The 57,671-nt window shown below is 67.5% G+C and carries 53 protein-coding genes (2 of these 53 running past the window's edge); 21 read left to right on the forward strand and 32 right to left on the reverse strand.

What is annotated here, in order from left to right; all coding sequences use genetic code 11:
• Nucleotides 1-785: the 5' portion of a carboxylic acid reductase gene (car, locus tag TY25_RS19835; protein WP_042258268.1), read on the reverse strand. Its footprint begins 2,713 nt before the window's first position; 785 of the gene's 3,498 nt are visible here — the first part of the coding sequence; it begins with the start codon at nt 783-785; its stop codon lies beyond the left edge, outside the window.
• A gap of 151 nt (nt 786-936) precedes the next feature.
• Between car and TY25_RS19840 the strand changes: the two genes are divergently transcribed.
• Nucleotides 937-1,758, forward strand: a complete 822-nt coding sequence (locus tag TY25_RS19840) for an LLM class F420-dependent oxidoreductase (protein ID WP_042258269.1) — start codon at nt 937-939, stop codon at nt 1,756-1,758.
• A gap of 8 nt (nt 1,759-1,766) precedes the next feature.
• Here the strand turns inward: TY25_RS19840 and TY25_RS19845 are convergent, their stop codons facing one another.
• A complete protein-coding gene (locus TY25_RS19845; RefSeq protein ID WP_042258270.1) occupies nt 1,767-2,564 on the reverse strand; it encodes an SAM-dependent methyltransferase in 798 nt (265 codons plus the stop codon).
• Between the two features lie 414 nt (nt 2,565-2,978).
• Between TY25_RS19845 and TY25_RS19850 the strand changes: the two genes are divergently transcribed.
• Nucleotides 2,979-3,983, forward strand: a complete 1,005-nt coding sequence (locus TY25_RS19850) for a hypothetical protein (protein ID WP_146153983.1) — start codon at nt 2,979-2,981, stop codon at nt 3,981-3,983.
• Between the two features lie 4 nt (nt 3,984-3,987).
• Here TY25_RS19850 and TY25_RS19855 read toward each other — a convergent pair whose 3' ends face one another.
• Nucleotides 3,988-4,776 (reverse strand): IclR family transcriptional regulator, encoded by a 789-nt coding sequence (locus TY25_RS19855; RefSeq protein WP_081868986.1) that lies wholly within the window; start codon nt 4,774-4,776, stop codon nt 3,988-3,990.
• Nucleotides 4,777-4,903: 127 nt separating this feature from the next.
• Here TY25_RS19855 and TY25_RS19860 point away from each other — a divergent pair, with 127 nt between their 5' ends.
• The 3 genes from TY25_RS19860 to TY25_RS19870 are packed head-to-tail and all read left to right on the forward strand — an operon-like array spanning nt 4,904 to nt 8,666.
• On the forward strand, nt 4,904-6,466 hold the full coding sequence (locus TY25_RS19860) for a bifunctional 3-(3-hydroxy-phenyl)propionate/3-hydroxycinnamic acid hydroxylase (RefSeq protein WP_042258272.1): 1,563 nt from the start codon (nt 4,904-4,906) through the stop codon (nt 6,464-6,466).
• Entirely contained in the window at nt 6,463-7,431 is a 969-nt protein-coding gene (locus TY25_RS19865) for a VOC family protein (RefSeq protein ID WP_226887364.1), read from the forward strand. Before TY25_RS19860 ends, TY25_RS19865 begins: the two co-directional genes overlap by 4 nt.
• Nucleotides 7,428-8,666, forward strand: a complete 1,239-nt coding sequence (locus TY25_RS19870) for an MFS transporter (protein WP_042258273.1) — start codon at nt 7,428-7,430, stop codon at nt 8,664-8,666. The genes TY25_RS19865 and TY25_RS19870 overlap by 4 nt, the downstream gene beginning before the upstream one ends.
• A gap of 263 nt (nt 8,667-8,929) precedes the next feature.
• Here the strand turns inward: TY25_RS19870 and TY25_RS19875 are convergent, their stop codons facing one another.
• The 8 genes from TY25_RS19875 to TY25_RS19910 are packed head-to-tail and all read right to left on the reverse strand — an operon-like array spanning nt 8,930 to nt 20,363.
• Nucleotides 8,930-10,645 (reverse strand): fatty acyl-AMP ligase, encoded by a 1,716-nt coding sequence (locus TY25_RS19875; RefSeq protein ID WP_042258275.1) that lies wholly within the window; start codon nt 10,643-10,645, stop codon nt 8,930-8,932.
• Nucleotides 10,642-11,400 (reverse strand): 4'-phosphopantetheinyl transferase family protein, encoded by a 759-nt coding sequence (locus tag TY25_RS40650; RefSeq protein ID WP_162184213.1) that lies wholly within the window; start codon nt 11,398-11,400, stop codon nt 10,642-10,644. The genes TY25_RS19875 and TY25_RS40650 overlap by 4 nt, the downstream gene beginning before the upstream one ends.
• A complete protein-coding gene (locus TY25_RS19885) occupies nt 11,379-12,137 on the reverse strand; it encodes a thioesterase II family protein (protein WP_081868975.1) in 759 nt (252 codons plus the stop codon). Before TY25_RS19885 ends, TY25_RS40650 begins: the two co-directional genes overlap by 22 nt.
• Nucleotides 12,134-13,201, reverse strand: a complete 1,068-nt coding sequence (locus TY25_RS19890; RefSeq protein ID WP_042258276.1) for an HAD-IIIC family phosphatase — start codon at nt 13,199-13,201, stop codon at nt 12,134-12,136. Before TY25_RS19890 ends, TY25_RS19885 begins: the two co-directional genes overlap by 4 nt.
• Nucleotides 13,202-13,237: 36 nt before the next feature.
• Nucleotides 13,238-14,362, reverse strand: a complete 1,125-nt coding sequence (locus TY25_RS19895; RefSeq protein WP_042258277.1) for an acyl-CoA dehydrogenase family protein — start codon at nt 14,360-14,362, stop codon at nt 13,238-13,240.
• Nucleotides 14,362-14,625 (reverse strand): acyl carrier protein, encoded by a 264-nt coding sequence (locus tag TY25_RS19900; protein ID WP_042258278.1) that lies wholly within the window; start codon nt 14,623-14,625, stop codon nt 14,362-14,364. The genes TY25_RS19895 and TY25_RS19900 overlap by 1 nt, the downstream gene beginning before the upstream one ends.
• Before the next feature lie 45 nt (nt 14,626-14,670).
• Nucleotides 14,671-15,513, reverse strand: a complete 843-nt coding sequence (locus TY25_RS19905) for a 3-hydroxyacyl-CoA dehydrogenase family protein (protein WP_042258280.1) — start codon at nt 15,511-15,513, stop codon at nt 14,671-14,673.
• Nucleotides 15,510-20,363 carry a type I polyketide synthase gene (locus TY25_RS19910; protein WP_042258281.1) on the reverse strand — a complete coding sequence of 1,618 codons (4,854 nt, stop codon included), beginning with the start codon at nt 20,361-20,363 and terminating at the stop codon, nt 15,510-15,512. Before TY25_RS19910 ends, TY25_RS19905 begins: the two co-directional genes overlap by 4 nt.
• Nucleotides 20,364-20,833: 470 nt before the next feature.
• Between TY25_RS19910 and TY25_RS19915 the strand changes: the two genes are divergently transcribed.
• Genes TY25_RS19915 through TY25_RS19960 form a run of 10 tightly spaced genes read left to right on the forward strand, consistent with a single transcriptional unit; the run spans nt 20,834 to nt 31,758 of the window.
• Entirely contained in the window at nt 20,834-22,060 is a 1,227-nt protein-coding gene (locus tag TY25_RS19915) for a 4-hydroxyphenylacetate 3-hydroxylase N-terminal domain-containing protein (protein WP_042258282.1), read from the forward strand.
• A 36-nt stretch (nt 22,061-22,096) separates the two neighbouring features.
• Nucleotides 22,097-23,110: a methyltransferase domain-containing protein gene (locus tag TY25_RS19920; RefSeq protein ID WP_162184214.1), complete on the forward strand. Its 1,014-nt coding sequence runs from the start codon at nt 22,097-22,099 to the stop codon at nt 23,108-23,110.
• On the forward strand, nt 23,103-24,083 hold the full coding sequence (locus TY25_RS19925) for an arginase family protein (protein WP_042258284.1): 981 nt from the start codon (nt 23,103-23,105) through the stop codon (nt 24,081-24,083). Before TY25_RS19920 ends, TY25_RS19925 begins: the two co-directional genes overlap by 8 nt.
• Nucleotides 24,076-25,194, forward strand: a complete 1,119-nt coding sequence (locus TY25_RS19930; RefSeq protein ID WP_042258285.1) for a pyridoxal phosphate-dependent aminotransferase — start codon at nt 24,076-24,078, stop codon at nt 25,192-25,194. Before TY25_RS19925 ends, TY25_RS19930 begins: the two co-directional genes overlap by 8 nt.
• On the forward strand, nt 25,181-26,317 hold the full coding sequence (locus TY25_RS19935) for an ATP-grasp domain-containing protein (RefSeq protein WP_146153985.1): 1,137 nt from the start codon (nt 25,181-25,183) through the stop codon (nt 26,315-26,317). The genes TY25_RS19930 and TY25_RS19935 overlap by 14 nt, the downstream gene beginning before the upstream one ends.
• A gap of 3 nt (nt 26,318-26,320) precedes the next feature.
• Entirely contained in the window at nt 26,321-26,998 is a 678-nt protein-coding gene (locus TY25_RS19940; RefSeq protein ID WP_146153986.1) for a GNAT family N-acetyltransferase, read from the forward strand.
• Nucleotides 26,979-28,271: a cytochrome P450 gene (locus TY25_RS19945; RefSeq protein ID WP_042258287.1), complete on the forward strand. Its 1,293-nt coding sequence runs from the start codon at nt 26,979-26,981 to the stop codon at nt 28,269-28,271. Before TY25_RS19940 ends, TY25_RS19945 begins: the two co-directional genes overlap by 20 nt.
• The gene (locus tag TY25_RS19950; RefSeq protein WP_042258288.1) at nt 28,271-29,224 is read left to right on the forward strand and encodes an NAD(P)-dependent oxidoreductase; all 954 of its coding nucleotides are present in this window, start codon (nt 28,271-28,273) and stop codon (nt 29,222-29,224) included. Before TY25_RS19945 ends, TY25_RS19950 begins: the two co-directional genes overlap by 1 nt.
• Before the next feature lie 21 nt (nt 29,225-29,245).
• The gene (locus tag TY25_RS19955) at nt 29,246-30,442 is read left to right on the forward strand and encodes an MFS transporter (RefSeq protein WP_042258290.1); all 1,197 of its coding nucleotides are present in this window, start codon (nt 29,246-29,248) and stop codon (nt 30,440-30,442) included.
• Nucleotides 30,442-31,758: a cytochrome P450 gene (locus TY25_RS19960; RefSeq protein WP_042258291.1), complete on the forward strand. Its 1,317-nt coding sequence runs from the start codon at nt 30,442-30,444 to the stop codon at nt 31,756-31,758. The genes TY25_RS19955 and TY25_RS19960 overlap by 1 nt, the downstream gene beginning before the upstream one ends.
• A 97-nt stretch (nt 31,759-31,855) precedes the next feature.
• Here TY25_RS19960 and TY25_RS19965 read toward each other — a convergent pair whose 3' ends face one another.
• On the reverse strand, nt 31,856-33,769 hold the full coding sequence (locus TY25_RS19965; RefSeq protein WP_052383080.1) for a M61 family metallopeptidase: 1,914 nt from the start codon (nt 33,767-33,769) through the stop codon (nt 31,856-31,858).
• A gap of 475 nt (nt 33,770-34,244) precedes the next feature.
• On the opposite strand from TY25_RS19965, the gene TY25_RS19970 reads away from it, so the two are divergent.
• Nucleotides 34,245-34,934, forward strand: a complete 690-nt coding sequence (locus tag TY25_RS19970; protein ID WP_146153987.1) for a hypothetical protein — start codon at nt 34,245-34,247, stop codon at nt 34,932-34,934.
• A gap of 98 nt (nt 34,935-35,032) precedes the next feature.
• Here TY25_RS19970 and TY25_RS19975 read toward each other — a convergent pair whose 3' ends face one another.
• The gene (locus tag TY25_RS19975; protein ID WP_042258293.1) at nt 35,033-35,221 is read right to left on the reverse strand and encodes an isochorismatase family protein; all 189 of its coding nucleotides are present in this window, start codon (nt 35,219-35,221) and stop codon (nt 35,033-35,035) included.
• Nucleotides 35,222-35,314: 93 nt separating this feature from the next.
• Between TY25_RS19975 and TY25_RS19980 the strand changes: the two genes are divergently transcribed.
• Complete coding sequence (locus TY25_RS19980) at nt 35,315-35,764, forward strand: TIGR03618 family F420-dependent PPOX class oxidoreductase (RefSeq protein ID WP_042258294.1); 450 nt, start codon at nt 35,315-35,317, stop codon at nt 35,762-35,764.
• 285 nt (nt 35,765-36,049) lie between these two features.
• Here the strand turns inward: TY25_RS19980 and TY25_RS44485 are convergent, their stop codons facing one another.
• The 3 genes from TY25_RS44485 to TY25_RS19995 form a co-directional block, all read right to left on the reverse strand.
• On the reverse strand, nt 36,050-36,388 hold the full coding sequence (locus TY25_RS44485) for a cold-shock protein (RefSeq protein ID WP_081868979.1): 339 nt from the start codon (nt 36,386-36,388) through the stop codon (nt 36,050-36,052).
• Nucleotides 36,363-36,584, reverse strand: a complete 222-nt coding sequence (locus tag TY25_RS19990; RefSeq protein ID WP_042258295.1) for a hypothetical protein — start codon at nt 36,582-36,584, stop codon at nt 36,363-36,365. Before TY25_RS19990 ends, TY25_RS44485 begins: the two co-directional genes overlap by 26 nt.
• Before the next feature lie 645 nt (nt 36,585-37,229).
• Nucleotides 37,230-37,655, reverse strand: a complete 426-nt coding sequence (locus TY25_RS19995) for an Hsp20/alpha crystallin family protein (RefSeq protein WP_042258415.1) — start codon at nt 37,653-37,655, stop codon at nt 37,230-37,232.
• 242 nt (nt 37,656-37,897) lie between these two features.
• On the opposite strand from TY25_RS19995, the gene TY25_RS20000 reads away from it, so the two are divergent.
• Nucleotides 37,898-38,263 (forward strand): MmcQ/YjbR family DNA-binding protein, encoded by a 366-nt coding sequence (locus TY25_RS20000; protein ID WP_042258296.1) that lies wholly within the window; start codon nt 37,898-37,900, stop codon nt 38,261-38,263.
• Nucleotides 38,264-38,267: 4 nt separating this feature from the next.
• Here the strand turns inward: TY25_RS20000 and TY25_RS20005 are convergent, their stop codons facing one another.
• From TY25_RS20005 to TY25_RS20045, 9 genes are all read right to left on the reverse strand, one after another.
• The gene (locus tag TY25_RS20005; protein WP_042258297.1) at nt 38,268-39,041 is read right to left on the reverse strand and encodes an ATP-binding cassette domain-containing protein; all 774 of its coding nucleotides are present in this window, start codon (nt 39,039-39,041) and stop codon (nt 38,268-38,270) included.
• Nucleotides 39,038-39,859: an ABC transporter ATP-binding protein gene (locus TY25_RS20010; RefSeq protein WP_042258298.1), complete on the reverse strand. Its 822-nt coding sequence runs from the start codon at nt 39,857-39,859 to the stop codon at nt 39,038-39,040. The genes TY25_RS20005 and TY25_RS20010 overlap by 4 nt, the downstream gene beginning before the upstream one ends.
• Nucleotides 39,856-40,752, reverse strand: coding sequence for an ABC transporter permease (locus tag TY25_RS20015; RefSeq protein ID WP_172595835.1), 897 nt, complete (start codon nt 40,750-40,752; stop codon nt 39,856-39,858). Before TY25_RS20015 ends, TY25_RS20010 begins: the two co-directional genes overlap by 4 nt.
• Nucleotides 40,749-41,687, reverse strand: coding sequence for an ABC transporter permease (locus TY25_RS20020; RefSeq protein WP_226887365.1), 939 nt, complete (start codon nt 41,685-41,687; stop codon nt 40,749-40,751). The genes TY25_RS20015 and TY25_RS20020 overlap by 4 nt, the downstream gene beginning before the upstream one ends.
• Nucleotides 41,688-41,709: 22 nt before the next feature.
• Complete coding sequence (locus tag TY25_RS20025; protein ID WP_052383081.1) at nt 41,710-43,269, reverse strand: ABC transporter substrate-binding protein; 1,560 nt, start codon at nt 43,267-43,269, stop codon at nt 41,710-41,712.
• A gap of 108 nt (nt 43,270-43,377) precedes the next feature.
• Nucleotides 43,378-44,394: a TauD/TfdA family dioxygenase gene (locus TY25_RS20030; RefSeq protein ID WP_042258300.1), complete on the reverse strand. Its 1,017-nt coding sequence runs from the start codon at nt 44,392-44,394 to the stop codon at nt 43,378-43,380.
• 18 nt (nt 44,395-44,412) lie between these two features.
• A complete protein-coding gene (locus TY25_RS20035; RefSeq protein WP_042258302.1) occupies nt 44,413-45,684 on the reverse strand; it encodes a tetratricopeptide repeat protein in 1,272 nt (423 codons plus the stop codon).
• On the reverse strand, nt 45,671-47,284 hold the full coding sequence (locus TY25_RS20040; protein ID WP_042258303.1) for an NAD(P)/FAD-dependent oxidoreductase: 1,614 nt from the start codon (nt 47,282-47,284) through the stop codon (nt 45,671-45,673). The genes TY25_RS20035 and TY25_RS20040 overlap by 14 nt, the downstream gene beginning before the upstream one ends.
• Entirely contained in the window at nt 47,281-47,712 is a 432-nt protein-coding gene (locus TY25_RS20045; RefSeq protein WP_146153988.1) for a hypothetical protein, read from the reverse strand. Before TY25_RS20045 ends, TY25_RS20040 begins: the two co-directional genes overlap by 4 nt.
• 326 nt (nt 47,713-48,038) lie before the next feature.
• Here TY25_RS20045 and panC point away from each other — a divergent pair, with 326 nt between their 5' ends.
• Genes panC through TY25_RS20060 form a run of 3 tightly spaced genes read left to right on the forward strand, consistent with a single transcriptional unit; the run spans nt 48,039 to nt 50,807 of the window.
• The gene (gene panC / locus TY25_RS20050) at nt 48,039-48,887 is read left to right on the forward strand and encodes a pantoate--beta-alanine ligase (protein WP_052383083.1); all 849 of its coding nucleotides are present in this window, start codon (nt 48,039-48,041) and stop codon (nt 48,885-48,887) included.
• 24 nt (nt 48,888-48,911) lie between these two features.
• Complete coding sequence (locus tag TY25_RS20055; protein ID WP_042258307.1) at nt 48,912-49,919, forward strand: NRDE family protein; 1,008 nt, start codon at nt 48,912-48,914, stop codon at nt 49,917-49,919.
• Nucleotides 49,920-49,931: 12 nt separating this feature from the next.
• Entirely contained in the window at nt 49,932-50,807 is an 876-nt protein-coding gene (locus tag TY25_RS20060) for a P1 family peptidase (RefSeq protein ID WP_042258308.1), read from the forward strand.
• A gap of 16 nt (nt 50,808-50,823) precedes the next feature.
• On the opposite strand, the gene TY25_RS20065 is transcribed toward TY25_RS20060, so the two are convergent.
• The 7 genes in view from TY25_RS20065 to TY25_RS20095 are tightly spaced (at most 56 nt apart) and all read right to left on the reverse strand, a layout consistent with a single transcriptional unit that may run on beyond the window.
• Nucleotides 50,824-51,546 carry a response regulator transcription factor gene (locus TY25_RS20065; RefSeq protein ID WP_042258310.1) on the reverse strand — a complete coding sequence of 241 codons (723 nt, stop codon included), beginning with the start codon at nt 51,544-51,546 and terminating at the stop codon, nt 50,824-50,826.
• Nucleotides 51,543-52,958, reverse strand: coding sequence for a cation:proton antiporter (locus tag TY25_RS20070; protein WP_042258311.1), 1,416 nt, complete (start codon nt 52,956-52,958; stop codon nt 51,543-51,545). The genes TY25_RS20065 and TY25_RS20070 overlap by 4 nt, the downstream gene beginning before the upstream one ends.
• A 56-nt stretch (nt 52,959-53,014) precedes the next feature.
• A complete protein-coding gene (locus TY25_RS20075) occupies nt 53,015-53,491 on the reverse strand; it encodes a PaaI family thioesterase (protein WP_014984581.1) in 477 nt (158 codons plus the stop codon).
• Complete coding sequence (locus TY25_RS20080; RefSeq protein ID WP_042258312.1) at nt 53,488-54,288, reverse strand: alpha/beta fold hydrolase; 801 nt, start codon at nt 54,286-54,288, stop codon at nt 53,488-53,490. Before TY25_RS20080 ends, TY25_RS20075 begins: the two co-directional genes overlap by 4 nt.
• Nucleotides 54,285-56,183: a long-chain-acyl-CoA synthetase gene (locus TY25_RS20085; RefSeq protein ID WP_369405387.1), complete on the reverse strand. Its 1,899-nt coding sequence runs from the start codon at nt 56,181-56,183 to the stop codon at nt 54,285-54,287. Before TY25_RS20085 ends, TY25_RS20080 begins: the two co-directional genes overlap by 4 nt.
• A complete protein-coding gene (locus TY25_RS20090; RefSeq protein WP_162184215.1) occupies nt 56,078-56,995 on the reverse strand; it encodes an SDR family oxidoreductase in 918 nt (305 codons plus the stop codon). The genes TY25_RS20085 and TY25_RS20090 overlap by 106 nt, the downstream gene beginning before the upstream one ends.
• Before the next feature lie 16 nt (nt 56,996-57,011).
• Nucleotides 57,012-57,671, reverse strand: the end of a protein-coding gene (locus TY25_RS20095) for an NAD(P)/FAD-dependent oxidoreductase (protein ID WP_051728449.1). Its footprint extends 918 nt past the window's final position; only the last 660 of its 1,578 coding nucleotides appear in the window; the start codon falls outside the window, past its right edge; the stop codon is at nt 57,012-57,014.

Raw genomic sequence — 57,671 nt, forward strand, 5'->3', positions numbered from 1 at the left:
TCCGAATACATTGCGCCCTTGGGCGTTCCGGTGCTGCCCGAGGTGTAGATCAGCAGCACGATTCGCTCGCTGTCCGCCGCTTCCGGCGCAACCTCGCCGGCTTTCCCGCTATCGGCAAGTTCCGCAAGCGTTTTCAGTGCCACACCGGTTCCGGCGAGACGCGCGGCGGCCGCCTCGTACGCTTCGCGATGGGCGTCCACCTCCGCCCGGTGGTCCAGCACCACGATCAGGCCCGGCCGGTGCTCGCCGTCGGCGAGGTCGAGCGCCTCCGCGAGCTGGTCGACACCCGCCGCGAGGACGCGCGGCTGCGTCTCGGCCAGGATCGGGCGCAGTTGCACCGCAGGCGCATTCGATTGCATCGGCACGGCGATCGCGCCCGCCAGCGTCGCCGCGAGGTCGAGCACGGTGTATTCGACGCTGGTGAAACCGAGCATCGCCACGTGCTCGCCGGGGCGCACCCAGCCGCCGTCCGCCGCCTCGCCGCGCAATCCGGCGGCCACGGCCGCCACCTGCCGCCCGAGTTCGGCGTAGGTCGTCGTTTCGTATTCCGGCAGCACATGCAGCGTCGTGCGGCCGGTCACCGGATCGGTGACCAATCGGGTGGCGCGGGCGCCGACGGCCGGGCGGCCACCGTAGGCATCGAACACGATGCGGATCAGTTCCGCGAGCCCTACCGCAGGATCTTGAATTCGAGCGTTGACTGCCGGATCGGGCAGTGCACCCGCGAGCACCTCGTCCGTGGCGGACAGGTCATCGATTCGTCGAGCTACCTCTACATCTGTCATCACATGTCTCCCTGACCAGCGGTTTGGCAAAGCAGCAATGTCTTTAGTTCTGGTAACTATCTACCTGGGACAGGCTACTCCCCCACTGCCCAACTGAGAAGACGCTCGTCGCGCCGGAATTTCTGCCGGAGCCCAGGAGTTGCATGCGGGCATGCAGATTGGGATCATCACTTTTCTCACCGACGAAGGCATCAGCGGTAAGGCACTAGGTCCCGCGCTGGAGGATCGCGGCTTCGAATCCCTGTTCCTGGCCGAGCATTCGCACATCCCGGCGAGCAGAAAGTCGCCGTATCCGATGGGCGGCGACCTGCCCCGCCGCTACTACCGCACGCTCGATCCGTTCGTCGCGCTCAGCGCCGTCGCCGCGGTGACCGAGCGATTGATCCTGGGCACCAGCGTCACCCTGCTGATCCAGCGCGACGTCATCCACACGGCCAAAGAGGTGGCGAGCCTGGACCTGATCTCCGGCGGGCGCGTCGTGTTCGGCGTCGGCGTCGGCTGGAATCGCGAGGAGATGGCCGACCACGGGACCGACCCGCGCACCCGCGGCGCATTGCTGGACGAGCAACTCGAGGCGATCCGCGTGATCTGGACCGAGGAACTCGCCGAATACCACGGCCGTTTCCTCGATTTCGACCCGATGTACTCGTGGCCCAAGCCCGTGCAGCAGCCGCACCCGCCGATCTTCGTCGGCGGCGAGACGGCCGCGATCAAACGCGCCATCCGGCACGGCGTGGGCTGGGTGCCCAATGGCGCGGCCACGGCGGCCGAGGTCCCGGCGCAGCTGGCGCCGTTCGCCGGCAACGACCTGCCCGTGATGGTCGCGCCGGTGCTCCCCGACCCGGCGATCCTCGACGCCTACGCCGAGGCCGGGGTGCAACGGGTGGCGCTGTCGCTGGCACCGCTGCCTGAAGCGGACGCGCTACGCAAACTGGACACCTTGGTCCCGCTGGTCGAGCGCTATCACGGCTGACCAGTCGTTCAGGGCTTGCGAGCCACCGCGCCGTACGCGGAGATGGGCCGGGTTTCGCCGACCTGCGTATCACCGGAACGCCACTCGGTGATCGAGACGAAACCCGGCTCGACCAGTTCCAAATCGTCGAAGGCCGCGCGGATCCGGGCCTGCGGCCGAGGCACGTACGGCACGCCGCCGCTGTTGGTGTAGTTCTCGCACAGCGTGACATAGGCCTTGCTGTCGTCGGTCCCGTCCCACAGGACCAGGTAGCTGCCCGACGGCACCGCGCCCACCACGGTGCGCACGATGCGCAACATGTCGTCGTAGGTCTTGGCATGGCCGAGCACACCCATGAACATGACGCCGATCGGCTTGTCGAAATTCAGCACGTTGCGGGCGTCGGCGATGATCTGCTCGGGGTCGTGGTAATCGCAGTCGACGTAGGTGGTGACACCTTCGTTGGTGGTGCTGTTGAGCAATGCCCTGGCATAGGTCAGCACCAGCGGATCGTTGTCCACGTACACGATTTTCGATTCGGGGGCGATCCCCTGCGCCACCTCGTGGGTGTTCTGCATCGTCGGCAGGCCGGTGCCGATATCGAGGAACTGACGCACCCCCGCTTCCTGCGCGAGATAGGTCACCGCGCGGATCAGGAACTGGCGCGACTGCACCGCCATGGTGCTGATGTCCGGATCGACCTGCAGGCTGGCTTCACCCACGACTCTGTCGACTTCGTAATTGTCCTTGCCGCCCATCCAGTAGTTCCAGATGCGCGCGGAATGCGGGATGTCGGTCCGGATCTGCGGGGTAAGGTTCTCGGACATGGTTTTTCGGCTCCTCAGCGAACGCGAACAGCGGGGCACCGCCGACCGGCGACGGTAGGGTATTGACAGGTTGCATCCGATCTGCCAGTGACAGTACAAGCTTCAACCTCGCCAAGGGTCAAGTTAGCGAAGAGCTGTCCGAGATCGTAACCGGCCGTCCATATACGGCGTACGGTCTCGCCGATCCCGCGCACCAGCCCGATTCACCCCGCCATCAGGTTTGTCCGGGATGTCGGGAAAGGAACTCTCCGACAAGGGTATTCACCGCATCGGGGACTTCGGCGGCGGCCAGGTGCGCGGCGTTGTCCGCCATTCGAAGGACACCGGCCGGAGTCGAACCTCGGTACGGTCGGGCAAAGCAGCGATGGTCCCGGCGGGGCCGCCTCGCCTGGGCCACTGCCGGAAGGCGCGTACATGGCAGATTCTGTCGAACATCAATTCCTTTCCCAGCGGGTGGTCGACGTGCTGAGCGACCTGGCGAGATCCCGCCTCTATTCCTACACCGAGGCCGAACGACGCAAGTTCGACTTCGCCTGCGAGCTCCAACGGGATTGGTCTCGCCCCCTCGTCGGTCAAACCCTCTGGAGTCATCACTCCGGAATAGACAAAGATCTGCGCACCATGCTGCTCGACACCGAAGCGGAGATCTGCGTATACGTGGCCAAAGATACCGTGCACCATCGCCGGTTGTTATCCGAGGCGATGCGCGACTTCCGGACGAGCGGCCTGCCTTTCGCGCCCCATCGGTTACGGGTGTTCTGGATACCGGCCGACTTCGATGCCGATGACGACGAGCAGCGCCGGATAGTCGGCGACGTGTTGACCGACAATGTCGTTCGCGACGTGCTCATGAATGTCGTCTTCGGCAATCTCACCGCCGAGGATGTGCGTTTCTTCGTCCGCACCGGCGGTCTGGCCGGGCTCCACGTCGCGGTGCTCGTCTCGATTTCGACCGCGCTCGAACCCTATCGACGTCCCGGCGATATCGGCGAACAACTAGGCGTCTCGCCCGGCGCGATCCGTGAACGCTTGCTGCGCTTACTGGGGTGCGGCTTTCTCACGCAATTCGGCGGTGGTGCGACACGCACTCAGGCGACGCTGAAAGGCCGGGTCTTTCTCGACCTGTGCGCCCAACTCTGGCGGCAGCATCAGACCGGCACCCTGGATGCTGAGATGACGCACATCCTCCGGCTGCTCGATCTGCGGTACGACCCTGCTGCGATCGAATACTCGGCCCGCGCACTGCATTTGGCCGGTCCGCTGCTCACCGAGGTCCCGGAGATGGCGACCGGCAGGCTGATCGCCACGATCGCGGCAGCCGTCGAGCGCTGGGGCATCGACTTCGAAACGATAGAACACGTGGTGCCGCAGCGCGGTGCGAAGTTGCCCGCATGGTGGCCGGACAACCCCGCCGAATAACCGGTCAGCCGTTGAGGTTTGCGGTGATTTCGGCTGCGGCGGCAAGGACGGCGACTGCCAGGTCCGGGACGCGGGCGTCGGGGACGCGGGTGGAGAGGGCGGCGATGCTCACTGCGGCGACGACGTCGCCGTCGGCGCCGTGGACGGGTGCGGCGATGCCGAGTACGTCGGGGTCCAGTTCGCCGCGGCTCACGGCGTAGCCCTGCTCGCGGGTCTGTTGCAGGCGGGCGAGCAGGGCGCGCTTGGTCACCGGCGTGCGTGCGGTGAAACCTTCCAGGTGGGTGGTGTCGAGGATGTCGTCGACCGCGGCGTCGGAAAGCCAGCTCAGCAGGCTGAACGCGGACGCTCCGGCATTGATGGGCAGGATCTCGCCGCGCTCGTAGGTGATCCGCACGGCCCGGCTACCACTGTCCTCGCGCTCCAGGCAGATGACGCGGTCGCCGGTGAGCCGGGTGAGCAGGACGGTTTCTCCCACGGTGGTCGCGAGGCGGCGCATGATCGGCCGGGCGATCTCGGAGAGGCCGAAACCGCGACGGGCCAGGCGCGCCAGCTCCATCACCCGGGATCCTAGGCGGTAACCGCTGCCGTCGGCGTCCTCCAGGAATCCGGTCTGGGTGAGGCTTTGCAGATACCGGTAGGCAGTGGAGCGACCCACCGCGAGATGGGCGGCCACCTCGGCCGCGGTCAACACCAGATGTCGCTCGTCGAACATCAGCAGGATGTCGAGCGCGCGGTCCGCGGTGGTGTTGCGTTCGCGGTACCCGCTGTTCGTTCCAGAAATATGTCCCGCCATGTAGGACATTCTAGGGTTCCAGTCTGGAACCTTGGCCGAATTTGTCCCGTTTCTCAGGACTTCAGTCCCTATATCCGGGACGCGCACTTAGAGTGGACTCGAGCAGTCTTCCGGAAGGAGCGTTCGAGTGCAGGGTGGGGTGATCGAAAGCGATGTCGTGATCGTCGGCGCGGGCCCGGTGGGCATGACCGCGGCGGCACTGCTCGCCGCCCGCGGCGTGCGGGTCCAGGTACTCGAGCGGAACACCGAGACCAGTGACGAGCCGAAGGCGATCAGCATCGACGACGAGGCGTTGCGCGCCTTCCAGTGGGCCGGCCTGGCCGAGCGGCTGCTGCGAATCATGGTGCCCGGCACCGGCACTCGCTATTACGACAGCCAGGGCAGCCCGCTGTTCCACGCGCGCGCCGAGCAACCCCGGCGCTTCGGCTATCCGTTCAAGAACCCGTTCGCCCAGCCCGACCTGGAACGCGAACTGGCACAGCATCTTCGACAGCAGCCGACCGTGCGACTGCGCATGGGCACGGAGCTGACCGACCTGATTCCGGACGACGACGGCGTCACCATCCGCTGCGGCACACAGCGACTGCGGGCTCGCTACGTCCTCGGCTGCGACGGCGGCCGCTCGACGGTGCGCGACCGGCTCGGCATCGGCATGCGCGGCCACAGCCATCCGGAGACCTGGCTGGTCGCCGACGTGCTCGGCGATCGGCACGATCAGCGGTACGGCATGCATCACGCCGATCCCGCGCGCCCGCACGTGATCATCCCCGGCAGCGGCGGGCGCTGCCGGTACGAATTCCTGCTGCACCCCGGCGAAGCCGAACTGCCGGAGCTGGAACTCGTGCGCCGCTTGCTCGCGCCGTACCGCGAGATCACCGACGACCAGGTGGAGCGCGTGGTGACCTACCGGTTCCACAGCCTGGTCGCGGATCGGTGGCGCGCCGGTCGGGTGTTCCTGCTCGGCGACGCCGCGCACATGATGCCGCCGTTCGCCGGCCAGGGCTTGAATTCGGGCATCCGGGACGCGGCGAATCTCACCTGGAAGATCGCCGATGTCCTGTCCGGCCGGCTGACCGCCGCCGCGCTGGATTCCTATGAGAGCGAACGGAAACCACACGCCCTCGCCACCGTAGCCCTCTCGGAGCGGATGCGGCGGGTGGTGATGACGACCGATGCCAGGCTGGCCCGCCGCCGCGACGACTACCTGCGCCGGGCGGTCTCGACACCGCATGGCAAAGCGTACTTCGAGGGGATGCGCTACCGGCCCGCCCAGGTCTATTCGACCGGTTTGATCGCGGCCGCGACCGCGCCCGTCGGCATCGCGATCGGGCAGCCGGTGGTGTTCGAGGCGGGCACCGGCCGGATGCGGCTGCTCGATGAAATCCTCGGTCTCGGTTGGGCGCTGCTCGGCGTCGGCGGCGACGCGGCGATCCTCGCGGATGAGGTGCGCCACGCACAGTCGTTCGCGCCGGTGGTGTTGCACGTTCCGATCGATGACCGGATGCCCTCGTGCGCACCGGGTATCGGCTCGATCGTCGATCTCGACGGCCGGCTCGCCGCCGACCTGGCCGCGTACCGCGGGCACAGTGTGCTGCTGCGCCCGGACCGGTTCGTCGCCGCCGCCTGGCAGCCCGGCCGCGCCCCCGCCCTCACCACGGCGCTGTGCGCCGCCGACCCCGTTCCCGCATGAGCACGGAGGTGAAGGACCTCATGACCGCCCCGACGCCGTTGTCGCACAACGAGTCTCGGCACAGCGGTGCGCTCCGCCGTACCGCGGCGTCACACCTCGGGCTGCGAGTTCCGGAGGTCGGCCCGGTGGCCGAGTTCTACGGGCGCGTCTTCGGTTTGGTGCCGCACAGTGAACTGTCCGGCGGCGGGATGCGGCTGGGCTGGGGCCGCGGGCATCACGTGCTGGATCTACTGCCGGGCACGCCCGCACTGGACCATCTGGGCTTCGAGGTGGCCGACCCCGGCGGACTCGACCTGCTGGACAAGCGACTGCGGGCGGCGGGCCACTCGGTCGACGCGCTGGACGAGCTGTTCCTGGACGAATCCGTCGGTACCGCAACCGGTCTGGGCACCACCGACCCCGAAGGAAATATCGTGCATTTCCACGCACCGGTGCACCGCACCGGCGAGCGCGGCGCCGATACCGGGCAGCGGCCGATCCGCTACCAGCATCTCGCCCTGGGCAGCACCGATGTCCCCAGGATGATCGAATTCTATTGCGATACAGTCGGTTTCCAGATCTCCGATCAGCTCTCCGACGGCAGCTTCGCCTGGTTGCGCAGCAACCGCGACCATCACACCCTCGCGATCGTCGCCGCCGAGCGGGCCTGCCTGGACCACTACTCGTTCGACCTCGCCGAATGGAACGACTTCAAGCGCTGGTGCGACCGCCTCACCGAGCAGGAGGTCGACGTCGCCTGGGGTCCGGGCCGGCACGGACCGGGCAACAACCTGTTCGTCTTCGCGGACGATCCCGCGGGCAACCATGTGGAACTGTCCGCGGAGATGGAGAAGTTCCACGACGACCGCGCCACCTACACCCCGCGGCACTGGGATCCGGTGCCCCGCAGCGTGAATCTGTGGGGCGGCCAGCTCGCGAGCTGGCGGCGCACCGGCGAGCGGCGACCGTGCGGAGAGAAACCGTGATCGCGGACAGCGGGGGCGCCCGCGACCGCCTACCCGCGACCGGCGTCATCGGCCTGTGTGCGCTGATCGTCGTCGCCGAGGGCTACGACCTCATCATGTACGGCGCGATGCTGCCCGCGCTGCTCGACGAAACCGGTTGGGGGATGACCAAATCCACCGCGGGCACGGTCGGCAGCATGGTCTACGTCGGGATGACCGCCGGGGCGCTCACCGGCGGCAGGCTGGCCGATCGTTTCGGGCGGCGGCGTCCCCTGCTGGTCGCCGTCGGCTGGTTCACCGGCTGGACCGCGGCCTGCGCGCTGGCCGGCTCCGCGGCGCAGCTGGGCGCGTTCCGCCTGCTCGCCGGGATCGGCATGGGCGCCGCGGCCGCGGTCGCGTTGGCGCTGGCCAAGGAGTACACCGCGCCCGGCCGCACCAGCCTGACCGTCACCGTGCTCATGGCCGGTATCCCGATCGGCGGCATCACCTCCGCGCTCGCCGGGCTGATCCTGCTGTCCGAGCACGGCTGGCGGCCGCTGTGCTGGATCGGCGCAGTCGGCTCCGCGCTGGTCCTGCTCATCGCGATCGTCTTGCTGCCCGAATCCAGGGAATTCGCGCGCACCCGCAGCCCGAGCCGGGTACGTGAGCTGTTCGCCGCGCCCCGCGGACCGATGACGATCCTGTTCGCGGTGGCGGCGTTCGCGGAATTGCTCACCTGGTACGGGCTGAACACCTGGATCACCACACTGATGCGGGAGCTGCGCTACCCGATGACCTCGGCTCTGCAGTTCTCGCTGACGCTCAACAGCGGCGCGGTCCTCGGATCGTTCGCGCTCGCCGCGGCGGCCGTGCGGTGGGGCGCGCGCCCCGTGGCGAGCGTGAGCGCGTGCGTCGCCGCGGCCATGATCGCGGCCTGCGCCACGGGGCTGTCGGACCGGCTGCTGTTACTCGCCGTCATCGCGGTGCTCGGCGCGGCCGCGCATTCGACCTTGAATCTCATCAATGCCGCTGTGGCGGACGCCTATCCGGCCGACCTGCGCGGCAGTGCGCTCGGCTGGTCCAACGGCGTCGGCAGGCTCGGCGCCGTGGCCGCACCCACCCTCGGTGGCTGGGTCCTGGCGGCGACCGGCCCGCTGCAGGTTTTCCAGACCTTCATCCTGACCTCGGTCTGCGCCGCCCTCGTGCTGGCGGCGCTGACCCGCACCGGCCGCGCGAGCCGACCGGCCCCGGTCGATCGAGCGCGGGTGGCCGGATGAACACGACACCGCATCCCGGGTGGGTCGGACCGCGGAGGGGGCGGCCCGACCCACACTCCCAGCGCGCCCCACCGCCCACGTGACACCGGCCGCCGTCGCCGCATCGAGGGGTTGCGGTGCGAGTGGCCGGCACCGAGACGGCGTCGGGCGACCGGCGGCGTGCGGACAGCGGAGGGAGGACCGCTGCCGCCCCGCCCGGCTCGACGTCCCAACCGGCCGACATCCCTTGCCCAGCAGGGGATGTCGGCGTGTAGTCGGGTGATTCAGGACAGCGGGGACAGCGCGTTGTCGCGGTATTGCGCGCGGACCGCGTAGCGGCGGACTTTGCCGCTCGAGGTGAGCGGGATGGAGCCGGGGGTGATCAGGACCACGTCGGTCAGGCGCAGGCCGTGGTGCTCGCCGATCGCGGTGCGCACGGCGGTGGCTATCTCGGCTCTGGTGGCGGCGTCGGCCGGGTGGTCGCGGTTCAGTTCGGCCACCAGCACCAGCTCGGGGTCGTCGTGATCGAGCACCTGGAAGGCGGCACAGCGGTCGGGCCGCAGGGCCGGGTGGCTGTCCATCGCGGTGGCTTCGAGGTCGGAGGGATAGTGGTTGTAGCCGTCGATGATGATGAGGTCCTTACGACGACCGGTGACATAGAGCTGTCCCTCGTGCACGAACCCGAGATCGCCGGTGCGCAGGAAGTTTCCGGCGTGGCCGGGGACGCTCGCGCCGAACGTCTCGGCCGAGGCTTGCGGCGCGTCCCAGTACCGGGCGCCGACACTGTCTCCGCGCAAACAGATTTCGCCGACCTGCCCGGCCGGTAGCGGGGTGAGCGTCTCGGGGTCGGCGAGCACGAACTCGTAGGCGTCGTTGAGTTCACCGCTGGCCACCAACCTGCGGCCACCGCTCGGCACCGGTTCCACCCGCCCCTTGGCCAGCGCGGTCGGGTCCACCTCGACGGTGGTGAGGCCGCTGCCGCGCGGGCCGCCGGTCACCAGCAGTGTCGCCTCGGCGAGGCCATAGCACGGGAACAGACTGGCGGCGTCGAAGCCCGCGTCGCCGAAATGCTCGGCGAAGGCGAGCATCGTGTCCACCCGGACGGGCTCCGCGCCGCAGAGCGCCACCCGCAGCGGCGACAGGTCGTACTTGCCGACCTGCGGGGCAGCCACCCGCCGCACCGCGAGCGCGAAAGAGAAGTTGGGGGCGACCGTATGGGTGGCGCCGAAGCGCGACATCGCCGCGATCCAGCGCGCCGGTCGTTGCACGAAAGCCAAGGGGGACATGCTGATCACGGAGGAATCGCTGTACACCGGGTAGGTCACCATGCTGAGCAGGCCCATGTCGTGGAAGGTCGGCAGCCACGCCACACCCACTCCGGCGCCGATCTTTCCGGTGACCAGCCGCAGATTGGCGAGCACGTTGCCGTGGGTGAGCACGACACCTTTGGGTTCACCGGTCGAACCGGACGAATACTGCAAGTGCGCAATGGTTTCGGCGGTGATGCCCGGATCGCGGTACCGGTCGGCCGTCGCGGGGTCGACCTGATCGGTGACCACGGTGCGCAGCTGGGTGAATCCCTTGTTGTGCGCCAGCACCGGTGTCAGCAGCGGTTCGATATCGACACTGGTGAGCACTAGCCGCGCCCCGGAGTTGGCGGTGATGGACGCCAGCCGCGCCAGCGAGTCGGCCAGCTTGTTCGGCTGCGGCGGCGCCACCGGCACCGCGACCACACCGGCGTACAGGCAGCCGTAGAAAGCCACGACGAATTCCAGCCCGGGCGCGTAGAGCAGCAGCGCCCGCTCCCCCGGCTCGGTGACCTCGGCCAGCCGCACGGCCACCGCGCGGGCCGCCCGGTCGAGGTCCGCGAAAGTCATTGCCGCACTGACCTCGTCACCGTCGCCGAGATGCCGGAACCGCACCTCGTCGGGTCTGGCGGCGGCCCGCATGGTCAGCATCTGCACGAGGGTGACCGGCTCTACCGGGAAGAAGGTTGTCATGCTTGCACTCCTGCGCTTCGACGACCGAAATATGCTCTGGCCCCGGCCGATTCGGTGGGGCGCAAGGGAAAGCGCCGGGCCGGCCGGTGACTGACGAAGGCGCCGACGTGGCGCGGGCTCAGACCGAAGCGATGGACGTATCCAACGGGCAGTGCCGCGCCGTCGACGCCCGTGACCACCGTGTGCCCGGACGCATCCGCCCCGAGTTCGAGGGTGTCGGGAGATATCGTCAACCCGCTGCCGAGCCATTTCAGGTAGCTTTCCTTGGCCACCCAGTGGTGCAGGAACCGGCGGCGGTCGGCCCGGACCAGGTCCGCCTCGCCCGGGGTGAGCACTCGAGTGGCGAGTGCCATCTGGTCGAAGTCGGTATCCAGCGATTCGATGTCGACGCCGACCGCGCCCGATCCGGCCACCGCGACGACCGCGCAGCCGGTCGTGTGCGTGAGATTGAATTGCAGTGCGTGGCCGAGTAATTCCGGCTTGCCGTGTACGCCTGTGGTGAATTCCAATGCTTCGGGGGCAATTCCGGTATACGCCCCGAGCACGCGACGCAGCGTGGCCCGGATCCGGATGAAGTCGTTCGCGAACGCTGCCGTGCCGAAGCGGGTGCTGCGGTCGAGTTCCGCGGCGGCCAGTACGCGACGATCGTCCGGCGCGCACTCCCCGGTCAGCGCCGTCCACCACAGTTCGACGTCGTCCGGCGCGATCGTCCGGCGCGGGGCCGTGCCGCCGCTCACGGCGAACCCGTCAGGCATCGGCGCACCCGCCGGAGCACGGCGTCGCGGTGGGTCACCGGGAAGAAATGCCCGCCGGGCACGAGCCGGATATCGACTCCGGCCGAGCCACATTCGGCCCACGGCTCGAGCTCGGCCATGGTGACGTGCGAATCGGCGCTCCCGCTCAGCACGGTGATCGGCAGGTCGAGGCGCGGGTGCGGCCGATAGTGGTAGGTCTGATCCACCCCCAGATCGGCGCGCATCAGCGCGAGCACCTGGGCGCGCATCTGCTCGTCCGCGAGCACCTCGTCAGGTGTGCCGCCGAGCCGGTAGACGATCTCCAGCAGCGTCGCGTCGGAGGCCATGCGGACCCACGGCAACCGCGAAGGATGGTGTGGCGCACGACGTCCGGACACGATCAGGTGCACCGGACGCGGCCCGGCCCCGGCGGCGAGCCGCCGAGCCAGCTCGTAGGCGACCAGCGCGCCCAAACTGTGCCCGAACAGCGCGAACGGCTCCTGCCACGCGCCGTCCATTACCGCGAGCAGATCGTCGAGCAGCGCCCCGAGGTCCTCGAACGGCTGGTCCCGCATCCGCAGTTCCCGCCCGGGCGGTTGCAACGGGACCACGTCGACCTCGGGGCGCAACTGCTTGCGCCACGGCAGGTAGGTCGAGGCGCCCGCGCCCGCGTGCGGCAGGCAGTACAGCGTGGCGGCCGCGCCACCGGCCCCGGGATACGGCATCCATTTGCCCGCGGCGATCGTCGGCGCACTCATCGACGGACCCCCACTTCGGGAGTCTCGACCGTGAGGTACGCCGGTGGCGGCGGGGGCGGCTCGGCCGGGGCGGCCAGCAGCGTGACACCGTCGCGTTCGCCCGCCTCGGTGAAACCGGCGAATCGATAGGTGATGTACATGATGCGATTCCGTTCCGTGGCAACGTATTCGGCGAGCAGTCGGGCACCGTGGCGCTGCGCGAGCCGGTGCACGTGGTGCAACAGCACCGTGCCGACGCCGCGGGAGATCACCCGGCACGACATCAGCAGCAGCTGCAACCGCCATTCGTGCGCGCCGCGCTGCACCAGCGCGAGACCGACCTGCCCATAGCTGCCGTAGCGGTCGTCCAGTTCCGCCATCAGCAGCAGATACTCGTCGGAGGCTGCACAGGCGGCGAGTTCCTCGGCGGAGTACATGATCCCGGTGGAGTTCAGTTGATTGGTCCGCACGACGAGTTCCTCGGCCCGGCCGAGATCCGCGGCGGCGGCCGGGCTGATCCGGAACCGCATGCCGAGGGTGGCGAGGAATTCCTCGTTGGTGCCCGGGAAGCGCTGCTCGGCCACGCTACGCTCGATGCTCGCCCGGTACATGTGCCGCCGATTACGCGCGTCCGCGCTCACGTGCCGCGGCCGGAATTCCGGCCGATCCGCCAGGGAGGCAATCTCTTCGGCGTCCAGGCACAGCACCTCGGGATGGGCGAACGCGACCTCGTCACGTTCCATCGCCTGGTCGTCGACGAAGGCGAGGGTATCGATCCCGATATCGAGCCGTTGCGCGATGGCGGCCACCGACGCCGACTTATCGGCCCAGCCGATCTGCGGATGCAAGAAGTAGTCGGCGATCCCGAGCTCGGTCAGTTTCGCGAGCGCGATTTCGGGATCGTTGCGACTGGCGATCGAATGCAGTATTCCGCGTTCGTCCAGCGTGGTGATGGTCTCCCGGATACCGGGTTTCAGGTCGGTGACGGTGGCCTGCTCGAGCAGCACGCCGTCCCAGAGCGTGTGGTCGAGATCCCAGACCACGCATTTGATCTGACGGGGGCGCTTGCGCACCTCGGCGTTCATCGAATTCCCCTTCCCGCTGCGCAGATCCGGCCGGCATCAATCAATGGCGACGACCCGCGCCCGATTCAGGCACGCGTCGGTGGCGATCAGGACGTGTTGCAGCTGGGTGCTGCCTTCGATGATCTCCATGACCTTGGCGTCGCGCAGATACCGCGCGACGGGGTACTCGTCGCTGCAGCCGCGCGCGCCGTGCAGCTGCACCGCGTCGTTGGCGGCCGCCACCGCCGCGGTCGCAGCGAACTGCTTGGCCATGCAGGTCGCCATGATGGTGTCGGGGCTGCCCGCGTCCTTCAGCCGTGCGGCCTGCCACACCAGCAACCGCGCCGCCCTGGTGTTGGTGGCGATGGTGGAGATCATCTGTTGCACCAGTTGGTGTTCGCGCAACAGCGCGCCGCCCTGACGCCGGGTGCTCGCGTAGCGCACGCAGGCCTCCAGGCAGGCCTGCAGGAGACCGACACAGCCGGCGGCCACACTGAACCGGCCGATATCGAGGACACCGGTGGCGATGGCGAGCCCCATCCCCTCGGGTCCGATCATCGCGTCCGGCCCCACCCGGCAATCCTCGAAGACGATCTCGGCGACCGCACTGCCGCGCGTCCCGGTGACGTGCTCGACCGGCCTGCGCCGCACGCCGGGCTCGGCGGCGTCCACCAGGAAGGCCGCCGGACCTTTCCCGGTGCGGGCGAAAACGAGCAGCACATCGGCGAGTCGGCCGCCGGTGACCCAGAGCTTGTGCCCGTTCAGCACCCACTCCTGGCCCTCGCGCACGGCCGTGGCTTGCAGCGCGGCGAAGTCGCTGCCCGCGTCCGGCTCGGTGAGACAGAACGCGCCGAGCGCCGCCCCCGCCACCAGATCGGCCCGCCACCGGCGCCGCATCGTCGCGCTGCCCCAGCGATCCAGTGCGTAGAGCACCATCGAGTGCACGGTCAGCAGGCTGCGCATGGCCGCGCAGCCGCGGCCGATCTCCTCGTGTAGCTCGGCCAGCGCCGTCATGCCCGCCCCGGTGCCGCCGTCGGCCTCCGGCAACACCGCGCCCCACAGACCGCGAGCGGCGAACTCCCCCACCATCTTCCCGTCGATGCGGCCCGCGCGATCGAACTCCGCGGCCCGGGGAGCCAGCACCTCGTCGACGAACGCGGTGATCTCCGCCCGCGGCCGCATCACGCCACCTCGGTCGCCGCATCCCGGCCGCCGAGCCGGCCGACCAGCGCCAGCATCCGGTCCACCGTGCGGAAATTGTCCAGCATCAGTTCGTCGTTCGGAATCCGTTCGCCCAGTCGCTGTTCGATGAACATGACCAGCTCCATCGCGAACAGCGAGTTGACGAAGCCGCTTTCGAAGATGTCGCGGTCGTCCTGGAGTTCACCGGCGGGAAAGCGCTTGGCGACGAATTCACGGAGTTCGGAACGGGCATCGGAGAACATGTCTGCGGTCCTGTCGGTTACGGGGCAAGGAGGCGGGTGCTGCGCTCAGGAGTACGAGAAGAAACCCTGACCGGATTTACGGCCGTGCAGTCCGGCATCGACCATCTTCTTCAGCAGCGGACAGGGCCGATACTTGCTGTCGCCGTAGAACTCCTGGAGCCCTTCGATGCTGTAGAGGATGGTGTCGAGCCCGATGAGATCCGCGGTCTCCAGCGGACCCGAGGCGTGCCCGAAGCAGGAGCGGAAGATCTCGTCGACCTCGGCCGCACCTGCCACGCCGTCCTGCAGCAGGAATATCGCCTCGTTGACCATCAGCATCAACACCCGATTGGATACGAAACCCGGCATGTCGTGCACGACGATGCCGCGCTTGCCGAGACCGTCGAGCAGGTCCTGCGCCGTGGCGATGGTGGACTCCGAGGTGTGCCAGCCGCGGATCACCTCCACCGTGGACTTCATCGGCACCGGATTCATGAAGTGCATGCCCAGCACCCGGTCGGGCCGGGTGGTCGCCCCGGCGATCTTGGTGATCGGAATGCACGACGTATTCGCCGCGAACACCGTTTCGGGCGGGCAGATTTGGTCCAGCCGCGGATAGATCTCGGACTTCAACGCCCAGTTCTCGGTGATGTTCTCGATCACGAACTCCGCGGCCCCGACATCGGCGAGATCGGTCGTGTAGGTCACCCGCTGGGTCAGGTCCCCGTATTTCTCGGTGTCGTGGCCGAACAGGCGACCGGTGCGGTAGTACCGCAGCACCTCGTCCGCCGCACGGTCCAGTTGTTCCTGCGAGCGATCCACGAGCACCACCGAAAAGCCGTGTGCCGCAAGATCTTGCGCGAGGCCACTGCCCATCACGCCCGCACCGATGACTCCGAGCGATTTCATGTCCGTGACTTCCTTTCCGGCGCGGTCGCGGTGAGCAGATAGTCGGCCATCTCGGCGACCGTGGGGGCCTCGAACAACGCGACAGTCGGGACGACGACGCGGAATTGCTTCTTGATCGCGTTGATCAGTTGCAAGCCGACCAGCGAATTGCCCCCGGATTCGAAGAAATTCTCGTGCAGGCCCACCTGGTCGACGCCGAGTGCCGTCTGCCACAACCGGGCGAGTTCGCGCCGATAGTCCTCGACCGTGCGGTCCGGTGCCGCAGCCGGTGCAACGCTGCTGTCGAGCGGATCGCCGGCGCGCACCCACGCCGCGAGGCGCTCGCGCAGCTGCCCCGCGGAGACGACCGCGCGCCGCGGTCCGCCCGCGATCAACCGGTCGAACACCGCGAGCGCGTCCGCGGGGGCGAACGAGTAAGTGTCCAATGATGCTGCGACGCACGGCCTTTCACCGTGCCGCACGGTCGCCTGCCAGGTGTCCCAGCACGCGGTGCGCCACGCGGACCCACCCGGCAGGCCACGCAGGGTGACGAACTGATCCTGGAAGGCGTTGGCCGCCGCGTAAGCGGTGAAACCGATGCCGCCGAGCACCGCCGACATCGAGGACAGCAGGACGACGAAGTCGGGCCGCTCGTCGCGCAGCGCATGGGCCAGCGCGAGCGTGCCGTCCACCTTGGCCCGGAAGTGCGCTGCGGTGAGTTCCGGGGTCGTCCCCTCGATGGTGGTGAAGGCGTCGGGCGTCAGCACGCCCGCGGCGTGGATCACGCCGTCGATCGGACCGAACCGCTTGCGGGCGAGCGCGATCGCGGCCGCCGCCGCCGCGCGGTCACCGATATCGCAGGGCTGCACCAGTACTTGTGCGCCCGCGCGGACCAGCTCGCGCACCGCGGCGGCGCGCTCGTGTGCCGTCGCACTCGCCTGCGCGAGCGAGGCCGGGTCGTCGAGATCCGGCAGCGGAGTCCGGGCGAGCAGCACGAATTTGAGCCCGGACCCCGCCGCCACCAGATGGGCGGCCATCTGGAGACCGATACTTCCTGTGCCACCCGTGATCACGTAGACGCCGCCGTCGCGCACATAGGCCTCGGCCTCGCCGAGCGTGCGCGGTTGGAAACGTTGAACGAATCTGCGCCGTCCACGCCGGGCCACCACCGCCGCCGAGCCGCGCCAATCCAGCTCGGCGACCACCGATTCCGCGAGTTCGCTCCACGAAGCGGACGCATCCTCGGCCGGGGTGACGACGTCGAACGTGCGCACCGCCAAGCCGGGATATTCCTGTCCCACGGTGCGTGCGGGCCCGACGAGGGTGGTTTTGCCCGGATACAGTTCGTCCTCGGGATCGCAGGTCTGCGCATGATCGGTGACGACCAGGATCCGGCAGCCGTCGGCACAGTGGCGGCTCAGGTCCCCGGCCAGCGCCAGCAGGCTGTCGAAGCCGAGCCGCCGATGCGCGCCGACACCGTCGACGGACACCGGATCTTCCTGCGGGCCCTGCACCGACCACAGGTGCACCACCGTGCGGGGTAACAGGTTCCGGTCGGCCAGTGCCGTCATCAACTGTGCGTAGTCGCCGGATGCACCGGGCCGGAGCTGATAGCCGCCCGCCGTGGTCGTCGCGAATTCCGTTCCGGGAGAAACGGTTACCACGTCGGCCCCGCCGAGGGCTTTGACGAGATGCCGGGCCAGCTCGGCGCTGCACGTCTCAGGATCGGTGAAGACCAGGTAGGGACCGCTGCGCTCGTTCGCACCGTCGGTGACGCGGGTACCGACCCACTGCGGTTCGAGCACCTCGATGGTCCCCGTGCGCGCCGGACCGGGTTCGCGCACCGGGCGGGCCGCGCACGCTTCCGGCCAGAACTGCTGATGCTGGAAGGAATACGTCGGCAACGAGACCGACGTCCCCGCCGATCCGACCTCGGACCAATCCACGTCCACTCCGGCCGCCCACAACCGGCCCAGGGTGCGGGCGACCACCTGGTCGTCCGGGTCGCGCAGCGATGCGGCGCGCAACGTCGGCAAGGTCAGCGCGCCATCCGAGTGCGCCAAGGTCTGCGCGGCCAAACTGGCGAGCTGGCCCGCCCCGAGATCCACCAGCACGCACGGATCCGAGCCTGTCAGTGTCTGCACGCCCTCGTCGAAAACCACGGTCGCGCAGAGATGCTCGGCCCAGTAGTGCGGGTCACGCGCCTGCTCGTCGCTGATCCACGTTCCGGTCACGTTGGACACGAACGGAATTCGCGGGGCGCGCAGCTCGACGCCGTCGAACAGCTCGATCAGTGCCGCGCGCAGCGGCTCCAGCAGGTGTGAATGCATGGCGCGGGTGGTCGGCACGCGCAGCGCCGCGATCTCGTCGGCCGCCAGGCGTTGCTCGAGCGCGGCGACGGCGGCCTCAGTTCCGGCGACGACGACCGTGCCCGGGCTGTTGACCGCGGCGCAGGACAGATCCGGCCCGAGGTAGTCCGCGAGCCGATGCACACCCATGGCCACGGTCAGCATGGCACCGGGCGCGGCGGCCGCGACGAGCTGAGCGCGCCGCACCACCAGCGGCAGCGCGACTTCGACGTCGAACACTCCGGCCAGGCAGGCGGCGGTGTACTCGCCCAGGCTGTAGCCGAGCAGACCGGTGGGCTCGATGCCGTGGTCGCGCCAGAGCTGCGCCGCGGCGTAACTCAACGCGAACACCGCAGCGTGCGCGAGATCGGTTCGGGACACCAACTCGTCGGCGGGGAGCGCGGTCGAGCCCCGGTTACGCAGGGCGGCAAAGGGATCCGACGGCGCGGGTGCCGAATCCGGGTACAGGACCGTCCGCAGGTCCATACCGAGAGGCGCGGCCGCGATCTCGGCGCAGTGGTCGAGTGCGGCGCGGAAGGCAGGTTCCGCACGGTAGAGGTCGCGGCCCATCCCGGCGAACTGATCGCCGGTACCGGGCAAGACGAAGCGCACGGTCGGCGCTCGCCCGTGCGGTACTGCCGTCACCGGCACCCGTCGTCCGACCTCGTCGAGCGCCTCGGCTGCCTCGAGCAGCGTTTCGAACGGGACGGCAGCCCGATACGGCATCGCCGATCGCCCCGTCTGGAAGGTGGCCGCCACGTCGGCCGGGTGCAGGCGCGGATGGCTGCGCAGGTGCTCGGCGAGCGCGTGCGCGGTTGCGGACACGGCCTGCGGCGAGCGCCCCGACAGCGCCAATATGTGCCTGCGCGCTGTGTCGTCCGCCCGTACGAGCGCGGGCGGTGCGGACACGACGACGTGGGCGTTGGTGCCCGACCATCCGAACGAGCTGACACCGGCGGTCGGGGTGCGCTCGTGCGCATCCGGCCACGGAATGTTCTCGTGCGGCAGGCGAGCCGGGCTCGCCGCCCAGTCGATTGCCGGATTCGGTTCGCGCAGATGCAGATTCCGCGGGATGGTCCGGCGGTGCAGCGCGAGCACGGTTTTGATCAGCCCCGCCATCCCGGCCGCGCCGGTCAGATGGCCGACGTTGGTCTTCACCGCCCCGACGTACAGCGGCCGTACGCCCACCCGCGCGGGACCGAAAACCTCGGTCAACGCGGCGATCTCGATCGCGTCGCCGAGCTGGGTGCCCGAGCCGTGCGCTTCGACGTAGTCCACGCTGCCGGCATCGATTCCGGCGTTGCGGTGCGCCGCCCGGATCACCGCGACCTGTGCCGCTCGGTTCGGCGCGGTCAATCCGTTACTGGTGCCGTCCTGATTCACGGCCGACCCGCGCACCACGGCGCGGGCCTGGTGCCGGCGTGCTCGGATGTCGGCCAGCCGCTCTACGACGACGGCCCCGCATCCCTCGCCGAGCAGGAAGCCGTCCGCTCGGGCGTCGAACGTCTTGCAGCGCCCGTCCGCAGCGAGCATCCGCATCTTGCACGCCTGCAGGTAGGTGTCGGGGTGCACGATCGCGCTGACCCCGGCGACCACGGCGCGATCGCATTCGCCGACGCGAATGCTGTTGATCGCCAAGTGCAATGCGACCAGCGAGGACGAGCAGGCGGTGTCGACCACCATGCTCGGGCCGCGCAGGTCGAGCAGATACGACAGCCGCCCCGCCACCACACTGGTCGCGCTGCCGAGCCCCACATACGGGTCGTCCAGCTCGCCGGGACCTCCGCGGTCTACCAGCAGGTGCGCGTAGCGACTGTCGGCCATCATGCCGACGAAGACACCGGTCCGGCTCTCCCGGAGCCGGTCCGCGGGGATCGCGGCGTCCTCGAGTGCCGCCCAGGCGGTTTCCAGCAGCATCCGCTGTTGCGGATCCATCCGCAAAGCCTCGCGCGGTGAGATGCCGAAGAACTGCGCGTCGAATCCCGCGAGGTCGTCGACGAACGCGCCGCGAGTGGTGTAGGCGGTTCCGGGCGCGTACGGGTCGGGATCGAAGTATCGCCGGGCGTCCCAGCGGGCGTGCGGCACGTCCGTCGCGGCGTCGACACCGTCGGCGAGATTGCGCCAGAACAACTGTGGCGTATTCGCTCCGGCGGGGAATCGGCAGGCCATCCCGGCGATGCAGATCGTGTCCTGCTCGCCGGACGGTCCACCGGTAGCGAAGGCGGCAGCCGGTTGTTCGGGTGTGGCCGCGGCAGCGGAACTCGTATCCGCAAGCGCCGCACCGAGTTGCGCCACCGTCGGATGCTCGTAGAGCAGGGTTTCCGGGAGCTTGCGGTCGAGCCACTCCTCCAATTCACCGGAGAGGCCCACCGCGTCCGAGGAGGTCAACCCGTATGCGGCGAAGGTGGTGGTCCGATCGATCGTCGCCGGATCCGCGCCGACGATCTCACCTATTCTTCCGGACAGCCATTCTTCGATCGCCGCTCGATCGATGGCGCCGGACCCCACCCGATTCGTCTCCACCAATACCGCCCTTCAACCATCGGGGTTCATGGTCCGGCCCGCGCGCGCCGGTTACCGGTCGAATTCGTCACAAGCTTTCGCCGGACACCCGAATCAGGGAAAGCTCAGCCCCCGTCGGCCCGAATCTAGCACCGACACACCCACCTCGCAACGCTGCCGGGGGCATACTCCTGACAAGCTGGTGTTGAATGAGAGGCATTGCGACAGAAGTTATTACACGCGCGGGTGGGCTGGCATTCTCGCCGTTTCGGCGATATCGGCAACCCCCCGATCAGGGGGTTTTCATGACTCTCGCGAGCGAGGCATGCTACAGGTTGTCCATCTCGAGAGCGGGGGGTTTCTATGCATTCGACCTGATTCATCGGGGTATACACACCGCTCGGGCCGCAGCACAGATAGCCGCAAGGTTACTCATCTGCCCGGACACCACGTCAACGGTAGTTATCCGGGTTGCAGGCTAAGGAAATCCATTGGAAACTCAGCAGATCACCTGCTCGACCGACAGCATTTCGACGGCGCGTGTGGCGACCGATCGCACGCCATTTGCAAAGACCCTGGACGGGCTGCGGACCAATCCGGAACTGAAATTGTTCTGGGACTGCATCTGGACGCCACCGGCGACCAGAGATCAGTTCTTCGAGTACGCCGGGCAACTGCGCCGATTCGCCACCTACAGCGGTGGACTGCTCGGGCGCAGCCCTGATTTCCTGGCCGGTATCGTCTCCGCGTGGGCCGCCAATGCCACCCATTTCGGGGAAAACGCCGAACGCGTACAGGAGTTCCATCGCGGCTGCCGCGCGGCCAATTCGATCCTCACCCATGCGATTTCCGATATCTCCGAACGCGGGCGCATTTCCGAGCACCATCTGCTGCGGGTCGTGGCACGAGATCCGGACGGCATCTATCTGAGCGGTTTCAAGCAGCTGGCCACCCTCGCGCCGTACGCCGACGTGCTGCTGATCTACCCCTACCGCATGCTGTCGCAGGCCGAGGCGTCCACCGCGCTGTGCGTCGCCATCGAGCCGGGCAGCGACGGCGTCAAGGTGCACGCACGGCCGGGTTTCCGTGGAGCACACGAGATTCCGGACGAATCGATCGATGTGCTCGACGAGCAGGACGCGATCATCGAGCTCGACCACGCCTTCGTGCCCAACGCCGACGTGTTCATCGACGGCTCGGTCGAGCAGTGCAATACGTTCCGGGCCCGCACCGGCATGACCCACCCCGCCTGGGTGCAGGCGCTGGCGCGGATGTCGGCGAAGGCGCAGCTGTATCACGAACTCGCACAGCGAGTCCTGGACGGCGGCCCGACCTCGGCCAAGGAGCCCGCGGTGCTGCTGGCGAAGCTGCGCCGGTTCGCCACGAGCACCGAACGAGATTTCGCCGCTGCCCTGGAATCCGCGACTTTCGATGAGCGCTACGGCTTCTGGGCTGCCGATCGCACCACGCTGCTGCAGGGCATCGGCAACTTCACCGAGCGCATCGAGGGCGCGGCGACACTGCTGTCCCAGATCGCCGGATTGGACCTCATCTGCCCGAAACCCGGTCGGACCAGCGGGCAGGGTCTGCTGCCCGTCGCGCCGCAGCTCTCCGATTGGACGCTGTTCACCAACTTGTCCTCGGGGGCCTACGGATACCGGCAGAACAAGTACGAACTCGCTTTCGTCGGGGATCCCGATCGGCTCGCCGCTGGCTGACCCGCGCAGAACTACCGCAAGAGAGGTATGAACCACATGCTCACCCGGAATCGCCTGATCGAAGCGCTGGAACCGTTCAGCGGATTCGTGCAGTCGGCTGTGCTGTACAACCTGATCGAGCACGGCATCCTCGAACAGATCGTCGTGAACGGCGTCCCGGCCCGCAAAGCGCTGGAGTCGGTCGTGACGACGCCGGAGCGGGTCGAGGCACTGCAACTGTTCCTGCGCACCGCGGGCTACACCGAGGATGACCGCGCCACGGACAAGCTGGTACAGATCTGGGAGGCCCGCGGCTGGTATCAGATGATGATCGGCGGCTACGGGCGAACCTTCCTCGAGATCGGCCAGGGCTTCACCGATCCGGCGGCGGTGCCCCGCGACGGCCGCATGGTCGGGGTCGGCAGCTGCGCGATCAGCGTGCACGACGCGATCCCGCTGATGTACCGGGTGCTCGACCAGCGCGGGAAGACCTACCGCAGCGGCATCGATCTGGGTTGCGGCAGCGGGATCTTCCTCACCACGCTGGCCGAAAGATATCCCGAGATGCGGCTCACCGGCATCGAGCCGAGCCCCGAAGGGGCGGCGGCCGCAGTGGAATTCGTCGCGGGCTCGCTGCACGCGGACCGGATCGGCATCGTGAACGCAAACGCGACCGGCCATCTCGAGCACACCGACTCGCACTACGACTTCGGCATCATCAGCTTCGTCATCCACGAGATCCTCGGGCAGGAGGGCGAAGCGGGCGTGCGGAAGTTCCTGCGGACCCTCTTCGACAACAATCCCGGGCTGGAACTGCTCGTCATCGACATCGACTACTGCTGGGACAACGCGGAGTCGATGAAGGACCCGCACCGCACGAACTACTACAACCACTATTTCCTGCTGCACCCGTTCACCGACCAGCGCCTGGCGACCAAGCAGTACTGGCTCGGCCTGTTCGACAGCGAAGGGCTCGAGGTGGTGGCCGCGGACGTGGACACGCCCGGCCTCGACGAAACCGGGATCGTGACGGCAATCCTGTTGCGGTCCAAGGAATCCAGTGATGACTGACTACACCGACAGCCAGGCGGTCTCCCGGTTGAGCTCGGGCCCGCGCACCTTCTTCCGGCTCCCCTATCGGCCCGTGCGCGAGCTCACCGCCGGCGACGGTGTCGACGCCGTCATCCTCGGAGTGCCGATCGACGGCGCGACGGGCTATCGCAGCGGCGCGCGATTCGGGCCGGAGGCGGTGCGTGCCGCGAGCACGCTCGCCCGGTTGGGCAGCCGGGAACGCGATCTGGTGATCACCGACCTGCTCTCCGTCGTCGACGGCGGCGATGTGCATATCATCCCGGGGTATCACCTGCAAACCCTCGAGCTGATCGAGCACGGCGTCGACGCCGTGCACGCGATCGGCGCGCTGCCGATCCTGGTGGGCGGTGACCACAGCCTGGCTATCGCCGAACTCCGCACTGCGGCAAGGCATCACGGTCCGCTCTCGCTGGTCCAGCTGGATGCCCACCGCGACGTGCTGGACAACTACTTCGGGGTCGAGCATTTCCACGGCACGGTCTATCGCCGGGCGGTCGACGAAGGCCTGATCGATCCGACCACCAGCGTGCAGATCGGCATGCGCGGCAGCGTGCCCCGCGAGGACCTGGCCCCGGACGGCATGGGATTCACCGTGATCCACAGCGACGAGGCGCTCGCGCTGGGCTGCCGGGAACTCGGCCGGATCGTGCGGGACAAGGTCGGCGACAACCCGGTCGCGCTCACCTTCGACATCGACTTCGTCGATCCGTCGTGCGCGCCCGGCACCGGCACCCCCGAGGTCGGCGGGCCGTCGTCGGCCTTCGCGCTGCAACTGCTGCGCGAGCTCGAGCTGCCGAACATCCGGACCGTCTCGCTGGTCGAGATCTCGCCACCCTACGACTCCGCCGATATCACCGCCCATCTCGGCGTCGCGGTGATCTTCGAGATCATGGCGCTCGCCGCGGCCGCCCGGCGGAACCGGATACAACAGGACGGTCGTCTGCATGCCTGACAACATCACCGACCTGGAGGTCAGGGCGCTCGTCGACGGTGTCAACCTGTCCGACGGTCACCCTCGAATGTCGCTGTCCACCAGCCAATCCGAGATCGTCGCCGCCTTCCCGGAGATCTTCGCGCATACCCGCAAGCTGCCGGTGGACGTGGTCGAGAAGAGCGCGCGGGCCGCGTTCCTGTCCTCGATCGGGCAGCACAGCGCGCTCGCCGAGGACATCAGCTTTCGCAGCTGCTATTCCTCCTCCACCGCCATCGACATGATCGGCAAGGCGATTCGCCTCGCCGATCGCCCGGTGGCAATGGTCGAGCCGACCTTCGACAACCTGCACGACCTGCTGGCCGGCCACGGCCTGCGCATCCGCTCGGTGGCCGAAAAGGCTTTGGCCAGTGGGCCGCTCGACAATATAGCGCCGCCGGGCGGGGTGCTGTTCATCGTCTCGCCGAACAATCCGACCGGCACCGTGCTCGCGGCGGAGCGGTTACGCGATATCGCGGCCGCGTGCGCCGAGCGCGGCACCGTGCTCGTCATCGATTCGTGCTTCCGGGCACAGGATCTGCGCGCGCAGTACGACATGTACGCCGTGCTCGGCCGTTTCGCGCTCGACTGGGTGATCATCGAGGACACCGGAAAGCTCTGGCCCCTGCAAGAACTCAAGACCGGGTTCCTGAACTGGAACGCGGGCAACCCGCTGCCGCTGGCCAGGATGTACTCCGACCACATGCTCTCGGCCTCGCCGTTCATTCTGCGGGTGGTCGAACTGTTCGCCGAGGACGGCCGACACGGCGGCTACGACGAACTGCGCGGCGACATCCAGCGCAACCGGGCCCTGGCCCGCGACAACATCAATCTGCCGCCCGCCTATCCGGATTCGCGGATCTCGGTCGACACGTTCCGGCTGCCCGCCGGCGTCGCCGCCAACGCGCTGTATACCGACCTGGGCGAGGTCGGGGTACACGTACTGCCCGGCGAGCTGTTCTACTGGGAGCAGCCGAATCTCGGCACCGACCTGATCCGTATATCGCTGGCACGCGATCCGGAAGCCGTCGTCACGGGCTGCCAGCGCGTCGACCAGCACCTAGAGGCATGGAGGCGTGTTGTCATCAGGTGAGCGCGCGACGGTGGTCCTGCTGCAGGCGAAGCAATCGCTCGGCAGCGAAGGGCTGGCCGACTTCGGAGCGGCCGTAGCGGCGACGGGCGCCCGGTTACGGATCCTGCGGACCGGCGAGGTGCCGCTGGTCCGCGATGCCGAAGTGACCCTGGACGACCTCGGCGAGCAGCACATCGCCCCGATCGGCGAATGGCGGTCGCTGCTCCCGGACGGGACGAGCGCCGTCGTGACCAACGACGAGTACCTGCTGGGCCTCGCGGCCCAGCTGTGCGGGGAACGCGGCCTGCCGACACCGGTGCCCGGCTCGCTGGAGAACTATCGGCACAAGGGGCGGATGCGGCGCGCGCTGGAGGCGGCCGCCGTCCCGGTGCCCGAATCGCTGATCGTGGCGGCGGGCGCCGTCGAGACGACCGCCGGATTCACCGGGTTCGGCGACGACGAACTCGTCATCGTCAAGCCGGCCGCGGAGGCCAATCTGCGCGGCATCCGGGTCGAGCCGTTCGGCGCCGTCGATCCGGTCGCGCTCGGCGACGGGCTGATCGAACGGTTGCTCGGCGGGCCGCAATATCATTCGGAAGTGCTCGTGGTGAACGGCACTGTGACGCACCTGTTCTCGGGGCTCTACATCCGCTCGCTGCTGGACCTGACCACGGGCGGGCCCTCCGGCTCGGCCCGGGTCGCACCCGAGCTCGAGGCCCGGCTGGCCGATCTCGCGATCCGCACCTGCACCGCGCTCGGACTCGACGGGACTTTCCCCGCGCACGTCGAATACCTTTCCAGTGGAACGGAATTCACCGATGTCGTGGTCAGTGAGGTGTGCGCGCGGGCGTCCGGCGGCGAGGTGCCGTTCCAATCCAGGATCATCACCGGTATCGATCTCGAGCTGCTGAATCTGCGGATCCAGGCCGGACTCGACTGGTCCGAGCCGAAGGTGGACGCCGACGCTTCGGGCGGCTGGTTGTGGCGCGTCGGCAGGCCGATCGAGGGCGCCGACCGCATCGACGAGCTGCCCGTCGACGCGACGTTCGATCACATCCGCCTCGGCGGCCGGGCGCGGCTCAGCGGCCGCACGGATGCCGTCCTGACCGCGCTCGAACTGCTGGCGGTCGCGAATGAGGGGTGAGCAGTGGCAAGCAGGCGACAACCCATAGATCGGTCCCGCCGCCGCGGGAAACCGCTGACCGACTTCGCCTTTCAGGAATGGAAGGTGCCGACGCTGCCGACGCCGTGGGAGCTGACCCCGGTCACGCCGGACACCACCGCGGAGATCGACCAGGTGGTCGAGTGGATGGCCCGACCGCACGTGCAATTCGCCATGCACAAGGACTGGGATCGGGACGGCTGGCAGGCCGAGATCGAATTCCAGTTCTCCGACAACAAGACTCGGCCGTTCCTCGTCGGACAGAACGGACAGCGCGGCGGCTACGTCGAGCTCTACCGGGCGGCGCTGGACGTGGTCGCCGACTATTACGACACGCCGGAACTCGATATGGGTATGCACGGATGCATCGGTGAGCCGGACTATTTCGGGTACGCGCTGCCGTTCTGGGTCGCGCTCATCGCCGGTGTCTTCGAGACCTATCCGGAGTGCACGGGGGTGATCTCCGATCCGTCCGCCGCCAACCAGCTGGTGCGTGCACTGGACCGCAGCGTCTGCAAAGTGGTGGACGGTCACGAACTCGGCGAGGTGGACCTACCGCACAAGCAAGCGGCGCTGTTCCGCTTCGAACGCGAAAACTTCTATGCCGCAATGCAACGACAAGGGGGTGTCGACGTTGTCCTCCGTGAGCTCGGTGGTCACTGATCCGATTCGCTGGTTCCTGCTGCACGGCCCACTGCGGTTGCTGCCCGATTCGATGCTCGGCGACGGCAACGACGTGGGCCGGCTCTTCCTGCGCCCGCCGGAGAAGGGCGATCCGTATCGGGCGATCCTCACCAAGATCGGCGCGAACGCCGGCGTGCACGACAGCGCCGCGGGCCTGGTGGTCACCGGATACGAAGAGAGCGAGGAGATCCTGCGCAGCAACGACTGGTCCGCCGACCAGCCGGTGGCGATACCGCCCGCCGCGGGACTCTACCGCTGGCTGACCCGGCGTTCCGTGCCGATCGCGCTCGACGCTCCCGCCCTCGTTTTCATGGACCCGCCCGAGCACACCCGGTTGCGCAAACTGGTGTTCCCGATGTTCACCCATCGCGCCGTGACGGCATCCATCGACGTGATCACCGGTCACACCGCAGCCGTGCTCGCCGAGCTCGCGGGCCGCGAACAGATCGACCTGGTAGCGGATTTCGCCCGCAAGATCCCGATCCGGGTGATCTCGGATTTCCTGGGCATTCCGGACCTGGGCGCGGACATGCTCGACGCGCTGGGCGGGCACGGAGCCAAACTGCTCGATGTCGGGATCACCTATCCGGATTACCGGCGCGGTATGACGGTGGCCCGCAAGTTCACCGACTTCGTGCTCGATTGCCGCACCGACCCCGACCAGCTCCGCGACGGGTTCCTCAAGGACTGCGTGCACATGCACCGCGCCGGCGAGCTGACTTTTCCAGAGTTGTTGACCCTGGTGGGTTTCGTGTTCGCGGCGGGCTTCGAGACCACGGTCAGCTTCATCGCCAATTCCATTGTCACCGTGCTCGAACACGGTCTCGGCGACGAGGTGCTCGACGACGGCCGTCTGACCGACCCCTGGTTCGAGGAGCTGTTGCGCTACGACTCCCCCATCCAGCTGACGCACCGCACCGCACGGGTGGAAACCAAGGTCGGCGACCGGGTCGTCGCACCCGGCACCGGCGCGCTGATCTGGGTCGGCGCGGTCAATTACGACACCCGCGCCTACCCGAACCCGGGCCGGCTCGACGTCGGCAATGTGGCGGCGCGCACCAGCATGAGCTTCTCCACCGGCGTACATCGTTGTCTCGGCGCATCTTTGGCGAAGGTGCAGGGACAGGTGGCGGTCGGCAGTTTCCTCGCCGCCTATCCCGAGGCCCGGTTGCTGCCGGGCCGTCAATGGCGGGATTCTGTGGTACTGCACGGACATATCCGCGTTCCACTGGCGTTGACCGCCGGGCGCTGATGCGGCCCGTCACGGTGGATCGGTCGACGCTCTACTGCCTGGGCGCGTCGACCGATCCCGCCACGATCGCGGACCCGCTGCGCGACGCGCAGGTGCGCGTCGAACCGGTGCCGCCCGGAACTCCGCTCTCCCGCACCATGGTCGCGCTCGCGGCCCACGACCTCACCGCCGCGGAGCTGGCCGAAACCGCCGCCGCGACAAAGGATTGCTGGGTACACCTGGTCTCCTCCGCGCCCACCTACCCGCACGTTCCGGCGCTCGCGCGCGACAATCTGGTGACGCGCAGCGCCCGAGCGTATGCGCCCGCCCTCACCGAATATGTGGTCACCCAGCAGGTATTGCACTGCACCACAACTGTTTTCGAGGACATGCCCAAGCCGTTCCACCGGCGCGCGGCGCTCGTGGTGGGATACGGCGCATTCGGGCGCACCGTCGCGCAGACTTTGGCCGGACTCGGTGCCGCGGTGACGGTGGTCCGTCCACGATCCGGTGCCGCACAGTCGCTCGGCACCGCGGCGGCCGTGCCGATCGACCGGTTGCCGGGCCGCTTCGCGCACCTGATGGTCGTTGCGCTGCCCGGACTTCCCGAACTGGTCGACTACATCGGTGACACCCTGTTCGGCTTGCTGCGCCACGACGGGCATCTGGTCAATCCCGCGCGCTCCGCGCCCGTCGACGCAGGCGCGCTGCTGCGCTGGCTGGCGGCCGGCACCGGACGGCTCACCAGCGACGTCGAGACCGACGAGCGCACCGAGCTGTTGCGGCCGTGGATAGATAAGGGCCGCGTCACGCTGACACCGCATATCGCGTGGCGGCCCTGGGACGGCGATCCGCTGTATCACCGGGACTGGGCCGCGATCTTCGCCACGGGAACCCGCGATCGATCGACAATGGGCGAGCGGTCGCTATGCCTGGACCCGGACAAGATCGCCACGGACTTTCTCGTCCCCTGACCACCCGCCATTGGAGGCCCGATGCCGTTCTGGTTGATAGCGATCACCTTCGCCGTATTCGTCTTCTACACCGATGACTACATGATCGCCGGTGTGCTACCCGAGCTGGCCGCCGATCTCGGCATCTCGGAATCCGCGGCGGGACAGCTCGTTTCGATCTATTCGCTGGTACTGGTGATCGGTGCGCCGCTGATCGCGTTCGCCTCGGCCCGGCGCAGCCGCTTCGGTGTCTTCGTCGCCGCCGCGGCCGTGTTCGTCATCGCGAATCTGCTGGCCGCGCTGGTCGATTCGTTCTGGCAGCTGATGCTGCTGCGGGTGCTCGCCGCGGCTGCGGCCGCCGCCTGCCTGCCCGCGATGTTCGCCCTTGCGCCCATGCTGGCGCCGCCGGAGAAGCGCAGCTCCTACATCGGCATCGTGTCCACCGGCATCGTCGGCGCGCTGGCGGTCGGCGTACCCTTCGGCACGCTGTGCGCCAGCGTGTTCGGCTGGCGCGGCAATTTCGTCGTCTTCGCCGGGTTGAGCGTGCTGTCGACGGCGCTGCTGTTCGGGGTCCGCGCGCAGCTCGACAAACCGGGCGAATTGGCCTCGGCGCGAACACATCTGCAGGCACTGTCCAGTCGGCCGGTGGTCACCGTGCTCCTGGGCAACACCATTCTGCTCGGCGGCGCGCTGATGATGTTCACCTATTTCGGCCCGTTCGCCGCCGACTTCTCGAATTCATCGCTGCGCCAACGCGGTCTGCTGTTCGCGGTGGCCGGTGTCGCGGGCCTGCTCGGTTCGGTCGCGGGCGGCATCTACGTGGACAAGAAGGGGCCCTCCGCTGCGCTGCGGATCGGGTTCGGACTGTTCCTCGGCACCATGGTCGTGTTCTCCGTGCTCACCGCGTTCGCCCCCATCCCGCTGCCGGTGCTCGTGCTGCTGACGCTGGTGTGGTCGCTGTCGCTCTACTGGAACGCACCGGCCATGCAGACCATGCTGCTCGATTCCGCGCCCGATTCGGCGACCCAGGTGCTGGCGCTCAATTCGTCGTCGACCTACCTGGGTGTCACCCTCGGCAGCATCGCCGGCGGCGTCACCCTCTCGTTGTTCAGTCCCTTCGCCCTGCCGATCGCCGCCGCGGCGCTCAGCGCGGTCGCCTTCGTCGTCATCGAGGGTTACGCGCGGCGCGCGGGCGCGACGGGGCGGCCTCAGCCCGACTCGGCGGAAAGGACCACCTGATGACCGGCGCGTACCCACCGGCACCACGACTACCGCGACTACTCCAGACGGTGTTGCACACCAAGCGGCACGCCCAGTTCCTCGGCGCGCAGGCGCGCCGCTTCGGCGATGTCTTCACCGTGCGGCTACTGCCGCCCTATCCGGACCGCATCGTGGTGTTCTCCCGGGCCGACCACATCAAGGAGATCTTCGCCGCCGCACCGGCGGATCTCCATGCGGGCGAGGCGTATCGGGAGCTCGCGATGATCATGGGCGAGCATTCGGTGCTGCTGACCGACGGCCGCGAACACGCCCGCGCCCGCCGATTGCTGATGCCCGCGTTCACCGGTGCGGCCCTCAACGGCTACCGCGCCCTGGTCGAGGACATCACCAAAACCCAGGTGGAACGGTGGACCGCCGGGAGCACCGAACACCTGCTCGCACGCATGGAAGACCTGACGCTGGACGTGATCACCCAGGTGGTCTTCGGCGTCGCCGACGAGCGCCGCCGGGCCGAGCTGACACCGCAGCTGCGCCGGGTCACCGCGGTCAGCCCCGTCGTGCTGCTCGGCTGGAAATGGCCGTGGCTGCGGCGTTTCGGGCCGTGGCGCCGCTTCGCCGAGACGCTCGCCGCCATCGACGACCTGCTCTACGCCGAGATCGCCCGCCGCAGAAGCCAACCCGACGTCGACCACTACGCCGACGTGCTGTCCCGGCTGCTCGCGGTGGGTTCCGGGGACGATCCCGCCACCGAACCGCTCAGCGACGCGGAGCTGCGCGACCAGCTCGTCACGCTGCTGCTCGCCGGACACGAGACCACCGCGTCCGCACTGTCCTGGGCCTTTCACGAATTGGCCGCCGCGCCCGCGGTGCAGGACCGGGCGCGTCAGGCGAGCCGCGACGGCGACGACAAATATCTCGAAGCGGTGATGAAAGAGGCGCTGCGCCACCGCATGGTGATCGGCCGGGTACAACGCCAGCTCACCCGCGACCTGACCATCGGCGGGGTCGCCCTGCCGCGCGGCACCAGAGTGTCGACCTCGATCGTCCTGGCGCACCAGAACCCGGCCAACCACCCTGAGCCGCAACACTTCCGGCCGGAGCGCTTCCTCGACGGCGACGTCACCCCGCAAACCTGGCTACCCTTCGGCGGCGGCGTACGCCGCTGCCTCGGAGCAGGTTTCGCCCTGATGGAAGGTGCGGTAGTCCTCCGCACCGTCCTCACCCGCTACCACCTGACCCTCCCCGGCCCCCCAGAACCCGGCCGCGTCCGCAACATCACCAACGTCCCCGCCCACGGCGCCCGCCTCGTAGTGACCGCACTCGCCGACCGCTAGCAGCCGCCTCGCGCGCACATTTCAGCGCCCCGCGCGCGTGTCAGCCGAATGACACGCGCGCGGGACGCCAACAGGTGCGCGGCAGGTAACCGCCGCGTCAGTTGCGGGCGGCGAGGATTTGGGTGAGGTAGTCCGGGGTGCCTTCGATGCGTTGCAGGTGGGGGTAGCGCAGGCCGTCGTGATAGTTCAGTTCGATGGTCCGGGTTTGGTCGAAGTCCTTCACCTGCAAGCGGATCGGAGCCGGGTTCGTCTTGGCCGCCTCGATCGCGGCCTCCATCGTGGCTTGGGAATACGGGGCGTCGTTGACCGAAACCACCGTCATCCCGGTGCCGACTTTCGCCTTGAACGCGGGTCCGTCCCAGCGCACATCGGTGACCTTGCCCGCGCCGGACACGTTGAGACCGATCGAGTAGGTGTAGTTGACAGCGCCCTCGGCCGTTTTCATCTGCGCCGTGAGCAGGGCACCCGGATTGTTGTCGTAGACCAACTTCCAGCCCGTCTTCTCGACGCTCGAGGCGAACGGTTCTTTTCCGTCGAGGCGATCGCGCAGGTACTTCGCCCAATCGTCGGCGACCACGCCGTTCAGCGTCGAGACGACGTCGTCGAAATCGTAGGTGTTCTGGGACTCCCATTTGTTTTCGTCGACACCGAAGAACGCGCGAGCGAAATCGTCGAGCGACTTCGTGTTCCCGGACAGTTCGCGGATCCGCGCGTCCACGCCCAGCCACACCAGTTGCCCACCCTGGTAGTAATCCTCACTGAGCTGCCACGACCGATACGGCTTCGTACGCCGCTGCGCGATGATGGGATCGTTGGTGGTGTCCTGCACACTGCGCCAGGAAAGTCCGGGCCGGTTATCGGTGTACGTGGCGACTACCGAGGCCAACGCGTCACGCGAGACTTCCGCGGGCCGCAAACCGGACCGGCCGGTGAGCACGTTGCCCCAATACTGGGTCTGTCCCTCGTAGACCCACAACAAACTGTCTTGCATCGGGACGTTGTAGTTGGGTGTCCACAGGTCCGCCGGGCGACGGAACTTGCCGTTCCAGGAATGGGTGTACTCGTGTCCGAGCAGATCGGCGCTGCCGACCGCGGGATTCCACCCGGTGAAATAGTCGGTGGGTTGGCCGTTTTCGCTGGACCGCTGGTGTTCCAATCCGTTGGAGCTGAGCTGATCCGACAACGACAGCAGGAAGTCGTAGTGGTCGTAGTGTTGCGAGCCGTACAGTTTCACGGCCTGCTGCACCAGCGCCTTGTGCAGCTCGATGTGCTCGGGCTTGGCTTCGAGCTGCTCCGGCGCGTCCGCGAATACCTGCAGCCGCACCGGGGGTTTCGCGCCGGGCGCCAGGTCGAACTCCTTGTGATAGCGCCCCGCGTACACCGGCGAATCGACGAGGATGTCCAACGGAACAGTCTTGTAGTTCACCGTGTCGCCGTCCTTGCCGGCCACATCCAGCGCGGTTCCGGCTTCGAATCCCGGCGGGTAGGTGACGCTCGCGGTGAAGGGAATCTCGCCGGCGGGCGGGCCGGCCGGATAGAGAACCACCGCATTCCACTGCAGATTCAGCATATTCGGCGTCATCACCACGCGCCCCTGCGTGGAGTCGGTGGGGGTCAGGTATTGGAAGCGGGCGTCGATCGAGTCCACGCCGTCGGGCACCGCGACCTTGAATGCAAACACGTTCTTCGGATCACGCTTCCACTCCAGCTCGTTCCCGGCATTGGTGAAGGTGATGCCTCCGATCTTGTCGATCGGACCGGACGGCGAGTGGTTGCCGGGCAGCCACTGCGGAAACAGCAATTCGACCTCGCCCGACTGCACGGGGATGGTCTGTTTCACCTGAATCACGCGCTGCGGCAGATTGGTCACATCGACCGCGACCGAGATCGCTTTCTGCTTCGCCGGCGCGTCATCGGACTTGTCGCGCAAGCCGAAGTACAGCGATCCGGCCAGGATGAGAACAACAACGACGCCGACAGCGCCGAGAATACGAACCTTCGACAACGACACTCCCCGAGTCACACAAACGATCCTCGGCGGATGGTGTTCGTCGGCCAAGGATGGGACCTACCGATTTCACATACAGTGCGACCGCCTGCCCCATCCCCTCCTCCCACATCAACGCTTTCGAACAGGTCATCCGCCGCTGCGAACGGCCCCTAGCCGGCTGAGCTGATTGTCGATCCTACGAGGGTTGCTATCACAACGTGTAACGAGCGAGTGTGGGCTACGTCATACTGCCCCGCAGCGCGGTCGCCGGCTGGCTGCGCTGGTTTCGCCGACCGTCGGGGCGGAACTCGACCGTCCGTTTCGTCGTTTACCGGCCGTGAGACGACTTCGCGAATGGCGAACCGCGGATCGCGACCGACGTGTCGCCGCGTTGTTGGCAACCCGGGCGCTGGTAGAGATCCGTTACCTCGCGGGAGCCGCTCGGCGCCAGGAGCCAGACGCCGTACTGGCCGATGATGTCGAACGAATCCGGTTCTTGGCCAACCTATGTCACAACCTGCCTTGGGTCGCGTTGCCGTCGAAGGAGCGACCGTGGCGCAAGAACATGCCCCTGCGCAGCTACGATCAGGCGATCGCGCGGCGGCCGATGGCCTACACCTGGGAGACCGCGAGCCCGGAGGGGCGTGCGTGGATTCTGCACGAGGTCGATCAGCACTACCGCTGGACACCGCCGCCGCCGCTGCCGGCGCCCCGCGTCGAACCACCGCACCTGTCCTGGTGGCGATGGATCGGATGGCCGGGACAGTGGCCGGTACGCCCCCCGGATGGACACCGCGCTCTGCCACGGCAAGCACGTGTCCTCAAGGCCCTCGACGCCGACGCAGTCTGCGCGCTCTACCCCGACCCGTTCCGGTCCTGGCTGCGGCATCATCTCGATCCCGAGAGCACGCACTACCTGGTGCCCGATCCATCCGACTACGACTGGCCTGACCCGAAGGCCGAGATCAGCTTCTGGTGGTGCAGAACGCTGGTACGGATGTCGGACGGCGCGCTGATCACGGACTCCGTCCGCGTCCCGATCAAGACATTCGCCGCCCTGCCGTCGACGGTCCCGCGCCGGCGACAACGCCGGTTACTGCACCTCGCCCGAGCGGTCGAACGCGACCTCGGACTGTGGAACCGAGACCGAGACGACGACGGCACCAAACCGTCGGCGGCAACCTGATCGAACTGCCCCGATCGGCTACGCCTGAGAGGAGGGACAGCCGTGTTCCGGCACCGACGCTCAACGGCTGCCGCGGTCGGCGGCCTGGATCAGGTGGGTTATGTTGCGTTGGACGCCACTGCGTCTCGGACGACCCACGGGACGTATCCGCGTTCGAACGCGTCCAGGGCAGTTTTGAGGACGCAGGCGTCGGTGGCGATGCCGCAGAGGATCGGCCGATTTCCGGCGGACCAGTCGGCCACCAGGCCGACGATCACGGGCACCGCCGACGCCGAGCCCTGATTCACGAAGCCGTTTATCCGACCCGGGGGCTTGCCGCAAGACCTGGGTGATACCGCAGAATGGCCCGTCGTAGCCGTTTTCACCGACAAGGAGCGTCTGTGACCGATGTGAAGTCCTTCGCCGAATTGGTGCCCGTCGATTCCGGCCTGTGCGTCGCCGTCACCCTGCGCGCGAACGGCACACCGCAGGCCACCGTCGTCACTGCGGCGGTGCTGCCGCATCCGGTCACCGGAGCCGACACGGTCACGTTCGTATCACCCAGTGCCACTGTGAAACTCGCGAACTTGCGGGCCGATCCGACCATCACGCTCACCATCCGTGTCGGCTGGCGGTGGACCACCGTCGAAGGAACAGCACAGCTGGTCGGGCCCGACGACCCCGATACCGGCATCGACGCCGAACGACAACGACGGGTGATCCGCGATATCTTCGCCGCGGCAGGCGTCACCCAGGACTGGGACGCCTACGACCAGGTGATGCGGGACAAACGCGGCACCCTGGTCTTCGTCACGCCGCACCGCGTCTACACGAATGCCGCCACACCGTGAACCGTATGTCGGGTGCGCCGAGCGTGACGCGGGTCAGCGGTAGGCGACGCGGGCAGATTCACACAAGTGCAGGAAGGGATTTCGGGCCCGCGGGTGGCGGGGATCGGGCGAGCGGGGAACCGCGGGGGTGGCGGGCACGGTCGGCACCGCCCGCGATTCCCACCACGGGCGACGCGAGCCGGCACGGGGCCGGTGCACCATCGCGGTGCCCGGCCTCGGCGTGGTGTGCGTGCGAACGGTAGCGGAACTTGTTGTGGTCATTGCGTTTTCCGGTGTAGTGGAGTGTCAGGAGGCCCAGGCGAGGCACGTCGACCAGCCGCGGCCGATCGGTAGACGGTGCGGCCTGTGGAGGCTGCGCTCTGCGGCGCAGGGACAGGGCACGACACGGGTGGCTTCGAGGCCACGGCCGGTATCGGTGGCGGTGTATTCGACCCGCTGCCCGGCGGTGAGGGTCTTGTAGCCGGGCATGTCGATCACGCTGTGGTCGACGAACACCGCGGCTCCGGTCGAGGCGGTGAGGAACCCGAACCCTTTCGCGGTGTCGAACCAAGTCACCCGCCCGCGGTGCCAGCGGGACTCGGCCGCGTCGGCGGGCGTATCAATAGGCGAGGCAGTAGTAGTCATCGTCGAAGGGGGCGGGGGTGATCCAGTTCTGGTCGATACGGTCGGTGATGTCGGCGGCGTCGAACGCGGCGCGGATGCGTTCGGCCACCGGGTGCACGGCGGTGGTGTCGAGGCCGAGGTCGCGGTCGCGCTCATCGGCAAAGGCGTGCTGTCCGGCGCGGTCGACGTCGCCGCCGGCGGGAACGAAGGTGGTCATCGCGATCTCCTTTCTCGTGCCGAGAGTTTCGCATCGTCTCGCCGGGGGGCGCCGGCAAGGAGCGAAGGACCGGTGGGCCCGCGAGCAGTGCCCGTGCGGGCCCACCGGTCGGAGGAAGAGATTTCGAAAACGTGATGGTCTTGCTCAACAGTTCGGTGGGGGCCGGGTATCGCAGCGCCTGCTGCCATACAAGGTGGCCGGGCACCCGTCGCGGTTACGTCGGTCCTGACGACGCGGTGCAAGGGTGCAGGCCCGGGGCGACACGGCCGCGCCCCCAACCGAGAAACCAGTGGTTGCGTGTTTTGACAGGCATCACCTCGCTTTCATCAGTTGCCAACCGGGCGAACACGGTTGGGCGGTCCACGCTGGCACGCGCGTGCCGGGCCGGGACGGCGTCCGGCACCGCGCGGCCGGTTCCGGTCCGGTATCGGGCACGGCCGTCGAGACGACGACTCGGGTGGCCGCTGCGGCCGCGGCCGCGCGACTTCCCGCAGCACGGCGTCGACCTCGGCGAACAATCGCTCGACGTCCGGATCCAAGCCCAGCAGCCCGGGCTCGCGCCACCACGGCCCCGCGGTCGATTCTTCGACCGGTGTATCGATCGCACTCCGCATCGCAGGACCTCCGGAGCAGGACCTGGCCGGTTCAGGCGTTGATGGCCTGACGGTCGGCGGTTTCGCTGCGGATGACCTCGATCTTGCGCGGCTTGGCCTTTTCCGCGACGGGCACGGTCAATCGCAGCACCCCGTCGCGGTAGTCCGCGCGGATCGCGTCGGTATCGAGGTTCTCGCCCAGGAACAGCTGGCGGGAGAACACGCCGCGGCTACGTTCCGCGGCGATCATCGACCGGCTCTGATCCAGTTGCGGGCGGGTGGCTTTCACGGTCACGACATTGCGTTCGACGTCGAGGTCGAGGGAGTCCGGGTCGATACCGGGCAGGTCGAATTCGACGAAGAACTCATCGCCGTCCCGCCAGGCGTCCATCGGCATGGCCGCCGGGCGCGCAGGTGTACCGAAGACCTGCTGCGTCAGGCGATCCAGGTCACGGAAGGGATCGGTACGCATCAGCATGGTCGCCACCTCCAACTCACTCCAATCTCGATCGGTGGGAACTCAGATAACCTCTGTCATCTGACATAGATAATATTTAGCACTCGGCACAGGAGAGTGCAAGTAGGTTCCAGAGAAAATCTTCAGCAACCGGAAGGAGGGCGATACCCGGGCCCCGGAGTTCAGGTTGTCGACCACACCGATGAGTTCGGGGCCGGTTCCTCGTCGATACTTCTGGATGGATCGGAAGAAGGAGTCCGGCTGTGGCGGTGATCGAGGATGTCAGCGCGCTGGGGACCGAGCTCGAGCGCTCGTACCAGGTCTACGTACGTGGCAGGTTGAAGTTCCGCGTCGGACAGATTGTCTACGTGGCGTTCTCGCTCGACGAGACCATCATGGGCTTCGCGTTCCCCAAGGAAGAACGAGCGGCGCTGGTCGCGAGCGAACCGCACAAATTCCAACTCCCCGCGGCGACGGCGATGCGCTTCAACTGGGTGCACGCCGACCTCGCGGCCCTGGACGCGGCCGAGGCTCGTGAACTGGTGGTCGACGCCTGGCGCATGGTGGTCCCCAAGAAACTCACCCGCGCTTACGATCTCGCCCATCCGCACGGTCCTGCCCGCAGCTGAGTACTCAGAACGGCAGCATCGGTACGGCGTCCAGGAGCGCCCGGGTATACGGGTGCTCGGGGTGGGCGAGAACCGTTTCCGCGGCGCCGCGTTCGACGATCTCCCCGTCTTTCAGCACGAGGAGTTGATCGCACAGTTGCTGGACCACGCCGACGTCGTGGGAGACCAGGATCAGCGAGAGACCGAACTTTTCCACGAGATCGCGCAGCAGTTCGATGATCTGGGCGCGGGTGGGGGCGTCGAGGGCAGAGAACGGTTCGTCGCCGACGAGCACCTTCGGGTTCGGCGCGAGGGCGCGGGCGATCGCGATGCGCTGACGCTGCCCGCCGGAGAACTCGTGCGGATAGCGTGCTGCCGCCTCGGGTTCCAGCCCGACGGCGACGAGCAGTTCCGCTACGCGATAGTCGTGGTTGCCCGGGATCCGCAGGCACTCCAGGGGTTCGGCGATCGAATCGCCGACGATCATCCGCGGGTCCAGCGAACTCAGCGGATCTTGCAGTACCACTTGGACTTCCCGGCGAAACCAGCTCAGATCGCGGCCGCGGACCGGCTTGCCCTGGTAGCGAACGTCGCCGCCATCGGGACGATCGAGGGCCAATAGCAGGCGCAGCAATGTCGACTTCCCGGAACCGGATTCGCCCACGATGCCGAGGTGGCTCCCCTCCGCCAACGTCAGGCTCACCGCACGCACCGCATCCCGGCGCGGGGCGTGGCCGAACAGTCTGGTGCGCGGCAAGCGGAACGATCGGCTCAGGTCCTCGGCTTCCAACAGGATCACGAAACCACCTCCGCGGAACCGCTGCTCACCCTCGTCGTACCGCGCCGGAACGACGACGCCCGCGCGAGCTCCAGCAACGTCCGCAGATACGGATGCTTCGACTCGCGCAGGGTCTGCGCCAGATCGCCGTCCGCCAGCACGCGCCCCTCCCCCAGCACCAGCACCCGCTGCGTCACCTGCGCGAGCACCGCCAGATCGTGCGTGATGAACAGCAGCGCCGAACCTTCCTCGGACACCAAATCCGCCAGCAGGGCCAAGATTTCGGCCTGCACGGTGACATCGAGCGCCGTCGTCGGCTCATCGGCGATCAACAGGGCCGGTTTCGCGGCGAGCGCCATCGCGATGCCGACCCGCTGCCGTTGCCCACCGGAGAGCTGATGCGGGAACGCGCGCACGATATGCGCCGGGTCCGGCAGGCCGACGCGCGCCGCCAGCTCGATGGTCGCGGCGTCGGCGGCGCGCCGGCCCAGCTTCTGGTGCAGCCGTAGCGGTTCCGCGATCTGCTTGCCGACGCGCATCAGCGGATTCAATGCCGACAGCGGTTCCTGGAACACCATCGCCATCCGGCTGCCGCGAATCTTGGACAGCTGGCGGTCGCCGCGCCCGATCAGCTCCACACCGTCGAGCGTGATGCTGCCGCGCACCCGCGCCTCCTCCGGCAGCAAACCCATGATCGCCAGGGCGAGCAGGGATTTCCCAGATCCGGACACCCCGATCAGGCCGAGGCGGCCGCCTGCTTCCATACCGAAGTCGACGGCGTCTAGCAGCACCCGGTCGCCGATCTCGACCGTCAGCCCGGTCACCTTCAGCAGTGTCATCGAGTCGGCACCCCTTTGCGCAGCCGCGGGTCGGTGACGCTGCGCAGCGCGTCACCCAGCAGATTGAAGCCGAGCACCGTCAGCGCCACCGCCAGGCCCGGCCACACCACCAGCAGTGGCCGCACCTTGATGTAGTCCTGTTGCGCGCGCAGGATGCCGCCCCAGGACGGCGCCGAGGGCGAACTGCCGTAACCGAGGTAGGTCAGCGCCGCCTCCGCGAGCACGGCCAGCGCCATCACCCAGGACAGCTGCACGATGAGCGTGGGCGCGATGGCGGGCAGCAGGTGTTTGCCCACGATCCGTCCCGTCGACGCGCCGGCCGCCCGGGCCGCGAGGACGAAATCGCTGGTCAGCACGCGCGCCACTTCGGCACGCGCCACCCGCGCGACCGCGACGCCCGAGCTGATGCCGATGGCCACCGCCACCGTCAGCATCGACCCGCCGTACACCGCGGCCAGCACCATCGCGAGCAACAGCGCCGGGAACGCGATCATGATGTCGATCAGCTGCACCACCACCGAGCCGACCGGGTGCGGCGACAGTTGCGCGGCCATCGCCAGCAGCAGGCCGAGCGTGCCGGCGATCGCCGCGACCACCAGCGCGACCGCAAGCGTCTGCCACGCACCGGCCAGCACCTGGCTGAACACGTCGTGCCCGACCCGGTCGGTGCCGAGCAGGTGGCCCTCGCGCAACGGCAGCAGCCAGGCCCGGCCCGGGTCGGTGGCCTGCGGGTCGTAAGGCGTCCACCACAGCGACACCACGCTCGCCACGACCAGCGTGCCGACCATGGTCACACCGAAAGCGCCACTGGGCTTTCGGATCAGGGCGGCGAGCACGACCTGTACCGCACGGCGCCTGCGCCGCCACTTCGGCCGCTCGACGGCTCGGATCACAGTGTCGCCTCCACCCGTGGATCGATGAGCCGGTGCAGGATGTCGACCACGAAACCGATCACCAGTACCGCGCTGACGATCAGCAGCACCTCGCCCTGCACCTTCACCAGGTCGCGGTTCGCCACGTCGGACAGCAGCATGCTGCCCACCCCCGGCAGGGTGAACACGCGCTCGATCACCACCGCACCCACGATCAACACCGCGAACTGCAAGCCGAGGATCGAGACCACCGGCGGCGCGGCATTGCGAAAACCGTGCCGTACCAACGCCTGTGTGCGAGTCAGTCCCTTGGCCCGCGCGGTGCGCAGATACTCCGAATACAGTACCCCCAGGATCGCCGAGCGCACGAACCGGAACAGCACCGCGCCCTCGGACAGCCCGAGCGTCACGCACGGCAGGATCAGGCTGCGCACCGCATCGCCGGGTTCGGCCCAGCGATCGGCCGGAAATCCCTGTGCGGGCAACACTTTCAGCTCCACCGCGAACACCAGGATCAGCAGCATCGCCAGCCACAGGCCCGGCACCGCGATACCGAGCTGCGACAAGGCATTCGCCGCCTCACCGGTCCGGCTGCGATGCCGGATCGCCGCCCAGGTGCCCAGCGATACCGCCAAACACAGTGCGATCAGCAGGGATCCGACGATCAGCGGGCCGGTGACGGCCAGTTTCTGCTGCAACTCGGGTCCCACCGAGGTCCCATTGAGCTGGGAATGGCCGAAGTCACCGTGGAACACCCCGCCGATCCAGGACAGGTACTGCTCCGGCAGCGACCGATCCAGACCGAGATCGGTGCGGATGGCGGCGATCTGCTCCGGTGTCGCCTGGAGCCCGGCGACGGTCGCCGCGACGTCACCGGGCAGCAATCGCAGCAGCGCGAAGACGAGCACGCTCGCCACCGCCAGGGATACCAGGAGCAGCCCCACTCGCTGGATCACATACCAGAGCAAAAGACCTCCGTCACTTGGCGACCGCCAGCTCGGTCAGCGGAAACCGGTTGTTGGTCTCGTGCTGCGGCACACCGTAAACCCCCTTGCGCACCACCGTGTTCAGCTCGACGAGGAACAGCCAGTCACACGGTGCGTCCTCGGCGATCTGCCGGGTCATCTTGCGCAGCAGGGCATTACGCGCGTCCTCACTGTCCGCGGTGCGCGCCTCCTGATACCACTGCTGGACCTGTTTGTTGTCGTAGCCGAAGTAGTAGTCGGCACGCGCGTAGTTGTTCACGTCCCGCGCCTCGGCATGATTGACCACGCTCAACTCGTAGTCGTGGTTCTTGTACACCTTCGACAGCCAGGTCTGGAACTCCACCACCCGGACATTGAGCGTGATACCGACGTCCTTGAGATTGGAGACCAGGATGTCGCTCAGCGCGGTGACGTAGTGGTTGGGATACTCCACCGACAGCGTCAACCCGTTGCCGTACCCGGCCTTGGCGAGCAGCTTCTTCGCGTTCTCCGGGTTGTATTCGTCCAGCGCGGTCAGGTCCTCGTACCAGGGATCCTGCGGCGGCACCGGGCTACCGATCCGGATACCCGCGCCCACCGCCTGGATGATCGCCTTCTTGTCCAGCGCTTGCCGGATGGCATGGCGCACATCCGGATTCGCCAGGATCGGATTGGCTTCGTTGAAGGCGAGGGTGTATTCGTCGGTGCTCGTCCCGCGCAGCACGCTGAACTTGTCGCTGTCGGTGAACGGTTGCAGCAGGGTCGGATCGGTCGCGGTCTGCACGTCGAGCTGCCCGGTCAGTTCGGCATTGTTCGCGGTGTTGGCATCGATGATGTAGTGGAACACCACCTTTGCGACCTTCGGCTTCGGCCCCCAGTAGTCGTCCCATCGCGTCAGGGTGAGGGTCGAGCCGCGGTTCCACTGCGCCAGCCGGAACGGCCCGGAACCGTTCTCCGCACCGTCGAGGGCGGCGAAATCGGTGCCGGTCTTGTAAACGATGCCGCCGCGCTGGGTCAGGTTCCACAGCAGGTTGGTATCGCGCTGTTTCAGCTGGATCGTCACGGTGGCCGGGTCGGCGGCGGACACCGACGCGATGGACGCGAGCTCGGCCGCGCGCAGCGATTTGGAGCCCGGCGCGATCTGCTGCTGCACCGACCACACGACATCGGCGGAGGTCAGCGGCGAGCCGTCGTGGAACTTCGCGTTCTGCACCAGGTGGAAGGTGTAGCTCAACCCGTCCGGCGACTGTTCCCACGAGGTGGCCAGGCCGGGCACGATCTTGTCCTGGGCACCGGCGTCCACCGTAACCAGGCCCTGGTACACATTGTCGAGCAACGCCTGATCGAGCGCGACGCCCGCGGTGGTGAAGGTGTTCAGGCTGACCGGCTCCAGCGCGAACCGAACGTTCGCCGTCGCGTTGAGGTTCAGCTGGTCGTCCGGGGGTGTCGCGGCCTGGGTGGCCTTGCTCGGGTCCCCGCCGGGCACCACGTCACCGCCGGTGCCGCAGGCCACACCGGTCAGCCAGACCGCGAAGGCGAGTGCGACGACGACAACGGGACGACCGCGCCTCAACGGATGCCCCCGCGGGTGCGCACCGTCATTCTCCGAGACTGCAATTCAGCACTCCTGACTTCGTTTCGACGCCGATCGAGCCAGACACCCATGACACGATATCTCCGATCAGCGAATTTGTTTCAGTGGCATACCTTCACGGAACGCCGCGTGTCCGGGCGGCGGCGTCGGCGCACCGAACGGGTTGAGCCAGAGCCGAAGTAGCTCACGGGCGATCTGATCGGTATCGATGAATGCGGTGCGGGCATGCACGATCACATTGTTGTTGAGGAACTGGATGTCGCCGGGCCGAATTCGCATGGTGATCTTGTTCTCCGGCCGCGCGGCGATCGCCTCGAAGGTGTCGAGCGCGTACCGCTCCACCGGGGACAGGTCCAGATCGAATCGCTCGTGCGCGGATTCGACGAACTGCCGCAGGTAGTACCGGCAGCTGAGCCGTCCCTCGTGCCAGGCGTAGACGGAATTCCGGTAGTACGGCCGCTCACCGTCGACCTCTTCGTCGCGCCGGTCGTAATAGAAACCGGCGTAGTAGAGGCCGAGCAGTTCCCGATGCGCGCGGAGCAGTTCGTTGTGGATGGTCACCGAACTGGTGAGGCTGCTGTAGCCGCCCTCGCCGGCGGAGTGCAGGCAGAGCAGGCCGACGATATCCGAACTGTCGGTGTGGAACGGGAGGGCCTCGTTGGTCTGGTAGCCGCGGGTCGCCGCGTTCAACAGGCCCCCGTTGCCGTAGTTCTTGACCGGTACCAGAATGTCGCCGCGGGCGTTCTGCGTCACCGCAGGCCCCAGGTGCGCGCTCAGCCCCCAATACATGAGTTCGATATCGGAGCGCGGAATATCGGCCGTGATCGGAAAGCCGCTGAGTACGGCGAACCCGCGCCCGGAGACGAGAGTGTCCGACAGCGCGGCGAGCTTGCGCGCCAGGCCGTCCAGTGGAAAGTCGTCGCGGGTGATGTCGCCGAGATCTTTGCCGGTCCGCCGGCAGTGCTGCAGCGCGGCGAACAACTCGCCGACGTCATCGGTGGTCAGCGGCGTCGTCCACTGGTCGGGATCGGTGTAATCGCTACTGCGCCACGCGGCCGGGCCGGTGATCGTCTGGGTGCAGATCGGAAGAGTTGCGTGAGTCATTTCGTTCGCTCATTCCTGTCACAAACGGAGATTGGTCACGAGTGGACGTTTATCGATGCCCGCGGGCATCGTGAGATCCGCGTTGCGGCCGTAGTCGCAGGTGACCAGCAGTTCCAGGGCGAGGTCGCGCTGCACCATGCTGCCGCCGACGCCCACCACGGCGGGCAGGACGGAAATCAAACGCCGCACGGCCTGTTCGGGATTCGACTGGCAGTAATAACGGAAACTCTCCGCCACACCGACCGCGGTGCGCCGGGTGCCGATCAGATGCGCGGCGGTATCCGTTGCCTCCGCCCCGATTTCGTTGGCCAGCTGCTCGGCGAGTTCGTGCCGGTCGGCCCCGATGATCGCGAGCAGGACGTGCAGATCGACGAACGCCGAATTCGAGGCCGCGCGAATTTCCGGCGCCTTGTCCGCGACCGCCGTGAAATCGTCCGGCCCGGCCCGGCCCGCCAGCCGCAGTCGCCACAGCAGCGATACGGCATCGCAGAATTGCATGGCCGAGCATTCGGCGCCGAGCACGCCGGTGACCTCACCGGTGAGCCCGACCAGCGCGTCGTGGTCGGAGCCAGCCATCGAGTTCAACGCGTGATGCCAGCTCAGATGCGTACGCAGCAGGCAACTTTCGGCGTTCCAGCGGGCGCGGGTGGCGGACAGCAGGTCCGCGACCGCACCGTGGTCCCTGGTTTCGAACAGGGCGTGCGCGCACGCGTGCACCGCCCACGGATTGTCGTCCGGGGCGAGCTCCAGCGCCCGGCGGCCCGCCGCGTGCGCCTCGGCGAATCGATGGTTCTCCCCGAGCGCGAAAGCCAGCATTGCCAGCAGGTACGGATACGCCTCGGTCGCGCCCTCGGTCAGCAGCGGACTCGCGGACAGGCGGGCGAGCAACGTCTCGGTGGCACCGGTCAGGAAGTCGACCTGATGCCCGGCGGCCAGCGCCAGTTCGTCCGCGGGGAACTGCCGCGATATCTCCAGCAGGGTGGTACCGGCCGCGCCGAAATCGCCGCGCAGCAACTGCCGGATCGCGTCGAGGTGTGCCGATTCCAGCGCGGTGATCGCGCCCCGGTCGATATCCCGCAGGGCGGCAACGACTTCCACCGGCGGCCGGACCCCGCCCAGCAGATACAGGTAGGCGCGCAGCATCACGATGACCGGTTGCGCGGCGTCGTCGGGCTCGAGCGCGTCCAACGACGTGACCATGGAGCGGTCGAATCTGAGCAGCCCGTTCAGGGAGCCGGACACCGCGGCCGAGACCCGGTCGTCGTACGTGGAGAGATCAATCGGATTCATCTGCACCTCCCTCTGGCGATGCGGGCAGTCCGCCGAGGTAGAGCTCACGGATCCCCGGCCGGGCCCGGCGGGCCCAGGCGACCGCGCCGGCTACTTTGTCCATGTCGATATCGAAGTAGGGCTGGGACATGTCGGTCAACCCGAACGACGGCGGCACGAAATCGACTGTCGCGAAAAGCTTTCGGAACTCCGACACCGCGGTGTCGCGGCTGGTCTCCCGGCTCCAGTAGGCCGTCATGATCTGGTCCGACTTCCGATAGAAAGCGTCGATGAAGCCGTCGAGCCCGGTGCCGGGCGCCGCGTCGGCCTGCTGCGACTGTTCCTTCCCGGCGGCGCGCGCGGCCGCGAGCGCGGTGACGTGCCGCAACCGGTTCTCGGTGCGCATGGTGCCCGTCACCTGATTCACCTGCCAAACCCGGAACCACGCGTTCCAGAGTTCATAGTCGGTGAACGAGCGGAATGCGTTGCCGACCAGGAAGTCGTTCTCCTCGATCAGGCTGGACTGCATCTGTTCGATGTCGTCGAAGGTCTCCGGCGTGAAACCGCCCCGGAATCGGTCGATCAGCCGTTCGGCCAGCCGATCCACCACGACCGCCGTGTTCTGCATGCCGCGGGAGAACAGCGGGTCGATGAATCCGGCCGCGTTGGAGGTGAGACACCACCGATCGCCGACCGTGCGGGTGGCCGAGTACTGCAACCGGCCCGCGCTGATCCACGAGCGCGCGTTCTGCGCGTGCTCGAACTGCTTGCCGATCTCCGGGTACGTCGCCAGGAAGTCGGCGAAAGCCTGCTCCGGGTTCGGCAGCGGCGCCTCGTCGCCGTCGTCGATGCGCCAGACGACGCCCACGCTGCACAGCGGATTGGACGATTTCTCGTTGTTGTCGAACGGGATCACCCACATCCAGCCGCCGTCGAAAACGTGATGCAGTGTCCCCGTGTGCCATTCGCGCGGACCGTGCACGGCGGTGATCTCGTCGAACGGGGTCACGCCGGTCATATGGGTGAACACGGATTTCGAGGTGGTGCGCAGGCCTGCGGTGGTGCGCAGCCCCAGCGCGGCCGCGACAGGCGAGCCGCGCCCACCCGCGTCGACCACGTATTCGGCCGAAAGCCGGGTTCCCTCATCGCCTTCGAAGAACACACCGGCCTCGGTGATGTCGAGCCGGCGGGCGCCCACCCCCTCCAGCAGGACGGCGCCGTAGTCGCAGGCGCGCAGCGCCAGCCAGTGATCGACATCGGCTCGGAACAGATGCGACTCGGTTTCCACGATCTCCGACAGCGGGAACTGATGGGCGCGCCGAGCCGTGGTGCCCGGCTCGTGGTAGATGAAGCCGAAGTTGTTCTTCATGCCGCAGGTGCCGACCGACCCGATGAGATTGTCGAACGACGACAGCGCGGCCAGCTCCGGTACACCGTATTTGATGCTCATCAGCTTGTAGAGCTTCGAGGTGTTCGGGATCGTCGATTCCCCGATGGCGAAGCGAGGATGCGTCTTCGGGTCGACCATGCAGGTACGCAATCCGGACGCCTGCAGACACAACGACAACGTGCTTCCGGAAAGGCCGGAGCCCAATATCAGAACGTCATAATCGGTACTCATCGCGAAACTCCCTCGGCCGATCCCCGGCGCAACGGAGTCTGCTGATGATATTGCATGAGCCAGCGATTGTCGCGACGTATATACACCGTAGAAATTGCAGCATAGATACCATCGAGACCCACCCGCTTCTGATACATCTCGTAAAACACGATATGCGCATCCGGCCCCAGCGAACGCTCATGGAACTCGAGTATCTGATAAGCCTCGATAGGCGGTGCCGTACCGACCGCGTTCAACATGATCCGCCGGGACAGCGAAGCGTGCGGAGAAGGCACCGCGAACACCGCATCGGCCGCCGTGGCGTGGTCATAGAATTTCGCACCGTCACCCGCGCTCAGCGCGCGCCACTGCAAAAACTCTATTTCGGTCGGACTCGGATCGGCCGGATTCCCGTCAACCGGGTTACCGGTGTTTTCTGACGCATGCATGACCATTGAGTACCCGTCTGATTCCCAAGCGGAGAATGCCAGGTCGCCGGCACCCTCCCCAGGGCCGTCGATATTTTATGTTCCGGAAGGAACAATATCACGGTGCGCACACCGGCGGCAACGTTTCGGCGGATGGACCGCGAAACCAACAGGCTTGATCCACAACGGATCTCGATTACGTCAACTGCTGCGTCGGCGACCCCGTTCCGGTACCGTCGAAGTGATCTATCAACACGCCCGTTGCCGCTGCCGAAAGCGCGTTCGGGGCCAACCGGAGGGGAGAATCATTGAAGCCACCGGATGTCACCAATTATGCACAAGGAACATTGACCGTCCAGGAAGATCCGGCGGCGATCTCGCACATTTCCGCGGAACTGCGGTCACAGGGTCGCGAGGTCACCTTCGTGCCCACCATGGGCGCCTTACACGACGGTCATCTCGCATTGGTCGAGGCGGCCCGGAAAAACGCAGCCGAGTGCATTGTCTCGATCTTTGTCAACCCATTACAGTTCGGGGCTTCGGAGGATCTCGACCGTTATCCGCGGACATTGGCGGCCGACCTCGATCGGCTGCGCGCCGCGGGCGTGCGGCTGGTGTTCACACCGACCCTCGCGGGAATGTATCCGACCGGACCCCGGACCACCGTCACGCCCGGCCCGCTCGGCACCGAACTCTGCGGCGCGACAAGGCCGGTGCTCTTCGGCGGCATGCTCACCGTGGTGGCCAAACTACTGCAGATCACCCGGCCCCATGCGGCCTATTTCGGCGAAAAGGACTACCAGCAGCTGGTTTTGATTCAGCAGATGGTGCACGACCTGAACTTCGACATCCGGATCGTCGGCGTCGCGACCGTGCGCGAGCCGGACGGCCTGGCCCTGTCCTCACGTAACCGCTACCTCGATGCGACCGAGCGGATTTCGGCCACGGCGATCCCCACGGCGTTGCAGGCGGGTGCGCGCGTCCGCGACCGGGGCCCCGCCGCGGTACTCGACGCGGCCCGCGCGGTGCTCGACGCCGCCGCGGGCGTCGAGGTCGAATATCTCGAATTGCGGGATCCCGATCTCGGCCCCACTCCTTCGTCGGGCCCGGCCCGGCTGCTGGTCGCCGCACATGTCGGCAGCACCAGGCTGATCGACAACATCTCGTTGACCCTGACCGACCTTCGGGAAATGTGAAACGGAAACACCATGTGCACCTGTATGTTTTTCCTGGACAGCGCCGGCGAGCGCTTCGTCGCCATCGAATCCCGGGACCATTCGATTTATCGGCCGCATGGATTCGAAGCGGCCCGCAAGCTCGGGTTGCCGCAGCCGTGCTCGTACGGCACGCACTGGCAGGACAATCCGGATCTCCGCAAAAAGGTGTGGACCGTGCAGGCGGCGGACAGCCCCGAATTGGCCGACGTGGTGAGCGGCCTGGATATCGACGGCGGCTCGTGGCTGGCTTTCCATCGGCGTACCGGCGTCTATTGCCGAGTCTTCACGCCGGAATGGGACGATCACACGCGGTCGGCCGCCACCGGGAATTCCGCCGCCGCCGAATTGATCGCGCCGGGCGGGCTGAGCCTGGATTGCGCGACCGCCGCGTCCGCGGAGCACGCGGTCGAACTCCTGCGCACCCGACTGGTGCCCGCTTTGGGCGATTCCGGCACATTGTTCGCCTTTCATCTCGTGATCGCCGATCCACATAACGCTTTCGTGGTCGAGTTCGACGGTCGCGAGACCGTGACGGCAACCCAGATGACCGACGGCCGCCCGCATGTACTGACCACTGCGGGCTCGGCGGGCGAAGCAGAATTCGGCCGCCGCCTCCAGGAGCGCGCCGAGGCCGCCGCGGCACCCACCGAGAAATTGACCTCGTGGGCGCCTTGGTTGTCCGTTTTCGCCGGTACCGAACCCGGTGCGCCGGATTACTCGGCGGCGGACTGGACCGCAGACCGGTATTCGGCCATCCGGCCGCCCTATCGCGAGAGCGCCGACGCGGACCGGTACCGGAATGTCACACTTTTCCCGGTGACTGATCCGCGCCAGATAGCGTGGACGAAGAGCGTCTCGATATATTCTGCCGGACAGACGGGGGCGGAGTTGTTCGCATACAACGAGCGGCAATTGTTCGAGTACCAGCCGGTGCCGGCCGATGTGCGGCGTATGGGCTTCCCCACGACCCCGGATGACTTCTTCGTCGTGATGGCGAATACGAATTCTTGAGCTGAGGTGGGTATGACGATAAACATTCCCGGCGTGCGGGTCGGGCACTGGTCCGATCCGCACGGGGAAACCGGGTGTACGGTGCTGATCCTGCCGGAGGGCACCGTCGCGTCCTGTGAGGTGCGCGGCGGTGCGCCGGCCAGCCGCGAGCTGGACGTACTGGCGCCGGACAAGACCGTGCCGTTCATCGACGCGGTGGTGCTGACCGGCGGCTCCGCGTTCGGTCTCGCCGCCGCGGACGGCGTCATGCGCTATCTCGAGGAGCACGACCGCGGCGTGCCGACACCCGGCGGCAAAGTACCGATCGTGCCCGCCCTCGCCTTGTTCGATTTGAGCGCAGGCGATCCCAAGGCGCGCCCGACCGCGGAGCGCGGTTACGCCGCGGCGCACGCGACCACCGGCGAGCAGGTGCTCGCCGGCCGCGTGGGGGCGGGTACCGGCGCCTACACCGGGCATTGGCGCGGACCGGGCGCCCGCCGGGCCGGCGGCCTCGCCTACGTCGAACGGCGCTGGAACGATCTCGTGGTCGGCGCGCTCTGTGTGGTCAACGCATTCGGCGATATCGACGACGGCGCCTCGGAGATCGCGTTGGACTCGGTCACCCAATTGGATCTCGTCATCTCCGCGGCGTCCGCGGCACGGATGCACACCACCATCGGCACCGTGATCACCAATGCCAAGCTGGACAAGGTCGGCTGCCACATCGTCGCGCAGGGCGCGCACGACGGCCTCTCGCGTGCCCTCACGCCGCCGCACGGCCGCTTCGACGGCGACGGATTCATCGCCGCCGCAACGTGTTCCGTCGATGCCGACGTCGACCTGGTGCGCCTCATGGCGCTGGCGACGGTGACCGACGCCATTCGCTCGGTCGCCGCGACGCCGCAGTAGGGCACGCACCCACCGGCTACCAGTCGCCACTGTCGTACTCCGCGCGGACCGCGGCCACGGCGGCCTCGATCCGGCTGGTCACCTCGAGTTTCGCGAGAATACGGCTGACATACTCCTTCACCGTGTCCGGGCTGATGAACAACCGAGAGCCGACCTCTCGGTTGGACAGCCCGTCCACGACCAGCCGCAGGATCTCCCGCTCCCGCTTGGTCAGCGTGGAAAGGCGTTGGCGCGCCTTGTAATCCATCGCCAACCCGGTGTGCATCCGGCTCGGCTGCGGCGCCATCGCCAGCACCGCACCCGAGATCAGCACCTCCAGCACCTCCAGCACCGCCAGCACGCCGCGGTCCTTGGCCACCACCGCGTCGACCTGTTCGATATCCGCCTTGGCGGCACCGTGTTCCACCAGCAGCGTGATCATCGGCGGATGGTCCGAATCCCGCAGCCGTGCCACGGTCGCGGCCAGCCCGCCGAGCCGGGCCACCGAGGCGTCCAGCACGATCACGTCGGGACGCAACCGCGCGGACCGATCCACCACCTCCCGCCAGGAGCACGTGCCCGCCAGGGCGAAGCCGTCGTGCACGGCCACCGCGTTCTCGAAATCCGTTCGGGCGAACGGGAAATCGGACGCAACGAGCAGACTGCGCCGCGGCACGACAGTGGAACTGCACCATTCGACCGGGCGGCGGCGACCGGTGCGCACCTGGCTCTCCTGATCCGATCCGAATCCGACGGTCATGGCGGGCCGTCGGCCGCGTCGACCCGCTGGTGCCGCTTCGCCTGCTCGGGTATTCGGGCCGGTTCCGGTATTCGCGTCTGGTGTGACTCGCGGCTCTCCTCACCCGACGGACCGAACACGACGCCGTGCTTCCATCCACTGCGTTCGAACATCCGCATCACCGGTGTGGCGACGAAGGTCGTGACGATCGTCATCAGCGCCAGGATGGTGTAGAGCTGGCCCGAGATCAGACCCGCGGTGAGACCGATGTTGAGCAGGATCAGCTCCATCAAACCGCGTGCGTTGGCGAGCGCCCCCATCGCGCCCGCCTCCCGCCAGCTCATCCCCTGCCACCGGGCCACCAGGCCGATCGCGCCGAACTTGCTGGCGAACGACACGATCATCACGACGACCGCGACCAGCAGCACCTTCGGCTCGAAGATCAGGCTGAGCTTGGTGTTGAGGCCCGAGTAGATGAAGAACGCGGGCAGCAGCAGATAGGCGACCAGCGGTTCGAACCGGTCCCGGATGACGTCGAGCAACTTGCCGCGCGGCATCACCGTGCCCGCGACGAACGCGCCGAACACCGAGTAGATGCCGACGTAGTCGGTGAACCAGCTCGCCAGCAGCACGACCAGCAGCACGACCGTGAGCGGCACGATAGGAATACCACCGCTGCGTTCGGTGTCCCCGCTGCTCGGGGTCCACCCCTCGAGCCGTTTCAAGGCGGGCCGCGCCACGACGACCATGAACGCCAGATAGCCCAGACCACCGCCGACCGCGAGCACCGCGCCGGACATGCTGTCCTTCGTCGTCGCGACCACCGTCGCCAGCAGCACCCAGGCGCAGGCGTCGTCCACCGCAGCACACGACAGCGACATGGTGCCGAGCCGGGTGTTCAGCAGACCCGACGCGTAGATGATCCAGGCCAGCATCGGAAACGCCGTGATGGCCACCGCCGAAGCCACGAACAACCCGCCCTGCCAGGTGCCGACCTTCTCGGTGAAGTAGTCGCCCTGGCTCACCATCCAGACACCCACCAGTCCGCCCAGCACCAGGGGCACCGAGATACCGGCCAGCGAGGTGGCGCCGGCCTTGCCCAGGTGCGACCGGAGGATGTCGAGCTTGAACGAGGCGCCGACCAAGAACATGTACAGCACCAGCCCGAGCTGGCCGACGACATAGATGGCCGTGAGGTTCGGGTGCGTGATCGACGACCCGCCCACCTCCAGCGTCGTGGGGAACAGCCACTCCTGCCCCGTCGGCCAGATCAGACCGAAAACCGATGGCCCCAAAACGAAGCCGGCGGCCATGATCGCCACCACCTGGACCTGACCGAGCCGCTGGAACAGCGGCCAGAGCAGGCGGCAGGTCACGAGAATGATCGCGAGCTGCAGAAAGAAATGTGTTGTGACTTCGAGCAATGAGGGCATCGCAAACCTCGCTGAGAAAGATGTCCACCTTCGCCGTGGCGAAGGTGGACCGTCGACTACGGAGTCGGCATCGACAGAACTTGAACCGTGGACACCGCTGTCGCCACCAGCTTCCCGTCCTCGCTATGTGCCTCCGCGGCAAGGTAGATCGCCGTGCGCCCCGCCTTGCGCACCACGGCGGTCAACCGCAGCCGCTGCCCGGGGAACGTCTGGCGCATGAAGTGCGTCGTCAGTTCCAGGGTCGTCGTCGGGCCGCGCGCGGTCAGATAACTGAGCGGCCCGATGAGGTTGTCGAACATGGCGGAGAGGAACCCGCCCTGCACGATGCCGACAGCGTTCGCATAGCTCGGCGGCGCCGCCACCGTCGCGGTCAGCGAGGTGCCCGGCACGTACTCCTCGAACTGCATGTCCATTTCCTTCGCCGAGGGCGGCGGCAGCTGGAGGGTAACGCCGGGCGGGGTGAAGCTGCGAAAGAGCTCGACCGTGTACTCGAGCACCTTCTCATGGCCGTGAATCGTTGCGTCATCACTCATTTGGTGCCTCCTCGTCCATTGCCGCGGCTCTGTTCCGCGGCTGTCAGAAATGTTTCCAGCATCGTGTTGAATCCGGGGGCATGTTGGACGGCATGACCCGCACCGGGCAGGTGGACCCGTTGCGCATCGAGGTGGTCGGCTACCGCATCGCAGACCCGTTCGAGGGCGGGGTTGTGTTTGCCCGAGCACACCAGCACCGGCACACCCGCCTCGGCGATCGTCTCGAACCGGGGCTCGGCTTCCCGCGGTGAACGCAGCTTGCGCCCGAATTCCAGCGCGTGCCTGACCTCTTCGCCCACATCGGCGAGCATCGCCGGATCCACACCGGCCACCGCGAAGAACTTTCGCTCGGCCTCCGCATCGTCCGGGTGCTGCGCGTATTGATCGGACAGGTCGGCCAGCTCACGGACGTACTCGTCCTCGGCCGCGGCGTTCCAGAGCGGCGCCTCGATCACGGTCAGCGACCGCACCAGGTGCGGTAGCCGCTCGGCCACCAGCAGCGCGCCGATACCGCCGTACGAAAAGCCGATGAGGTGAACTCCCCCAGGCACTTCCGAGACGAGGTCCACCAAATCGTCCGCGTCGGCGCGGAAGTCCTGCCACTGCGCGGCCGGGCTCGGCGGAAATCCGCGCCGGCTCGGCACGATCAGCGACCAGCGCTGCGCGAGCTCCTGCTGGGCGGCCCAGGTCATCGGCGCGGGCATCCCACCGTGCACCAGCACGACCGGCGGACCGGTACCAGAGCGCTCGACAGCCAGCGGGGCCTGCGCCCGCTCGTAGGTTTCTTCGAGTGTCATTGGCCCTCAGTTCTTTCCGAGGTCACCGACGCCCGCTCGTCGCGCATGATCGCCGCGTAGCGCTGCGGCGTCAGCTCCTGATAGGCGGCGTCCCCCGCATCGCGGATATAGACGGGCTCCCCGTCCCGTGGCGTGAAACCTTCCCGTTGCAGTGCGAGTTTGGCCAGCTTCAGCGTCGCCGTGGTTTCCAGCGACGGGCACACGCGAATGAAAATCGGCCGTGCGTAAGGGGGTAGGACCGCGTCGAGATAGGACGCGAGTTCGACGCCGTCGAAGCGGGAGCCACGGGCCAGCACGATAGCCGCCATACCGGCCCGGCCTTCGCGTCCGGGCACGTGCACGCCGTAGACGTTGGCCGCGGCGATGCCGGGCCAGCGCACGAGTTGCTCCTGCACCTCGGTGGTCGACACGTTCTCGCCCTTGTAGCGGAAGGTGTCGCCGAGCCGGTCGACGAAGAACAGATTCTTCTCGGCGTCGATCCGGAACATGTCGCCGGTGTTGAACAGCGCGTCGCCCTCGCGGAAGGCGTTGGTGACGACCTTTGCGCGCGTGGCGTTTTCGTCCCGGTAGCCGCCGAACGGGGTGCGCTTGCGAATCGGCCCGAGCAGCACCCCGACCTCGCCGGGGCGGCAGTCGACCAGGCGAGCGCCGTCGCGGACGAAATCGTCCCGGTCGAAATCCCACTTCGCCAGCCTGCCGCCGAGGCGCAGCTTGCCGACCGAGCCGACCGTTCCGGACAGATTGAGCGTCGCGATGTTGCCTTCGGTCGAGGCGTACAGCTCTACGATCCGGGGTATCTCGAAGCGCGCCTGCAGCGTCGCCCACACGTCGGCTTGCAGCCCCTGCCCGACGATCACCCGGACCCGGTGTCCGACATCGTATTCCGTCGGCGCGGTGTTGATCAGGTAGCGGCACATCTCACCGATGTAGTTGAACCCGGTCGCCTCGAAGCGGTGCATGTCGTGCCAGAACGCACTCGCGGAGAACTTGCGCCCCAGGGCGAGGGTGCAGCCGTGCGCGATCACGCTCGACAGCGCGATCACCAACGCGTTGGTGTGGAACAGCGGAAGACAGTTGTAGATCACGTCTCCCGGTTCCAGGCGCCACGCCAGCGCGCCGGTGACCCGGCCGACCGAGGTCAACCGCTGATAGCTCATCACCGCGGCCTTGGGCAGGCCGGTCGTGCCGCTGGTGAAGATGTAGGCGCCGGTGTCGGCGAGCGAATGCAGCGCCGTCTCGGGCGGATCGGTGCTGATCTCGCTCGGCACGAACCGCACCATTCCCGCGACATCGCCTGCAGCGGAGGCCTTTTCGTCCTTGTCCACCCGGCAGCGGTCGACCAGCTCGGCCGGCACCCGGTCGCGCACGGCCAGAAACGCGGGCAGACATTCCGAGCCGACGGTCAGCTGTTTCGCGCCGCACGCCGAGAGCGCGTGCACCAAACCGTCGCCGCGGGTCTGCGTGTTGATGAAGGCCACGACGACCCCGAGCTTGCCCGCCGCCAGATAGTGCCAGATGAACTCCGGCCGATTCTCCATCAGCAGGGCGAGCACGTCACCCTTGCTCAGGCCTTCTTCGCGATACGCGTGGGCGATCCGATTGACCCGGCGATTGGCCTCCGCGTAGTCGAACCGCTCGTCGGCGTACAGCAGAAAGGGTTGCGCCGCATGCTCGGCGCGCCCGCTGCGCCGCTCGAACTCGAGCGCCAGCGTGCGATTCGAGCCCACACCTTCGAGCATGCCCCGCGCGAGAACCCCGTACGACCGGATACGTTGGGTCAACGACACGGCTACGCGCCTCCCGACAGCTTCGCCGCGCCGGCCGGATCGGCGGCCAGCACGGCGGCGAAATACTGCTGCCGCGCTTCGTCGGCGAGCCGGTCCCAGCGCTCCCACGTCATCGGCGTCGGCTCGTGGTCGGGCACCATCCGGTAGCGCGACAGATCGTCGATGCCCTTGAACCGGGCCAGGATCTCGTCGTCCACCAGCGCGTTGCCGGTGAACTTCGCCGGGTCCTGTTCCAGCACAGCCAGAATGGCGTCGACGACGATGTCCTCGGTGCGCCAGTCCTCGGGACTGCCGAGGCCGAGGTTCTGCGTCGCCAGCGTGCCGATGAGGGTGCGCGTCCAGATCGCGTTGCACGCGATCCCCGTGCCCGCCAGCTCCTGGGCCAAGCCGAACGCGAGCAGCGTCGCGTTCAGCTTGGAAGCCATGTAGGCGACTTTCCCGCCGACATGCTCGAGCACGTCGGGGTCCAGTGGCGGACTCAGGTTGACGATATGTCCCCAATTGCCCTTGCGCATATGCGGAATGCAGTAGTTCGCCAACAGGAACGGGGCGCGGGAGTTGATGCTCATCACGAGGTCGTACCGCTTCTGCGGAGTGGCCTCGACCGCTTGAATCCACATCGCGCCCGCGTTGTTCACGAGAAAGTCGACTCGACCGAATTCGGCCACCGTCCGCTCGACGACGTTCTGCAGATCCGCGTCGTCGCGCACATCGCAGCGCAGGCCGAGCGCACGCCCACCGAGCGCTTCGATCTCGCGCACGGTGTCCGGCACGCTACCGGGTAGTCTGCCACCGCTTTCCATCGTCTTCGCCGCGATGACGACCGCGGTGCCCCGGCGCGCCAGCGCCAGGGCCAGGGCCTTGCCGATACCGCGACTGCCGCCGGTGATGATCGCTACCCGGCCTTCGAATTCGGTCAAGTTCGCCACTCCCTCGCTACTGCGCCGTCGCCTGCAGCGCCGACTCGGCCGGATCCCGCTGCGGCAGGTCGATCCTGGTGGCGATTTCCTGTTCGAACGAATCCGCCCACGCCTCCAAGCGGTCGACATTGCGCCGCATATCCGCGAAGGTCTGCGTGGCGGTCTTGTCGGTCAGCAGGTCCAGATGCAGCTGCGCGCAGATCGGCACCTTGCTGTATTCGACGAACAGGTACTTCTCCGGCTGCGGCGCCTGCGCCGCGAAGGCTCGGAAGTTCGCCTGCATGCGCGACTGGATGCCGAAGAACCGCGACGCGATCGGATGGAACTCGGCCGCCGCGTCCGGGCTGGTGAGCAAGCCGCGGAAGAGCATCTGCGAGGGCAGCGCCCAGTAGAACGAGGTATCCCACATCACCTTGGTGAACATGGCGGGCGCATGCCCGAAGATGCTGTAGTTGTCGTGGTACATCTGCAGGTAATTGGGCCACAGGTCCTCGAGCAGCAACCGGTTGTAGGACTGGGCGACGTCCTCGGTCAGCCTGCCCTTGCGGTCGAGCTCGATGAGCCGGGTCGTGATCGTGTTGGTGTAGGCGATGTAGTCCGAGCCCGGGCTGTAGAACGCGTCCAGGAACACCGCCGCCTCACCGACACAGGCCCACCGGTTGTGCGAAAACGCTTG

Source organism: Nocardia brasiliensis NBRC 14402 (assembly GCF_000308475.2).
Classification (GTDB): domain Bacteria; phylum Actinomycetota; class Actinomycetes; order Mycobacteriales; family Mycobacteriaceae; genus Nocardia; species Nocardia brasiliensis.

What these genes read in the sequence shown, in the direction of transcription:
- TY25_RS44485 (WP_081868979.1), bottom strand. Translation starts at nt 36,388, where the DNA reads ATGACTACTACTGCCTCGCCTATTGATACGCCCGCCGACGCGGCCGAG.
- TY25_RS20075 (WP_014984581.1), bottom strand. Translation starts at nt 53,491, where the DNA reads ATGAGTGATGACGCAACGATTCACGGCCATGAGAAGGTGCTCGAGTAC.
- TY25_RS20040 (WP_042258303.1), bottom strand. Translation starts at nt 47,284, where the DNA reads ATGAGTACCGATTATGACGTTCTGATATTGGGCTCCGGCCTTTCCGGA.
- TY25_RS19990 (WP_042258295.1), bottom strand. Translation starts at nt 36,584, where the DNA reads ATGACCACCTTCGTTCCCGCCGGCGGCGACGTCGACCGCGCCGGACAG.
- TY25_RS19840 (WP_042258269.1), top strand. Translation starts at nt 937, where the DNA reads ATGCAGATTGGGATCATCACTTTTCTCACCGACGAAGGCATCAGCGGT.
- TY25_RS20045 (WP_146153988.1), bottom strand. Translation starts at nt 47,712, where the DNA reads ATGCATGCGTCAGAAAACACCGGTAACCCGGTTGACGGGAATCCGGCC.
- TY25_RS20065 (WP_042258310.1), bottom strand. Translation starts at nt 51,546, where the DNA reads ATGACCGTCGGATTCGGATCGGATCAGGAGAGCCAGGTGCGCACCGGT.
- TY25_RS19905 (WP_042258280.1), bottom strand. Translation starts at nt 15,513, where the DNA reads ATGAAATCGCTCGGAGTCATCGGTGCGGGCGTGATGGGCAGTGGCCTC.
- TY25_RS19955 (WP_042258290.1), top strand. Translation starts at nt 29,246, where the DNA reads ATGCCGTTCTGGTTGATAGCGATCACCTTCGCCGTATTCGTCTTCTAC.
- TY25_RS19875 (WP_042258275.1), bottom strand. Translation starts at nt 10,645, where the DNA reads ATGACAACCTTCTTCCCGGTAGAGCCGGTCACCCTCGTGCAGATGCTG.
- TY25_RS40650 (WP_162184213.1), bottom strand. Translation starts at nt 11,400, where the DNA reads ATGCCTGACGGGTTCGCCGTGAGCGGCGGCACGGCCCCGCGCCGGACG.
- TY25_RS19950 (WP_042258288.1), top strand. Translation starts at nt 28,271, where the DNA reads ATGCGGCCCGTCACGGTGGATCGGTCGACGCTCTACTGCCTGGGCGCG.
- TY25_RS19925 (WP_042258284.1), top strand. Translation starts at nt 23,103, where the DNA reads ATGACTGACTACACCGACAGCCAGGCGGTCTCCCGGTTGAGCTCGGGC.
- TY25_RS19855 (WP_081868986.1), bottom strand. Translation starts at nt 4,776, where the DNA reads ATGGCGGGACATATTTCTGGAACGAACAGCGGGTACCGCGAACGCAAC.
- TY25_RS19865 (WP_226887364.1), top strand. Translation starts at nt 6,463, where the DNA reads ATGAGCACGGAGGTGAAGGACCTCATGACCGCCCCGACGCCGTTGTCG.
- TY25_RS19960 (WP_042258291.1), top strand. Translation starts at nt 30,442, where the DNA reads ATGACCGGCGCGTACCCACCGGCACCACGACTACCGCGACTACTCCAG.
- TY25_RS20060 (WP_042258308.1), top strand. Translation starts at nt 49,932, where the DNA reads ATGACGATAAACATTCCCGGCGTGCGGGTCGGGCACTGGTCCGATCCG.
- TY25_RS20080 (WP_042258312.1), bottom strand. Translation starts at nt 54,288, where the DNA reads ATGACACTCGAAGAAACCTACGAGCGGGCGCAGGCCCCGCTGGCTGTC.
- TY25_RS19895 (WP_042258277.1), bottom strand. Translation starts at nt 14,362, where the DNA reads ATGCGGCCGCGGGCGGAGATCACCGCGTTCGTCGACGAGGTGCTGGCT.
- TY25_RS19920 (WP_162184214.1), top strand. Translation starts at nt 22,097, where the DNA reads ATGCTCACCCGGAATCGCCTGATCGAAGCGCTGGAACCGTTCAGCGGA.
- TY25_RS20070 (WP_042258311.1), bottom strand. Translation starts at nt 52,958, where the DNA reads ATGCCCTCATTGCTCGAAGTCACAACACATTTCTTTCTGCAGCTCGCG.
- TY25_RS20055 (WP_042258307.1), top strand. Translation starts at nt 48,912, where the DNA reads ATGTTTTTCCTGGACAGCGCCGGCGAGCGCTTCGTCGCCATCGAATCC.
- TY25_RS20035 (WP_042258302.1), bottom strand. Translation starts at nt 45,684, where the DNA reads ATGAATCCGATTGATCTCTCCACGTACGACGACCGGGTCTCGGCCGCG.
- TY25_RS19930 (WP_042258285.1), top strand. Translation starts at nt 24,076, where the DNA reads ATGCCTGACAACATCACCGACCTGGAGGTCAGGGCGCTCGTCGACGGT.
- TY25_RS19900 (WP_042258278.1), bottom strand. Translation starts at nt 14,625, where the DNA reads ATGTTCTCCGATGCCCGTTCCGAACTCCGTGAATTCGTCGCCAAGCGC.
- TY25_RS19995 (WP_042258415.1), bottom strand. Translation starts at nt 37,655, where the DNA reads ATGCTGATGCGTACCGATCCCTTCCGTGACCTGGATCGCCTGACGCAG.
- TY25_RS19885 (WP_081868975.1), bottom strand. Translation starts at nt 12,137, where the DNA reads ATGAGTGCGCCGACGATCGCCGCGGGCAAATGGATGCCGTATCCCGGG.
- TY25_RS20010 (WP_042258298.1), bottom strand. Translation starts at nt 39,859, where the DNA reads ATGACACTGCTGAAGGTGACCGGGCTGACGGTCGAGATCGGCGACCGG.
- TY25_RS19845 (WP_042258270.1), bottom strand. Translation starts at nt 2,564, where the DNA reads ATGTCCGAGAACCTTACCCCGCAGATCCGGACCGACATCCCGCATTCC.
- TY25_RS19850 (WP_146153983.1), top strand. Translation starts at nt 2,979, where the DNA reads ATGGCAGATTCTGTCGAACATCAATTCCTTTCCCAGCGGGTGGTCGAC.
- TY25_RS19890 (WP_042258276.1), bottom strand. Translation starts at nt 13,201, where the DNA reads ATGAACGCCGAGGTGCGCAAGCGCCCCCGTCAGATCAAATGCGTGGTC.
- TY25_RS20030 (WP_042258300.1), bottom strand. Translation starts at nt 44,394, where the DNA reads ATGACTCACGCAACTCTTCCGATCTGCACCCAGACGATCACCGGCCCG.